Below are 57,082 nucleotides of genomic sequence, written 5' to 3'. Positions count from 1 at the left end.
GATCCGGATATCATCGTGCTCGATGAACCCACCAGCGCGCTGGATATTTCCGTGCAGGCGCAGATCCTCAACCTGCTGGTGACGCTACAACAGCAGCGTAATCTGACCTACGTGTTGATCTCGCATAACGTCTCGGTGGTCCGGCACATGAGCGACCGCGTGGCGGTGATGTATCTTGGGCAGATTGTGGAGCTGGGCAGCGCCGCGCAGGTGCTTGGCGAGCCGCGCCATCCTTATACCCGCCTGCTGCTCGATTCGGTTCCGCGCACCGGTGAACCGCTGGATGAAACGCTGGCCTTACGCAAAACGGAGCTTCCCGGCAACCGCCGTCTGCCCGAAGGCTGTTTTTTCCGCGACCGATGCCCGATGGCCGCGCAGGGCTGCGAGCGTCCTCAGCCGTTACAGCCCTCTCGCGAGGGCCGTGACGTCCGCTGCTGGCGCAGTCTGGGTTAGATTTGCGCCATCCCGCCGTCCACGAACAGCTCGGTGGCGTTAATAAAGCTGGCCGCATCGGAGGCCAGAAACGCCACCGCTTTACCCACCTCACCCGGCGCGCCTAAACGGCCGAGCGGCACCTGAGCGGCCAGCGCGTCGTACAGCCCCTGACGATGCTCTTCCGGCACCAGGTCGCCGAGGCCAGGCGTTTTGATCGGGCCCGGGCTCACCACGTTGACGCGGATCCCGCGGCCCTGCAAATCCAGCGCCCAGGAGCGGGCAAAGTTGCGCACGGCGGCCTTGCTGGCGCTGTAGACGCTAAAGTTTGCCGTCCCCTTAATGGACACCGTCGAGCCGGTCAGAATAATCGAGGATCCGGCGGACAGCAGCGGCAGCGCCTTCTGCACCGTGAACAGCACCCCGCGGACGTTAGTGCCGAAAATCCGGTCAAACTGCTCTTCGGTTATCGCGCCCAGCGGCAGCATATCGCCGCCACCCGCATTGGCGAACAGAATATCGAGGCGGCCTTCTTCTTTGGCTATCCGGGCATAGACCTCGTCCAGGTCCGCCAGTTTTGACACGTCAGCGCGAATGCCCAATGCCGTTGAAGCGATTTCAGCCACCGCCGCGTCCAGCTCGGCCTGACGTCGTCCGGTGATGTACACCTTCGCGCCCTGTGCCGCCAGCTCCTGCGCCGTGGCAAGACCGATGCCGGTGCTGCCGCCTGTGACCAGTGCGATTTTTCCTGAGAGAGTCGTGTTCATGTCATTTACCTTTTGTTGGGTTTGCGTTGGACAAACTTTAGCCCTTGCGGGATTAGTGAAAAACCAGCAAAAATGAAAATGACTATTCACATACAGAAATAATCAGAGGGAGTCTCATGGATCAGCTCATGGCGATGCGCGCCTTTACCCGGGTGGTGGAAACCGGCAGCTTTACCCGCGCGGCGGACTCGCTGAACATGCCCATCGCCACGCTGAGCAAGCTGGTGAAATCGCTTGAGACGCACCTGGAGATACGCCTCCTGCACCGGACGACTCGCCGGGTGGTCGCGACGCCGGAAGGGATGGAATACTATGAAAAAGCGCTCAGGGTCTTGATAGATATCGAAGACATCGACACCGCGTTTCGCGTTTCCCGCGCGACGCCCAAAGGGCATTTGCGGGTTGACGTGGGCGGCTCCACCGCCCGGGACGTGCTCATCCCCCTGCTGCCGGATTTTATGCGGCGCTATCCGGATATCCGCATCGATCTTGGCGTGGCCGATCGTCCGGTGGATCTGATCAGCGGTAACGTAGACTGCGTGATCCGCGGCGGCCCGCTGGACGATTCGACCCTTATCGCTCGCCATATTGGTAACGCCGAAATGGTGACCTGCGCGACGCCGGGCTACCTGAAAAACCATGGCGTTCCAGCCTATCCACAGGAGCTGTGCAACGGCCACAAGCTCATTAGCTACCTCTCGCCCGTCACCGGGCGGGCGTTTCCCTTTCGCTTCAGGCGGCATGGCGAGGCGATGGAAATCAATATCCCCCATTATCTCGGCATAAATGAAAGTAATGCCCACCTGGCGGCGGCCGTGGCAGGATTGGGGATCGTGCAGACGTTTGAGTATTCGGCAAAGCCGTATTTACAGGCGGGAATGCTGGCGTCGATCCTGAGTGACTGGCGCCCTGCCGCCTATCCGTTTCACGTGGTATACCCGCAGAACCGCCATCTGACGCACCGTCTGAAGGTGTTTATTGCCTGGCTGGCGGAGGTGTTTCCCGCCGCGCTGAAGGGATAGCCGGGCGCCAGCCCGGCTGAGGCTTAGTTAAGCGTATAGTCCAGCGTAATTTCGGCTTTCAGTAGCTGCGAAACCGGACAGCCCGCTTTGGCTTTCTGAATAATACCGTCGAACTGCTGAGGGGCGATGCCGGGAACGGTCACCTTGCTCTTCAGGGCAACCTTGGTGATGGCAAAACCGCCGTCCGTTTTATCGAGGGAGACATCCGCGGTGGTATCAATGGCGTCGGCGGTATAGCCCGCTTCGCCGAGCATCAGCGACAGCGCCATCGAGAAGCAGGCCGCATGTGCCGCGCCGATCAGCTCTTCGGGGTTGGTCCCCTTTTCACCCTCAAAACGGGTATTAAAGCCATAGGGCTGTTGATTGAGAACGCCGCTCTCGGTGGAAACGGTTCCTTTACCGCGCTTAATGTCGCCAGACCAGTGTGCCGAACCGTGCTTATGAATAGTCATTCTTGCTCTCCTTTTGGCTTACAAAGGGTTAAGTATAGACTACGCATCTGACTGCCCCTGGAACACAGACAATTCCGGGACTTACACCTGCTGTACCGACAAAAAGGATAAACCTATGGCGCTAAAAATCAGGATGGCCGTTGCGATCGCTACCCTCGCTCTATCGTTGTCTTTGCAGGCGAAAACGCCCGAGAACTTTATCTATACCAGCTCCGGCGAGCTCGACGCGGCGTTCCCGCTCGTTATGCGAAGCGATATCGGCGGCGTACAGATCGTCTACAACTGGCGCGCGCTTGAGCCTGAGAAGGATCGCTACGATTTCTCGCGCATTGAACGGGATCTCGCGCGTCTTAAGGCTGCCAGGAAAAAGCTTTTTATCCAGATTCAGGACCGTTTCTTTGAGGCGGACGCGCGCTACGTGCCGGATTATCTGATGCACGATAAGCAATACCGAGGCGGGATTGCGCCGCAGTTCGATAACCCCGGCGAAGGGAAGCCAGTCGGTTCAGGCTGGGTGGCGCGTCAGTGGGATCCCGCGGTGCGCCAGCGCTACCAGGCGCTGCTGGCCGCCCTCGCGAAACGCTTTGATGGCGAGGTATATGGCGTAAACCTGCCTGAAACCGCCATCGATCTTGACGAAAAAAATCCGCCCGCCGGATTTACCTGCGACAGCTATTTTGCGGGAGAAATGGAAAACCTGGCCTTTGCGCGTAAGGCTTTTCAGAAATCACACGTGGTGCAATACGTGAACTTCTGGCCGTGCGAATGGGATAATGACCACAACTACATGGGGCGTCTTTTTGCGTATGCCAGCGCCAACAGTGTTGGCCTCGGTGGGCCGGACATTGTTCCCAACCGCAAGGCGCATATGAAGAATGCCTATCCTTTCTTCCATAAAAATAAACAGACGCTGCCGCTTATCGCCATGGCGGTTCAGGAACCGACCCTGACCTATAAGAACCCTGAGACCGGCAAGCCCTTCATCAAAGCAGAATTTGATCGGTTCGCGGAAAATTATCTCGGGGCGGATATTATTTTCTGGAGCACGGCCTCCCCCTGGCTAAAGGCTAAGTAAACGACGGCAAACGCCGCGCTCATGCCAGATAGCGGGCCAGCTCATCAAGGAACGCCCGCAGCGCGGCAGGCTGGTATTCCCGGGACTGATAAATACCATGGATGGCCAGCGGCTTCGGCTCCAGCGCCTCCAGTACCGGCACCAGCCATCCCTTCTCCAGCGCGGTTTGCGCCTCACGCTCCGGCAGCATGGCGATACCGCAGTGCTTAACCGCCGCGTCCATCAGCAGCGAAGAGATGCTGGCGCTCAGGTTGCCGCTGACGGCCACGCTCAGGCTTTCGCCCTCCGGCGTCAGGAAGTGCCAGGACTGCCCGGCGAAAAAGCTGTAGTGCAGGCAGTTATGCTGCGCGAGTTCTTCGGGGCTGCCGGGCGTACCGTGCTGCGCCAGATAGTCCGGCGAGGCGCAAAGGACCGAGCGACACTCCCCCAGCCGACGGGCAATCATGCCGGGTTCAGGGTTATCGGTAATGCGTACGGCAACATCAATGCGCTCTCCCACCAGGCTGACCGGATGGTTGTTCACATCCAGTTCGATGCGCAGCTGCGGGTAGCGCGAGAGCAGACCGGGCAGGACCGGCGCAATCAGGTGCATGGCGGTAAAGTGCGCGCAGGCCACCCGCAGGGTGCCAGACGGGCGATCTTTTTCCGACTGGCCTTCAATTTCCTGCGAGATCTGCGAGAGCGTCCGCGTTTTTTGCAGCACCTTTTCGCCTGCCGCGGTCAGCGTCAGCTTGCGCGTGGAGCGGTTTACCAGCCGCGTGCCCGCCCATTTCTCCATCTGCTCAAGGTAGCGGCTCACCATTGGGCGGGAAATACCCAGCGCCCGGGCCGCCGCGCTCAAACTTCCCAGCTCGCATATTCGGTTGTAAACCTGAGCGGCAATCACGCGATCCATATCAACTCCATCTGCTCGATTTATGAAACTAAGCATGTCTTGTTTCAGGAATTCTGGCAAATGCGAATTTCCGTACAATAGAGACATTCCTGAACAACAGAGACAACAGCATGAAATTCACTCACCTTGCCCTGCTTTCCACCCTTTTCACGCCGGCTGTTTTTGCCGCGCCGTTAAGCATTGATACCTATAACCCGCAGGAGAAAGGCATTTTCGCGGTCTCCTCCACGCTGGTCTCCGGCCCGAAAGAAGCGGTGCTGTTTGACGCGCAGTTCAGCGTGAAGGATGGCGAAGCGCTGGTAGAGAAAATTCGTCAAAGCGGTAAGACCCTGAACAAGATTGTGATCACCTCCGGCGATCCGGATTTCTATTTTGGCCTGCAGCCGCTGGTCAAAGCCTTCCCGAACGCCAAAGTGGTGGCCACGCAGCACGTGGTTGATCACATCAAGGCTACCAAAGACGCCAAGCTCGCCTTCTGGGGTCCGCAGATGAAAGACGGCGCGCCAACGGAGCTGGTCGTCCCGCAGGTGCTCGCCTCCACCACGTTTATGGTTGACGGGGAGAAGATCGACATCGAACAGCCTGACAGCTATGCGGCCTATGTATGGATCCCGTCCGCAAAGACCATCCTCGGCGGCACTGGCGTAGCCTGGGGGATTCACGTCTGGACGGCGGACACCCAGACAGCGGAAAGCCGTAAGCAGTGGCAGGAAACGCTGGTGAACATGGCGGCGCACAAACCCGAGCGCGTGATCCCGGGTCACTATCTGGGTACCCCGCCAGCCGGGACGGGTGCGATTGATTTTACCCGTGACTATCTCCAGCGCTTTGAAAAGGCCTTATCCGTTCATAAAGATTCTGCGGGCGTCATCAGCACCCTGAAAAAACAGTATCCGAATCTGGCTGAAGAGAGCTCGCTGGAATTAAGCGCTAAGGTGAATACCGGCGAAATGAAGTGGTAATTTAAACGCTGCTCCTGCTATTTTTTCGAGATAGCAGGAGCACCGTCATAATATTCTCTCAGCGCCACGTCGATTTACCCCTGCATTTCAAAAGCACACAAAAGCATACACTTATGTCATTTTTATTTCTAAGATGAATCTGAGCCACAACCGGGAAAATATTTGCCATTCTGTTTGTGAATTAAATTTCTTGCGAGCCGTACCATTAAACAGACAACGACACGGAGGCAGCATGTTTACTTATTACCCGGCAAATACCGCAGCAGCACAACCTGAACTCGTTAACCCGATTGCACAGGGTCTTCACGCCGAGCACGGTGCTGTGACTGAAGATGACATTTTGATGGAACTGACCAAGTGGGTGGAATCCACAGATAATGACATCCTCAGTGACATCTACCAGCAGACCATTAACTACGTCGTCAGCGGGCAAAACGCACCCTTGTAAAAACCTGCTAAGCTGGATCTGCAACCTAAGGGGTTACATTTCGTTTGCGTAAGCAAACTGGTCCTTAAAACTATCAACAGGATTGAGGAGTTAATATGAAATCGAACCGTCAGGCACGCCATATTCTGGGACTGAACTACAAGCTTTCTAATCAGCGCAAAGTGGTGATTGAAGGCGACCACGAAACCCAAGTCACTCACGCCACCGGCAGAAAACGCCACGCCGGCAAGTAAGTTCCAGACTGAGATCCAGAACACCATCGGTAATCCCGGTGGTGTTTTTGTTTATGTGTTGCGGTAATTAATATTTAGCTCCTTTATAATACCGCCGGACCGCACCCCATCGCACAGGCCAGAAAGATGACAAACAGCAGTGTCAGGGACGGATCTTCATAAAAAGAGTGAGTGACATGGACAACAAACTGAAAAAACATCGTTCCTTATACATCCCATACGCCGGACCGGTTTTACTCGAATTCCCCCTGCTCAACAAAGGCAGCGCCTTCAGCATGGAAGAGCGCAGCAGCTTTAACCTGCTGGGTCTACTGCCTGAAGTGGTTGAAACCATTGAAGAACAGGCAGAGCGCGCGTGGATCCAGTACCAGGGTTTCAAAACGGAAATCGACAAACACATCTACCTGCGCAACATCCAGGACACCAACGAAACCCTCTTCTATCGCCTGGTGCAAAACCATCTCGAAGAGATGATGCCGGTGATCTACACCCCGACGGTGGGTGCCGCCTGCGAGCGTTTCTCCGAGATCTACCGCCGCTCCCGCGGGGTATTCATCTCTTATCAGAACCGTCACAACATGGACGATATTCTGCAGAACGTGCCGAACCACAATATCAAAGTAATTGTGGTGACCGACGGCGAACGTATTCTTGGCCTCGGCGACCAGGGCATTGGCGGGATGGGGATCCCTATCGGTAAACTCTCTCTGTATACCGCCTGCGGCGGCATCAGCCCGGCGTATACCCTGCCGGTGGTGCTGGACGTCGGCACCAACAACCAGCAGCTGCTCAACGACCCGCTCTATATGGGCTGGCGCCATCCGCGTATTACCGACGACGAGTACTATCAGTTTGTCGACGACTTCATTCAGGCCGTGAAGCACCGCTGGCCGGACGTGCTGCTGCAGTTCGAAGACTTCGCGCAGAAAAACGCGATGCCGCTGCTGAACCGCTATCGCGATGAGATCTGCTCCTTTAACGACGATATCCAGGGCACCGCGGCCGTGACGGTGGGTACGCTCATCGCCGCCAGCCGTGCGGCGGGAAGCCAGCTGAGCTACCAGAAAATCGTCTTCCTTGGCGCAGGCTCCGCGGGCTGCGGTATTGCCGAGCAGATTATTGCCCAGACCCAGCGCGAAGGCTTAAGCGAAGAGCTGGCCCGCTCCCGCGTCTTTATGGTGGACCGTTTCGGCCTGCTGACCGACGGCATGCCGAACCTGCTGCCGTTCCAGACCAAGCTGGTGCAGAAACGCGAAAACCTGAAAAACTGGGATACCGACAACGAAGTCCTTTCCCTGCTGGACGTGGTGCGCAACGTGAAGCCGGATATTCTGATCGGCGTTTCCGGGCAAACCGGTCTCTTCACCGAAGAGATTATTCGCGAGATGCACAAGCACTGCGAGCGCCCTATCGTGATGCCGCTGTCTAACCCGACGTCCCGCGTGGAGGCGACGCCGCAGGACATCATCGCCTGGACCGAAGGTAATGCGCTGGTGGCCACCGGCAGCCCGTTCGATCCGGTGGTGTGGAAGGATAAAACCTATCCGATCGCCCAGTGCAACAACTCCTATATCTTCCCGGGCATTGGTTTGGGCGTTATCGCCTCCGGCGCGTCCCGCATCACCGACGAAATGCTGATGTCGGCGAGCGAGACCCTGGCGGGCCACTCGCCGCTGGTCAACGACGGCGAAGGTCTGGTTCTGCCCGAGCTGAAGGACATTCACAAGGTGTCGCGCGCTATCGCGTTTGCAGTGGGTAAAATGGCGCAGCAGCAGGGCGTGGCGGTGAAAACCTCTGCCGACGCGCTGCAGCAGGCCATCGACGACAACTTCTGGAAGCCTGAATACCGCAGCTATCGCCGTACGTCGATTTGATCCGCTTTGACTGTTCCCTCTCCCAGTGGGAGACGCGGTGCGGCCCAATCGCCCGGTGGCGCTTCGCTTACCGGGCCTACGGGGGCTCTCCCTGTGGGCTCAGGAATCCCAGTAATTTTTACCGGATGCGATGAATGTTGCTTCAGGAAAATGAATGACTTACAGCGACGCCCTGGTCCGGCTGTAAATCGCCGAAGCGTTTCCGTAAGGCCGGGGCGAGGCGCAGGGATGCGCCGAGAGGGCGTGGCCTGCAGGGATGCAGGCTCATGCCCGACCCGATAGCCTGAAGGAATAAGCTGAGGGCACCGCGAAGCGGCGATTTACCGCCGGGAGCCCGGGTCGCCAGGGTGGTGGCGACTGAGCCACCCTGGCACGTTCACCGGTCACATCGCTAAAGAGTAGCAAGGAACATAAAGTGAACGTAATGACCACCAGAGCCGTATGTTCCCCTCACCCTAACCCTCTCCCATAGGAGAGGGAATTACATTCGTCCCCCCCTAGCCAAACCCCTTTTCCCCCGCTACACTCCTTTCATCCATTAACCCACTGAATATATAAGGAGGCCAATTATGCTGTATCGTGAAATTTTCAATGTTTCACATACATTTGGTGATCGCACCCGCTCAAGCGTTATCGGTATCGTGCTGCGATAACTTCGGCTTGAGCGAAGACACCACCCCCTGAAATCCCTTCTCTCGGGCTTACTGAGTTATCGTCAGCGATGTTTGACGAGGCATAAACATGCCTGTAACTCTTGGGTAAGCAACAATGAGCACTTTACTCACTGCACAATCTTTACGCGTTGATACGGCGTTTGGCACGCTGTTCGACTCACTCTCCTTTACGCTGAAAAAAGGCGACCGCATTGGCCTGCTGGGCGATAACGGCTGCGGAAAAAGTACGCTGCTGAAGGTGCTGGACGGCACGGATTCCCCTGCTGCCGGAACGGTAGCGCTGGCCGGGCATTGCCTGATGGCGCGCGTGGAGCAACATCTCCCGGACGCTATTTTACCGCTCACCATGCTGGATGCCGTACTCGCACAGCTGCCTTTTGCTGAGCGCGATAGCCTGCGCTGGAAAGCCGAAACGCTGCTGGCAGGCATGGGCTTTACGCCGCAGGATATGGCGCTGCACTCCGCCACGCTGAGCGGCGGGCAGCACACCCGCCTGCTGCTGGCCCGGGCGCTGATTCACGAGCCGGACCTGCTCCTGCTGGATGAACCCAGCAACCACCTTGACCTGCCGACCATGCTCTGGCTGGAGCACTTTTTACAGACCTGGTCGGGCAGCTTTGTGCTGGTCTCGCATGACAGACAGCTGCTGGATGCCGTCACCAACGGCAGCTGGATCCTGCGCGATAAAACGCTGCACTACTTTGCCCTTCCCTGCACGGCGGCACGTCAGGCGCTGGAAGCCAAAGATGAGACCGACGCGCAGCGCCACAAGGCGGAGCAAAAGGAGATCGACCGCGTGACCGCCAGCGCCAAACGTCTGGCGACCTGGGGTAAGGTTTACGATAACGAAGACCTGGCCCGCAAAGCCAAACAGATGGAAAAACAGGTCGAACGGCTCAAAGAGAGCCAGACCGCGCTCACGGCGGGCAGCCCGTGGACGTTAACCCTGCGCGGCGACGCGCTGCGGGCTGACCGTCTGCTGGAGATGGAAAACCTCGGCGTCCCGCCCGCGCCTGGGCTACCGCCGCTGTTTAACATCGAAACGGCGCGGCTGAAAAGCGGCGATCGCGTGGCGATTGTCGGTCGTAACGGCTGCGGTAAATCGTCGTTGATGAAGCTTATCTGGCGACATTTTTCCGATGAACCGGCGGACAGCGGGCTGAAAATCCATCCGCGCGTCTCGCCGGGCTACTACGACCAGACGTTGCATCAGCTGCCGGATGACGCCACGCTGCTCGACGCGCTGGAGCCTTTTGCACCGGATCCGCAGAACCGCAAAATGGCCCTGATAAGCGCCGGTTTCCCATGGGCGCGTCACGGACAAACGGTCAGCACGCTCAGCGGCGGCGAACGCTCGCGCCTGCTGTTCGTGGGCCTGACGCTTGCCCGCTACAGCCTGCTGATGCTGGATGAGCCCACCAACCACCTGGACATGGAAGGCAAAGAGGCGCTGGCGCACACCCTTCAACAGTTCGAAGGCGGCGTGCTGCTGGTCAGCCATGACCGTCAGTTAATTAGCCAAAGCTGCAACCGTTTCTGGCTAATTGAGGACGGTACGCTGAGCGAATGGCACGATGCAGAAGCGGTGTTTGAGCGGCTGCGTGAACGCGCGGGGCTGGTGACAGCCACTGCGCCCGCTGTCGCCGCGACGGTTCACCCCTCGCCGCATGACGATCTGCTTGAGCGGCTGATCGCGCTGGAAACGCTGCTGGAAGACGATCTGGCGCGCAAGCCGAAGCATCAAAAGCCGCAGCTCCAGGCACAATGGCGTAAAGAGATAGAGGAGATAGAAGCCCAGCTGTAAGTCTGCGCCCGGCGAGCGCCTCGCCGGGCCAGCATTTTCCCCCCTTAATTATTAGAGGATCGCCGTATTCTTAATCTGAAATCGAATCAAATGATGACATTATGTTGCCGCAGCCTTGCATTACCAGGCTAATGTATTAATCCTTAAGGGGTATTACACCTGCTATGCAGATTCTTATCATGAACAAGGAGATACACATGAAGGCTGCTGTTGTCACTCAGGACCACCAGGTCAACGTCACCGAAAAAACCTTACGCCCGCTTAAGCATGGGGAAGCCCTGCTGAAGATGGAGTGCTGTGGCGTATGCCATACCGATCTTCACGTGAAGAACGGTGATTTTGGCGACAAGACCGGGGTTATCCTGGGCCATGAAGGAATTGGTATCGTGAAAGAAGTCGGCCCTGGCGTGAAGTCGCTGAAAGTCGGCGACCGCGCAAGCGTGGCCTGGTTCTTTGAAGGCTGCGGCCACTGCGAATACTGTAATTCCGGCAACGAAACCCTGTGCCGTGACGTGAAAAACGCCGGTTACTCCGTCGACGGCGGCATGGCGGAAGAGTGCATCGTCACCGCGGATTACGCGGTAAAAGTGCCGGACGGTCTGGATTCGGCGGCGGCCAGCAGCATTACCTGCGCTGGCGTGACCACCTACAAAGCGGTGAAGGTGTCGGGTATTAAACCGGGCCAGTGGATTGCGATTTACGGTCTGGGCGGGCTGGGCAACCTCGCGCTGCAGTACGCCAAAAACGTCTTTAACGCCAAAGTCATCGCCCTTGACGTTAACGACGAACAGCTGAAGCTGGCGGCCAGCATGGGCGCGGACCTCACCATCAACTCCCGCAGCGAAGATGCCGCTAAGATTGTGCAGGAAAAAACCGGCGGCGCGCATGCCGCAGTCGTCACTGCCGTCGCAAAAGCGGCCTTCAACTCGGCGGTAGATGCCGTGCGTGCCGGTGGCCGCGTGGTCGCGGTTGGCCTGCCGCCGGAAGCGATGAGCCTCGATATTCCGCGTCTGGTGCTGGACGGCATTCAGGTGGTGGGTTCGCTGGTCGGCACCCGCCAGGACCTGCAGGAAGCGTTCCAGTTCGCCGCTGAAGGTAAAGTGGTGCCGAAAGTAACGATGCGTCCGATCGAGGACATCAACGCCATCTTTAAAGAGATGGAACAGGGCCAGATCCGTGGCCGTATGGTGATCGACTTACGCTCGTAAACACCTTTTGCCGGGTAGTGGCTACGCCTTACCCGGCTCATTGCGACGACGAACGACGAACTGAAATCCACTCCTGAACCTCAATCTGGAAGGTGTCCGGCGCTTTTCGGTACATTTTACGCGCCAGGTCGAGAATAGTATGACGCGCGAGCTCCTCTTCCATCCGCTGCTGCGCGCTGTCCATGACTGAACGTACTCCGCACGGGCCGTCGCAGACCCAGGCAGGCGGTGCCTCATCAAACACGGCCAGACGCTGGCGCACTTCACGACATTCGAACATGTTTTTCTCGCCGTCAATGGCATGCGCCACATCCAGCACGCTGATCAGCTCCGCCGGACGCGCCAGCTTAAAGCCCCCGCCCTTACCTTCCGTACTGATGACCAGCCCGGCACGTGACAGGCGCGTGAAGATTTTGCCGAGGTAGTCATACGGCACGCCCTGCAAGGCAGCCATCTCCCGGACGCTCATCTCACGCTCGTTGCCCTTCGCATCCACCATACACATCAGACTGTGAATGCCGTATTCCACACCGGAACTGTAAAACGCCATGGTTAACTCCGAATTAGTGTTCGGAGCATTATAACGATTTTTAACTCAGAAAGAAGTTGTCGGAGTTAACTCCGACAAGTATAGTGGCAGTTATGTCAGGCATGAAGCCTGGCGGGAGAAAGGATCGAATATGAAAAAGCAGATTTTAATCGTAGGCAGTGGTTTTGCGGGTATGTGGGCAGCCGTGAGCGCGGCACGTCTCTCTGAGCAGCAGGGTAATGACAGTCTGGAGATTGCGGTACTGGCCCCCTTACCCGAACTGCGCGTTCGGCCACGGTTCTATGAGGAGAAGGTGTCAACGCTGGTCGCCCCGTTGACTGACCTGTTTGCCGAGCTTGATATCACATTCATAGCCGGACACGCGGAACAAATTGATACCACGGCGAAAACCGTTTCATACCGGATGTCCGGTGGCGCGCATGCTACGGCTTCCTACGATAGGCTGATCCTCGCCACGGGCAGTCAGACCAAACGCCCACCGATTGCCGGCCTGGCTGACTACGCCTTTGACATCGACCAGCTGGAATCCGCACAGGTATTTGAGCGTCACCTTGATTCACTGGCGTTACGTCCCTCCACGCCCGAGCGCAACACCGTGGTAGTTTGCGGAGGCGGCTTTACCGGCATCGAGCTGGCAACGGAGCTACCTGCCCGACTGCGTGCCCGTTTTGGCGACAATACAGAGATTAAAATAGTCGTAGTTGAAAGGGGGCCAGTCATTGGCGGCCGCTATAGCGACGCATTGCGTAAAACGATTGCAGAGGCGAGTGAGGCGCTGGGCGTTGAATGGCGGCTGGAGAGTGAAGTTGAAGCCATTGATGCTCACGGCGTAACGCTGAAAAACGGTGAACGTATTGCTGCTGCGACCGTCGTCTGGACCGCAGGCGTCGAGGCAAATCCCCTCAGCCTGCAGATAGACGGTGAACGCGATAGCCAGGGCCGCCTGGTTGTGACAGAGACGTTGCAGGTCCCCGCACATCCTGACGTCTATGCCACCGGCGATATGGCTCACGCCAAAACAGACGATGCGGGCAACACGGCGCTGATGACCTGCCAGCACGCGATCCAGCTAGGAAAATTTGCCGGACATAACGCTGCCGCCAGCCTGCTGAACGTTGATCCCTACCCTTATCGTCAGGTGAACTATGTCACCTGCCTGGATTTAGGCGGATGGGGTGCGGTTTATACCGAGGGCTGGGATCAGGTCGTTAAGTCAGTCAGGGGTGACGCCAAAAAGATCAAGATCGCCATCACTAACGAGCTGATCTACCCCCCAGCGGCGGATAAAGCGGTCGCGTTTGCCGCCGCAGACCCGCTGGCGAAATTCGTTTAGCTCCCGCTTTCGCCCCGTTCACGGGGCGTTTATATTTTCAGTTTCCGGCAATCCTTATCTTAATTCCTTTGTTCCCTTGTTTTCCCCCGCGCCCGATGATGAATCCGACGCTAACAAGAAGATAACAAAGGAATTCACCATGCAAACCCCATTTCGTCTGCCGCTGCTGACGGCGCTGATTCTGACGACCACCGCCGCCTGGTCCGCCGATGCGCCGGTCAAAGGCGGCACGCTGATTTATCTGGAGCAACAGGCGCACACTAACCTCTACCCGCCCGCCGGCGGCTTCTACCCGAACGGCGGCATCCTGAACCAAATCACCGACAAGCTGACCTGGCAGAACCCAAAGACGCTGCAGGTCGAACCGTGGGTGGCGGAAAGCTGGACCACCAACGCCGATAAAACCGAATACACCTTTAAAATTCGCCCGGGGATCACCTTCTCCGACGGCACGCCGCTGGACGCCAACGCCGTAGCGAAAAACTTTGATACCTACGGCTTAGGTAACAAGGCGCAGCGCCTGCCGGTGTCAGAAGTGATCAATAACTACGATCGCAGCGAAGTGGTCGACCCGCTGACCGTGAAGTTCTACTTCAAAAAACCGTCACCGGGGTTCCTGCAGGGCACGGCCACGATTGGCTCGGGCCTGGTCTCGCTCAGCACGCTGAAGCGCAACTTTGAAGAGCTGGGTGACGCCCGGCATATCATCGGCTCCGGCCCGTTTGTGGTGAAGGACGAGAAGCTGGGTCGCGAAGTGACGCTGGAAGCGCGTAAGGACTACCAGTGGGGGCCCAAAAATCTGGCGCAGCAGGGGCCAGCCAATCTGGACGGCATCAAGTTTATCGTGACTCAGGAAGACAGCGTGCGCGTCGGTGCCCTGCTGGCCGGTCAGGCCGACTTTATTCGCCAGGTGCAGGCGTATGACGAAAAGCAGGCGACAGACCAGGGCTATAAAATCTACGCTGCCCCGACGCGCGGGGTGAACGACAGCATCAGCTTCCGCCCGGATAACCCGCTGGTCGCCGACGTTCGCGTTCGCCAGGCGCTGCTGCATGCCACCAATGCAAAACAGGTGGTCGAGACCCTCTTCTCGGCCAACTATCCGCAGGCGAAGTCGGTGATTGCCGATTCCGCCGCTGGCTTTGTCGATCTCAGCGACAAATTGACCTTTGACCCGGCAAAAGCCAACCAGCTGCTGGACGAAGCGGGCTGGAAAGCGGGCAGCGACGGGATCCGCGCCAAAGACGGCCAGCGGCTGGCGCTGACGGTGTATGAATCCCTGCCGCAGCCGCAAAACAAAGAGGTGCTGCAGCTGGTTGCCCAGCAGTGGCGTCAGGTGGGCGTGGCGCTGAGCGTGAAAGCCGGTGACGCAGGCAGCCGCACGCTGGATAACCTTGACCCGCTAAAAACCCCGTTAACCGTCTCCGAAGTGGGCCGCGCCGATCCTGACGTGGTGAAAAGCATATTCTACCCCGCTAACCGCGACGCGCTGCTGCAAAAAGGCGGCTCCAGCGACAAGGTCAAAAGCTTCCGTGACGACAAGCTGAATGCGCTGCTGGTGGATATCTCCGCCGAAGTCGACCCGCAAAAACGCCTGCAGCTGACCGGCGATGCCCAGCGCTACCTGCTGGATAACGCCTACGTCATTCCGATCTTCGAGGAACCGCAGGTCTTTGCCGGTGCGCCGTGGCTGAAAGGCGTGAATTTTGAAGCGGTCGGCCGCCCGTCGTTCTACGGCGCGTGGCTTGAGAAACATTGAGGAGCTGACGATGCGCCACGCACTTCTTCAACGCTTTGGCACGGGCTGCTGGTACTGTGGGCCGCCTTTACCCTCTCGTTCGTGTTGCTCCAGGTGCTGCCGGGCGACGCGGTGCTGATTAAATTTCAGAACCCCGACCTGGGCTTGAGCCCGGCGCAAATCGAGGAGATGCGCGTGGCCTACGGCGCGGACAGCCCGCTGTGGCAGCAATACGGCCACACGCTGCTGGCGATGCTGCGCGGGGATTTCGGCTACTCGTTACAGGCCGGCGTGCCGGTCAGCGAGCTGATTGCCAGCAATCTGCCGGATACCCTGAGCCTCGCCCTGCCCGCCTTTTTACTCGCGGTCCTGCTGGCGTTTGCGCTGGCCTTTGCGTCGCGTCTGCCGGGTCTGCGCTGGCTAAGTAATACTCTCCAGTCTCTACCGGTCCTGTTTATCTCCTTACCGACGTTCTGGCTGGGGATTGCCCTCATCCAGCTCTTTTCTTTCCAGCTGCGGCTGATCCCGGTGATTAACCCGACGCCGCTGCAGGGGCTGATCCTGCCGATCGTGACCGTCGCGATCCCGATCTCCGCCCCGCTGGCGCAAATCCTAATGCGCAGCCTGGACCAGGTGGCGACGCAGCCGTTTGTCGCCGTGGCCCGCGCCAAAGGGCTGAGTGAAACCGCCGTCCTGTGGCGTCACGTCACCGGCAACGCCCTGCTGCCGGTACTCAATATTGCCGGGCTGCTGCTGGGCGAGCTGATTGCCGGAGCGCTAATCACCGAAACCGTATTTGGCCGCAGCGGGCTCGGGCAGCTGACCCAGCAGGCGGTAAATAACCAGGACATCGCCGTGCTTCAGGCGGTGGTGATGATTTCCGCCCTCGGCTTTGTCCTGATCAATCTGCTGGTGGACCTGCTGATGCCGCTGCTGGATCCCCGCCTGCAAACCTTTACCGGAGGTGCATCATGAGCCTGGTCGATTACGCTGCCGCGGCGCGAAAACGCGTTCCCGGCTGGCAGGGCGTCGCGTGGCAGCCGGGACTGTGGCTGGCGTGGGCGGTGATTATTCTCGCGATTTTTGCCGCCGTAGCCCCCGGCCTGTTAACCCACTACAGCCCGATTGAGGGCATCGCCGGAGCGCAACGTCTGGCGCCGCAGGCGGGCCACTGGCTCGGCACCGATCAGCTTGGCCGCGATGTTTACACCCGTATTGTGTACGGTGCGTCCCACTCCCTGAGCGCGGCGCTCGCTGCCGTCACGATGGGGCTGGTGGTGGGCACCGGTCTCGGGGTGATCGCCGGGGCGTTCGCAGGACGCGTCGAGTCTTTCCTGATGCGTTTTGTCGACGTGCTGTTGTCCATTCCGTCTCTGCTGCTCTCGCTGACGGTCATTATTCTGCTCGGGTTTGGCACCGTTAACGCCGCCATTGCCGTCGGCGTGGCCTCCATTGCCAGCTTCGCCCGCCTCGCGCGCGGTGAAGTGGTGCGCATCCGCCATACGGATTATGTCGAGGCGGCGTTCGGCAGCGGCGGGACGTTCCTGGCGGTGCTGTGGCGACACATCCTGCCCAACGCCTTAACCGCCGTCCTTGCCTTTGCCACGCTACAGTTTGGTCAGGCCATTCTGGCCCTCTCCACGCTGAGCTTTCTCGGCTACGGCACCCCGCCGCCCGTTCCGGAATGGGGCTTATTGATCGCCGAAGGGCGTAACTATCTCTCTACCGCCTGGTGGTTAACCACCTTCCCCGGCGTGGTCGTCATCGCCGTCGTGCTGGCCACCAACCGTATCAGCCAGCAGTTCAGCGGAGGCCTGAAATGACCGTACTCTCGGTAGAAAACCTGACCATCAGCTACCGTACCGCGCGCCGGTGGCGCGAGGTGATGCATAACGTCAGCTTCGCCCTTCAGCGGGGGGAAATGCTGGCCTTTGTCGGCGAATCCGGTTCCGGCAAAACGACCACGGCGCAGGCGATCATCGGCCTGCTGGCGGATAACGCCCGTCGGGATGCGGGGAAAATCGTGCTCAACGGCGAGGAGATTAGCCGGTGGTCAGCGAAGCGACTCGATACCCTTCGCGGGGCGCGAATCAGCCTGGTTCCGCAGGATCCGGGTAATTCACTCAATCCGGTGAAGACGATCGGCGCGCAGGTCGGGGAAATTATTCAGCTGCACCAGAAGGTGACTCACGCCCAACGCGACGAGCAGGTGCTCGCCCTGCTGAAAAAGGTCGGCCTGAGCCACCCCGAACAGCGCATGACGCAGTATCCGCATCAGCTCTCCGGCGGGATGAAACAGCGCGTGCTGATTGCCATCGCCATTGCCCTGAGCCCGGACGTCATCATTGCCGATGAGCCCACCAGCGCGCTGGACGTGACGGTGCAAAAACGCATTCTCGACCTGCTGGATATCCTGCGCCGGGAATCGGGTACCGCCGTTCTGTTTGTCACCCACGATCTGGCCCTGGCAGCCCAGCGCGCGGACAGGCTGCTGGTGTTTCGCAACGGTGAGGTTCAGGAGCATGGCGACACCGCCGATATCGTCCGCACGCCGCAGCACGCCTACACCCGTCAGCTGCTGAGCGATCTTCAGGGCCAGCGCCTGACCATCGCCCCGGTAGCCGGTCTCCCGCTCGCGTCACCGGCCATTCGCGCCCGCGCCATCAGCAAACGGTTCTCGCTGGGTAAAGGTCATCAGCTGCAGGCGCTGGATCGGGTGACGTTTGACGTCAGACGCGGCAGCACGCACGCGCTGGTCGGTGAATCCGGCTCCGGGAAAACTACCCTCGCCCGTATTTTGCTGGGCTTTGAACAGGCTGACAGCGGGCAGGTCATTATTGACGACATTGATGCCACCGACCTCAGCCGCGAGGCCCGCCGTCAGCTGCGCCAGAAGATCCAGTTTGTTTACCAGAACCCGTTCGCCTCTCTCGACCCGCGTCAGACGCTGTGCGAGATCATCGAAGAGCCCCTGAAGAACTTTTCTCGCCTCGCCAAGGCGGAGCGAAAGGCCCGGGTGGAGACCGTGGCGCAGCGGGTTGCCCTGCCCGTCGAACTCCTGACCCGCACCGCAAGGGAGCTTTCAGGCGGACAGCGCCAGCGCGTAGCCATCGCCCGGGCGCTGATCCTGGAACCGACCATTCTGGTGCTGGACGAAGCCACCTCCGCGCTGGACGTCACCGTCCAGGCGCAGATCCTGGCGCTGCTTCAGCAGCTGCAGCAGCAGCTGGGATTAACCTACCTGTTCATCACGCACGATCTCTCTACCGTTCGCCGGATCGCCCACAGCGTCACGGTGCTGCGCAGCGGTCAGGTGGTCGAACACGGTGACGTCGAGACCTTATTCCCGTCACCGCAGAACGACTATACCCGCGAGCTGATTGCCGCCATTCCCCATTTTTCACCCGCTACGGAGGAGTTCGCATGACGCGAAAACGCCTGGGATTTTTCACCCGCCTGCTTGACGACGCCACGCCGAAAGAGCGCTATCGTCTGGCAACTGAACAGATCCGCCACGCCGAACGCCACGGTTTTGACAGCGCCTGGATCGCGCAGCACCACTTCCATGAGAATGAAGGCGGCCTGCCGTCGCCGCTGCTGTTTCTTGCCCACGTTGCGGCGCATACCGAAACCATCCGGCTGGGCACGGCCATCATCACCCTGCCGATGGAAAACCCGCTGCGTGTGGCGGAAGATGCGGCGGTGCTGGATTTACTCGCCGATGGACGTCTCGAAGTCGGTTTTGGTTCGGGCGGCACGCCGACCTCTTTCCTGCCGTTCGGACTGACGTTTGAACAGCGCGGCGCGGCCTTTGCCGACCATTTACATGTGATCCAGAGCGCCTGGCGCGGGGATTCACTCACCCATCCGGATAACCTCCTCTACCCGCCAGCGCCACAGCTGGCTGACAGGATCTGGATTGCCACCTTTTCCGTCGACGGCGCCGTTCGCGCCGCGCGGGCCGGACACGGTTTGATGCTCTCCCGCACGCAGCCGCGTCCGGCAGACCAGTTGGATCTCACGCTCGACGCGATTCAGAACCCGATTGTGGATGCCTACCTTGAGGCCCTGCCCGCCGGTATCGCACCGCGCATTCTGGCCTCCCGTACGGCATTCGTCGCCGACAGCGATGACTATGCGCTGAAGGTTGCGACGCCGGGTCTCACCAGACAGGCCCAGCAGCATCGCGCTGCCGGACATACGGTTAAAGGTGACACCGTCACCGATTTTCGTCGCCAGTTCGACGCCCACATCGGTTCGCCCGAGACGGTGCTGCGTTCGCTGCAGGCCGATTCCGTTCTCCGGCGCGCCACGGACATCTCATTCCAGGTCCATTCGGTCGAGCCCACCCATCGCGACACCCTGCGCTCTATCGAACTGATCGCCGAACATATTGCCCCCCACATCCTTTGAGGAGACACCTATGTCATTAAGTCACGACATTCTCGCCGAGCTGGCGGAAATCAAACCCGGTTCCCCTCTGGCAGAGGCGCGCGCCACGCGGGACGCCGCCACGCGCCACGCCCAGGGCAGCTACGAAATCTTATTTACCCAGCAGGATAGCGATTTTGCGCTGGACGAGCGCTTCGCCGTCGCGGCAAAAGTTGCGAGGTGGCACAACGCGGAGGCGCTGGCCGCGCACTATGCGGGGTTTGGCCTGGCAGACCCGACCTCAGACCGTCTGACCCCGGCGCTCAATTTCGCGCGCCTGCTGACCTTCTCCCCCGTCGAAGCCACGCCGACATCGTTAAGGGCGCTGACCCAGGCGGGTTGGAGCAAGGAAGGCATCGTGACGCTGGCGCAGCTTATCGCCTTTGTCAGCTTCCAGAGCCGACTGATTGCCGGGCTGCGGCTGCTGAACGATAGGCCCGTCGCCACAAGCGATGCGCCGGTGGCGGCAGGCGTCTGGCACACGACCGCCACCACGGCCACCGGGAAGGCGGCTCCCGTCGCCTTCACCCAGCAGGAGCTGGGCTGGGAGCCGTGGATCGCTGCCAAACCGCTGGCGGATTTTCGTGATGACGAGGTTGCGATCCTGGCGAAATTTGGCCACACCGATTCCGACTATTTCCGCCTGCTGGGGCGCAACCTGCCGGTGCTTGAACAGCGCACGCTAACGGATAAGGGGATTTTTTATACGCCGGGGGGGTTGCCGCGCGCCGAGCGCGAGCTGGCCGCAACGGTCGCCAGTAAAATTAACGGCTGCATCTACTGCGCATCTGTCCATGCGCGGAAAGCCAGCCAGCTGTCAAAGGATGACGCGGCGGTAGAGGCCCTGCTGGCCGTGCGTCCGGGACAATCCCTGAGCGAGGGGCAGTCTGCGCGCTGGCAGGCGGAGATTAATTTTGCGGCAGCGCTGTCGGTTACCCCGCCTGCCGCCACGCCGCTGCACCTTGCCGCGCTGGAAAAAGAGGGGCTGGACACCTTAGCCCAGCTTGATCTGGTGCAGTCCGCCGCGTTCTTCGCCTGGGCCAACCGCCTGATGCTGACCCTGGGCGAGCCCTGGCTTGCCTGACTTCCATCAGGCTAGCGCACGCGCGTTAGCCTGAGCCTGCCTGGCACGCAGGTAACCGTAGATCAGTAATGCACTCATGGCCGAGAACGAGAGTAACGCCGCAGGCAGCGTGACGTAGCGCCAGCTAAAGCCGAGGGTAATCATCATCCCGCCAAAGTACGCCCCGATCGCACTGCCGAGATTAAACGCCATCTGCCCTCCGGCCGCCCCCAGCATCTCGCCGCCCTTCGCATTTTGCAGAAGCAAAATTTGCAGCGGCGCAGAGAGCGCGAACAGACCGGCGCAGCAGATAAAGCCCATCACCAGCGAGGCCGTTTTCAGTTCGCCCAGGGCGAAAAGCAGCAGCAGCGAGGCGACAATCACCATGTCGGTAGTCGCCGCAATGCGCAGCGGGCTAAAGCGCCCCGAGAGCTTGCCGCTCAGCAGATTGCCCAACACCATGCCAAGGCCCATCAGCATCATGATGATCGTCATCATGCCTTCAGAAAAGCCAGAAAGGTTGACCATAAACGGCTTAACGAAGCTGAACCATGCGAACACACCGGCGTTACCAAACATGGTGGCGGCAAAAATCAGCCAGGGCTCCGGTTTCTTCAGGAACTGGAACTGCTCGGTCAGTTTAATTTCTGCTTTGTCATGGATATCCGGCACCCAGATCAGCACCGAGAGGATCACCAGCGCATCGAACAGGGCTATCAGGAAAAAGGTATAACGCCAGCTGAACTGGTGCCCCAGCCAGGTGCCGAGCGGCACACCCACCAGGTTGGCGACGGTCATTCCGGCGATCATCCCGGCCACCGCGACCGTCACCTTCCCCGGCGGCGCAATTTTAGACAGAATAATCGCCCCGACGCCGAAAATCGCGCCGTGCGGAAAACCGGAAATCAGGCGCCCGGCCGCCAGCCAGAAATATGACGTAGAAAACGTAAACAGAGCGTTCCCGACCGCGCACAGGGCAACCAGAAACAGCAGCGTGGTTTTTAACGAGAACTTGCCTGAGAACAGCGCCACAATCGGGGCGCCAATCACCACGCCGAAGGCATAAAACGAGATCATATTCCCGGCGGAGGGAATCGAAATACCGGTGTCACGCGCCAGCTCGGTTAACACGCCCATAATGCCAAATTCAGCCATGCCCAGGCCAAATGTGCCAAGCGCCAACGAAAATATTGTCTTTTTCATACCTCAACCACGGGTTAATCACTCGCAGCGGGCATTATTGAATAATCTTGTATGGTGAGCCAGTTCAAATCAGATGGCTGACAGGTTAATCCATTAATTCAGGGGTTTTCTCCAACTGCTACGCGGTGGGATTGGCAAACAAAAAGCCCCGGCAGGCGTCAGGGCTTTAAAGGGTTTAAGGTCTGGCTTTTACGGTGTGCTTTCTGCCGCTGCTTTAGCGCGTGTAATCGCGCCAGCATCGAAAATTGGGTGCTCGTGATTGTTCGTTACGTCACGAACGCGGTAAATTTTCCATGCATCATCTTCACGACGAAGAAATACCTCAAGATGGATGCTTCTCCCGTTACCCGCCCCTTCAATAACCTGGACTGCTTCACCGTTTAAAAATGGTCTGGCGTTTTCCACTCGTAACGCAGGTATCCATTCACGGGAGTAATCTTGGGTATACGTAAAATAGTCAGACTCTATTAACTCTTGTTCAGAGATTTCCTGAATAGCATTGATACGAGCAATAGTATCAGCAGAAACATATTTACGCAGTTCGTCGGCAGGATAAGGCCTGGTTTCATCGCTGCCGAATACGGAAAGATAGGATTTATAAAATGATTCTGTAGCGTCTTGTGCGCTACGTTCTTGATTGGCAGCCGAACAGCATCCCACCAGCAACATAACGAATGATAACAATATTCTTTTCATCAGTGCATCCTTAGCACATTCACTATGAGAGCACCCCAGAGCGTGTGAACGGAGATAAGAAACCGCAGCGTCTTTATTCCAACTCATTCTTAGTTCCTTTAAGTAAATAAGAATGAAATTATCGCATTAACCACATATAAAGAACGGGATTAAACGTGCTGATTTTATTGAATCCTCAGCATTCTTATAGGGGAATGGGTGCTCAGCACCTTCGTGAATACTTCAGTATCAGCTTAAAAAAGCATTGTGAAATTAATTACCTAAAAACAAAACGCATAATAACAAGTGGATTACACTTCATAGTGCGGCCTCGCTTTTTCCACGCCGGACAACCTGAGGATGACAATCATGGGAAGCAAAAAGAAAACCCCTGTCGCTGTTGATGTTGTATCGAATGCACCGCTTAAGACCAAAGAGTATGAAAAAGAGCTCCGCCGCCTGCACGTCGAACTGGTTAAGCTCCAGCAGTGGGTCGTCGCCAAAGGGTTAAAAGTGTGTATTGTTTTTGAAGGACGCGACGGTGCTGGCAAAGGCGGCACCATTAAAGCGATCACCGAGCGCGTCAGCCCGCGCGTGTTTCGCGTTGTTGCGCTCCCTGCCCCAACGGAAAAAGAAAAAAGCCAGCTCTACTTCCAGCGCTATGTGCCCCACCTGCCTTCGGCTGGCGAAATCGTGATCTTCGATCGCAGCTGGTATAACCGCGCGGGCGTTGAGCGGGTGATGGGGTTCTGCACGGAAGAACAGGCAGAGAAATTTTTGGACGGCGCGCCGGTTATGGAAAAAGCGATGGTCGATGCAGGGATTATCCTCCTGAAGTACTGGCTGGAGGTGACGCCGAAAGAGCAGGAGCGCCGCCTGCGCGACCGTATTAACGATGGGCGTAAGATCTGGAAGCTGTCGCCGATGGATATTAAGTCTTTTAACCTGTGGGATGAGTATACCCTTGCGCGCGACGCCATGTTTGAAGCCACCGATACCGCCTGGGCGCCGTGGTTTGTGGCGCGTTCAGAGGATAAAAAACGCGTGCGCCTGAATATTATTTCGCATCTGCTTTCGCAGATCCCGTATAAAGAAATTCACGTCGACAAGGTGGATTTACCGAAGCGCAAAATCGGCAAGGTCAAACCCACGAAATACCCGTTCCGGTATGTGGAAGAGCGGTTCTGATTTGAAGAGTAGGCCCGCGCAAGCGCAGCGCCGCCGGGCAAAGCCGACGGCGCAGGTTTTACTTCATCCCTTCCGTACTTTCCTGTTTCGCTTCCAGCCGTTCCACATCACGGTACCAGCGCGGATGGTGTTTCTGCGCCCAGCGGCGGCTCACCTTCCCTTCAATCATGCCTTTAATCGATCCTTTCACCCAGAACGCCATATACATATGGATCAGGATGGCGTGAATCAGAATGATGGCCGACGTCGCGTGGATCAGCAGCGCGTAGCGAATCACCTGTATCGGGAAGTAGTGTGCAAAATACGGACGCCAGATCATCACCCCGGTCACCAGCAGCACAAAAATCATGCTCATGATGGTCCAGAACATCATCTTCTGCCCGGCGTTGTATTTCCCCACCTTCGCGACTTTGTGCTCGTTACCCTTCAGGACTTCAACGATCCCTTTCACCCACGGGATATCCTGCTTGTCCGGGATATTGTGATGGACGAAGCGCACGAACATAAACATCAGCACCACGAAAATCAGCACGCCGAAGAACGGGTGCAGAATGCGCCCCATCTGCGGCGTACCGAAGGTTTCGGTCAGCCACTGCAGCGTCGGGAAGAAGAACGAAATTCCCGATACCGCCACCAGGAAGAAGCAGATCACTACCGTCCAGTGACATGCGCGATCGACAAATTTGGTGCGCACTATCATTTTCGACTTACTCATGATGCTCCTCCTCGTCGTCATCCACCTCTTTGTTTGGCCCGATACCGATGTAGTGATAAATCAGCCCGGCAAAGGTGGCGATAAAGCCCGCCGCGGAGAGCGGCTTGAGCGCCCCTTTCCACAGGTTGATGGCGGTATCGATCGCCGGATCCTTCGGCAGGTTGTGGTACAGCTCCGGCTGGTCGCTATGGTGCAGCACATACATGACGTGCGTGCCGCCCACGCCCTGCGGGTTGTAAACGCCCGCTTTGTCGTAGCCCCGCGCTTTGAGCTTATCGACGCGCTCTTGCGCCACGTCCAGCATCTCTTTTTTGGTGCCGAAATGAATGGCGCCGGTTGGACAGGTCTTCACGCAGGCAGGCTCCTGCCCGACGCTGACGCGGTCCACGCACAGGGTGCATTTGTATACCCGGTTATCCTCTTTATTGAGGCGCGGGATATTAAACGGACAGCCCGCGATGCAGTACCCGCAGCCGATGCAGTTGTCCTGCTGGAAATCGACGATCCCGTTGGCGTACTGGATAATTGCCCCGGCAGACGGGCACGCCTTCAGGCAGCCCGGATCTTCACAGTGCATGCAGCCGTCTTTGCGGATGAGCCACTCCAGCTTGCCGTTCTGGTCGGTTTCGCTAAAGCGCATCACCGTCCAGGATTTGGCGCTCAGATCCGCCGGATTGTCGTACACCCCAACGCAGTGCCCCACCTCGTCGCGAATATCGTTCCACTCCGAACAGGCCACCTGACAGGCCTTACAGCCCACGCAGGAGGAGACGTCGATAAGCTTGGCGACCTCTGCCTTGTAGTCCCGCGCGCGGGGCGCGGGCGTTATCGGGTTGGTCGCGGAGCGTTTAATAATGTCTTGTGTTTCCATCGCCATTTAATCGCTCCTTACGCTTTCTCGATGTTGACCAGAAACGCTTTGTACTCCGGCGTTTGCGAGTTGGAATCGCCGACGTTTGGCGTCAGGGTATTGGCTATGTAGCCTTTCTGCGCCACCCCTTCAAAGCCCCAGTGCAACGGGATACCGACGGTTTCCACCTGCTGGCCGTGCACGTTCAGCGACTGCAGGCGGCGGGTGACCACCGCCACCGCGCGGATAAAGCCGCGCTTGCTGCTCACCTTCACGCGATCGCCGTTGGCGATGCCCTTCGCTTTCGCCAGCGTTTCGCTTATCTCCACAAACTGTTCCGGCTGCGCGATGGCGTTAAGCCGCGCGTGCTTGGTCCAGGTATGGAAATGCTCGGTCAGGCGGTAGGTCGTCCCTACGTACGGGAACTTGTCCTTTTTGCCCAGGCGCAGCACGTCGTCTTCGTAGATACGCACCACCGGGCTGGAGACCACGTTCGGGTGCAGCGGGTTGGTGCCGAGCGGCGTTTCCATCGGCTCGTAGTGTTCCGGGAACGGCCCTTCCGCCAGCTTGTTGAGGGCGAACAGGCGTCCCAGCCCTTCCGGCTGCATGATAAACGGCCCGGTGTTGCTGCCCGGCGCGGCGGTGCTGTAGTCCGGGATGTCGTTCCCCGTCCACTTCGTCCCGTTCCACTGGATCAGCATGCGCTTCGGATCCCACGGCTTGCCGTTCACGTCGGCGGACGCACGGTTGTACAGCACGCGACGGTTCAGCGGCCATGCCCAAGCCCAGCCCAGCGTGTTACCCAGGCCTGACGGGTCAGCGTTGTCGCGGTTGGCCATCTGGTTACCCTGCTCCGTCCAGCTGCCGGTGTAGATCCAGCAGGATGATGCCGTGGTACCGTCGTCACGCAGCAGCGCGAAGCTGTTCAGCAGCTGGCCTTTCTTCGCCACCAGATTGCCGTTCGCGTCATACAGATCCGCCAGCGCCACGCCGTTGTTCTCTTTCGCGACCTCTTCGGATTCAGGACGATCCGGCTGCTTGTAATGCCAGCTCATCTTCAGCAGCGGCTCTGCACCTTTGCCGCCTTCGGTGCGGTACATTTCGCACAGGCGGTGGTAAATCCCGGCCAGGATCTCGCCGTCGTTTCGCGCTTCGCCCGGGGCGTCCTGGCCTTTCCAGTGCCACTGCAGCCAGCGGCCGGAGTTGGCAATGGAGCCGTCCTCTTCCGCAAAGCAGGTGGACGGCAGGCGGAACACTTCGGTCTGAATCGACGCCGGATCGACATCGTTCGATTCCCCGTGGTTCTGCCAGAAGGTGGAGGTCTCGGTCACCAGCGGATCGATAACCACCATGTACTTCAGCTTGCTCAGGCTGCGAACGACTTTGTTTTTGTCCGGGAAGGAGGCCACCGGGTTGAAGCCCTGGCAGATATACCCCGTGACGTCGCCCTTATCCATCATGTTGAAATACTTGATGACGTCATAAGCCTGATCCCACTTCGGCAGCCACTCAAAGCCCCAGTCGTTCTCTTTCTGCGCCGCATCGCCGTAGAAGGATTTCATCAGGCTGACGTAGAACTTCGGATAATTGCTCCAGTAGTTCACCTGATCCGGCAGCGTCGCTTTTGGCGTATTGGCCTCAAGATATGCTTGCAGATCGGCCTGCTTTTCAGACGGCAGCGTCAGGTAGCCCGGCAGGCTGGTGGAGAGCAGACCGAGATCGGTCAGACCCTGAATGTTTGAGTGGCCGCGCAGCGCGTTCACGCCGCCGCCTGCCATCCCCATGTTGCCGAGCAGCAGCTGGATCATCGCCATGGTGCGGATGTTCTGCGCGCCCACGGTGTGCTGCGTCCAGCCCAGCGCGTACAGGAACGTGGTGGTTCTGTCGGCGGCGCTGGTGGAAGCCAGCACTTCACACACCTTCAGGAAGTCCGCTTTCGGCGTGCCGCAGATGTTCTCCACGACGTCCGGCGTATAGCGGGAGACGTGCTGTTTCAGCAGGTTCCACACGCAGCGCGGATGCGTGAGCGTTTCATCGCGCATCGCATAGCCGTTTTCATCGAACTGATAGTTCCAGGACGTTTTATCATACTGGCGTTTTTCGGCGTCATAACCGCTAAAAAGCCCGTCTTCGAAGGCAAAATCATCCCGCACCAGCAGGTTCGCGTTGGTGTAGTGCTTAACGTAGTCCGCGTTAATTTTGTTGTTTTCGATCAGGTACAGCAGCACGCCGGACAGGAACGTAATGTCCGTACCGGAGCGGATCGGCGCATAGATATCGGCCACCGATGCCGTACGCGTAAAGCGCGGATCGACGACGATAAGCGTCGCATCGTTGTTGTTTTTCGCTTCCATCGCCCAGCGGAACCCCACCGGATGGGCTTCAGCGGCGTTACCGCCCATCACCACCACGACGTTCGCGTTTTTGATATCAACCCAGTGGTTGGTCATCGCACCGCGACCAAATGTTGGAGCAAGACTTGCTACCGTTGGTCCGTGTCAGACGCGCGCCTGGTTGTCTACCGCCAGCATGCCGAGCGAGCGCACAAATTTTTGCGTCAGCATGCCGGTTTCATTACTGGCCGCCGAGGCGCATAGCATGCCGGTGGAAAGCCAGCGGTTGACCGTCACGCCCTGCGCGTTCTTTTCAATAAAGTTGGCGTCGCGGTCGGCTTTCATCAATTTCGCAATACGGGAGAAGGCCTCATCCCAGGAGATACGCTGCCATTTGTCGGAGCCCGGCGCGCGGTATTCGGGGTAGCGCAGGCGGTTTTCGCTGTGGACGTAGTCCAGCAGCCCCGCCCCTTTCGGGCATAACGCCCCGCGGCTCACCGGATGATCCGGATCCCCTTCAATGTGATAAATCGCTTCTCTGGCGTTCTTCGCGCCATCGCCCAGGCTATACATTAAAAGCCCACAACCCACGGAGCAGTATGTGCAGGTGTTACGGATCTCTTTGGCGCGCAGCAGTTTATAGTTGCGTGCCTGAGCCAGCGCCATTTTGGGAGCAAATCCCAGCATTGCGGCTGTTGTTCCGGCCATACCGCCCGCGCAGATTTTAAAAAATTGTCTGCGGCTGACGTCCATTGCTGTCCTCGTTATCTGAAAAGACTTCGCGCCGCAAACTAACAGCAAAGCCCCTGATTTTTTTGCGTCAAATCAAGGTCATCAGCCTTCCCCCCCTTAATAGTCACCTCCGCAACGTTTCATTACCCCTTTTTGATTAACGGCTTAAGAGAATAATTCACGACAGCGACAGGCGTAATGCGATACATTTTTCCTTTAATTTTTATTGTGATGGCGAATAATGGACAGAAAGAGAGCAACGCTTATTGGGCTGGCGGCGATACTGTTATGGAGCACCATGGTCGGCCTTATTCGCAGCGTGAGTGAGGCATTGGGCCCTGTTGGCGGTGCAGCGATGATTTACACCCTCAGCGGATTACTGTGTCTGGTGACGGTAGGATTTCCTGATATCCGACGGTTTTCTCCCCGCTATCTTATTGCCGGCAGCGTTTTATTTGTCAGCTACGAAATATGTCTGGCGCTGTCGCTGGGCTATGCCGCAACGCGATCGCAGGCGATTGAAGTGGGCATGGTCAATTACCTTTGGCCGAGCCTGACGATCGTATTTGCGATTTTGTTCAACGGGCAAAAGTCTACCCTGTGGGTGATCCCCGGCTTGCTCATTTCGCTGCTGGGCGTGTGCTGGGTATTGGGCGGCGAAGAAGGATTACACCTTGAGGAAATAACCCGGAATGTCGTTTCCAGCCCTCTGAGCTATGCGCTGGCGTTTGCCGGGGCCTTTATCTGGGCCGCCTATTGCACCGTTACCAGCAAATTTGCGAAAGGGCAAAACGGCATCACCCTGTTTGTTTTGCTGACCGCGCTGAGTCTGTGGGTGAAATATGCCCTGAGCGATCAGCCCGACATGGTGTTCACGCTTCCGGTAGTCGTGAAGCTGGTTATGTGCGGTATCGCGCTTGGGTTTGGTTACGCCGCCTGGAATATTGGCATCCTGCACGGTAACGTCACGGTTCTGGCTGCCGTATCCTATTTTACCCCCGTGCTTTCTGCCGCGCTTGCCGCCGCGGTGCTAAGCTCCCCCCTGTCATTCTCGTTCTGGCAAGGCGCGCTGATGGTCTGCGCCGGGTCGTTGCTCTGCTGGTACGCCACACGAAAATAACGCTGCTCGACTGGCCGGGGGAATTTCAACCCGGCAACATAATTAACATAAATTTAAAATGTGATCAGACATCAGAATATTTATCATGATAATAGAGCGTCTGTTTAAGTTCGGTTTATATTGAACGCCTTCTGTAAAGCCACCTGAAGCGAGTTGACACAAACTGACAACCCAATGAAATTAGTGAGTAATGAATATTAACGCTCAGGATAGCATGGCGTGCAATAATTCAGCTCTGACAGTTTTATGATAATATGCGGAATAGACGCTGAAAAATCAAATAACCCATTGTTTTTAAAGAAAAGCAGCAATACCACCCTCATTAAACCCTCGAAAATTGCGAAATTTAACGCGATAAACAAAAACCATCATAAATTATAGTAAAAGCAATAATCCCACTGACTAAATAACTATTAATCGTATAAATTCCGACCACATTGTTTGAATGATCGCCTTCTCAGACGATCGAGATCACACTAATTGAAATTATCTCTAATATTTTGAAACTTATTATTGAAATAAGACTACGAGATTTTTAAGAATAGCATGCCATTGACGAACAGCCTCGTTTAGAAATCGTTCAAAGTGGTTCAGGAAATACCGAAAAAAATTATAAGGAACATTTAAGATGAAACTTAAATTAGTTGCAGTGGCAGTCACTTCCATGCTGGCAGCAGGCGTTGTTAACGCTGCCGAAATTTACAACAAAGACGGTAACAAACTGGATCTGTACGGTAAAGTGACAGGTCTGCACTATTTCTCTGATGATGCTGGCGCAGATGGCGATAAAACCTACATGCGTATCGGCTTCAAGGGTGAAACCCAGGTTAACGATCAGCTGTCCGGTTACGGCCAGTGGGAATACCAGATTCAGGGCAACAAAGACGAAGGCGACAACCAGTCCTGGACTCGTGTGGCGTTTGCAGGTCTGAAGTTCGCGGAAGCAGGTTCATTCGATTACGGTCGTAACTACGGCGTGATTTACGACGTGACCTCCTGGACCGACGTTCTGCCAGAATTCGGCGGTGACACCTACGGTGCCGACAACTTCCTCCAGTCTCGTGCTAACGGCGTGGCAACCTACCGTAACCAGGACTTCTTTGGTCTGGTTGATGGCCTGAACTTTGCTCTGCAGTATCAGGGTAAAAACGGCAGCGTAAGTGGTGAAAACACCAGCGGCCGCAGCCTGCTGAACCAGAACGGTGACGGCTATGGCGCATCCCTGACTTACGATCTGGGCGAAGGCTTCAGCGTAGGTGGTGCAATGTCCTCCTCCCGTCGTACCGCTGACCAGAATGCGGCTGGCGTATACGGTGAAGGCGACCGCGCCGAAGTGTACAGCGGCGGTGTGAAATACGACGCGAACAACGTTTACCTCGCGGCGCAGTACTCTCAGACCTACAATGCAACCCGTTTCGGTACCTCTAACAACAAGCGTACCGACATTTACGGCTTTGCAAATAAGGCGCAAAACTTCGAAGTTGTGGCCCAGTATCAGTTCGACTTTGGCCTGCGTCCGTCTATCGCTTACCTGCAGTCTAAAGGCAAAGACATCGAAAACTTCGGCGACCAGGATCTGGTGAAATACATCGATGTTGGCACGACCTATTATTTTAACAAAAACATGTCCACCTACGTGGATTACAAAATCAACCTGCTCGATGACAACAAGTTCACTCGCCAGGCAGGCATCGGTACCGACAACATCGTAGCGCTGGGTCTGACCTACCAGTTCTAAATCTTGTCTCTCCAAAAGCCAGCTGAACAGCTGGCTTTTTTATCGCCCTCTTTTACCCGCCAGACGACTCCCCGCCCGCTGCCCGCCGCAGCCAGTTTTGCAGCAGCTTGCCGTCCTCGGTCATCTCTGAATCTGAGCGCACGCAGAGGTAATAGTCGCGTCCGTCATCAATCGGTAGGTCAAAGATCTTCACCAGCTCACCGCTCTCAAGATACGGCGCAATCAGCGGCTCCCGCATCAGCGCACACCCCAGACCCGCCTGTACGCCCGCCAGCGTCAGCAGACCGTCCTCAAACATTGGACCGCTGCGGCGAACGGGACGCTTCACCCCCTGCTGTACAAACCACTGCGCCCACGTCGTGCGCTCCTCATCGTGCAGCAGCGGCATCTGCAGCAGTTGCTCAGGCGTGTCGATATGGCCGTGAATACGCAAAAACGCGCGGCTGCACACCGGCACCATCTGTCCGGAAATCAGCTTTTCACTCTGATAGCCCGCCCACTGCCCGTTACCAAAACGAATCGACATATCCGATGCGTCGCTCAGATAGTTACGATGGTTGGCATAGACCACGTTGATCTCGGTTTGGGGATTGGCGCGCATGAACGCAGGCAAGCGCGGGATAAACCACCCCATACCAAAAAGCGGGATCAGGCTGATGGTGACCTGACGCGTTTGCGCCTGCTCCGCCAGGTGCTCCGTCGCCTGGCGCAGCACGTTAAACGCCGCACGGATCGAGCGGTAGTATTCACGCCCGTGCTGGCTCAGCACCAGCCTGCGCCCCTGACGCTCCGTCAGCGGCATTTGCAGGTACCCTTCGAGCACCCTGAGCTGATGGCTGACGGCCGACGGAGAAATGTCCAGCTCCTGCGCGGCCAGCGTGACGCTGCCCAGCCGGGCAATGGCCTCAAAGGCACGCACAGCCCGAAGCGGCGGATCGTTTGCAAGGCGACTTTCTGCATACGCAGGCAGGCCAACCAATTGTTCTGTTTTATTCATATGTTGATTTCTTTAGGCTTTTCACCCAAAAACAGGTCTTCATTATATTTATATAAATCATAAAGATAGAACAATATCTATTTATCATAAGAAATAATAGATGTGTATTTTACAATTTTATTCATTTATTGGATGGTAGCCGCAGAACGAGCACTTTGCGGGTACAGACGTTGGATACACTCATACAACAACTGATCAACGGTGTGATGCTGGGAAGCATCTACGCGCTGATCGCGCTGGGCTATACCATGGTGTATGGCATTTTGCGCATTATTAACTTTGCTCACGGCGATATTCTGATGGTCGGCGCGCTCACCACGCTCTCCGCCAGTAATGCCCTGAATACCACTTTTCCGCATATGCCGCAGCTGTTGCAGCTCGGCGTTGCCCTGATGATTGCCATGGCCGTCTGCGCCCTGCTGGCGATGGCCGTGGAACGCTTTGCCTACCGTCGACTGCGCAACGCGCCGCGCCTCGCGCCGCTGATCTCGGGTATCGGCGTTTCGGTCCTGCTGCAAACCGTGGCGATGATTATCTGGACGCGCAACCCGCTGATGTTCCCGCAGATCCTGCCGATGGACCCTATCGCCGTCACGTCCGGCAGCGAAGCGCATCCTCCTGCCATCGTCACCGTCACCGGTATCGTCACCGTTGTCCTGGCGCTGGCGGTGATGACCGGGCTCTGGCTGCTGGTGGAATACACCCGTCTGGGGCGCGGCATGCGCGCCGTGGCGGAAAACCCGCGCGTGGCCACGCTGATGGGGGTTAACCCAAACGCCATCATCACCCTGACGTTTGCGATTGGCGGGGCGTTTGCCGCGCTGGCAGGCGTGATGATGGCCAGCAACTACGGTAACGCCAGCTTCTCGATGGGCTTTTTGCCCGGGATCAAGGCCTTTACCGCCGCCGTGCTGGGGGGCATTGGCAACATTCGGGGCGCCATGATTGGCGGCATTCTGCTCGGCATTATCGAAGCGCTGGGAGCAGGCTACCTGGGTGAACTGACCCACGGCGTATTTGGCAGCAACTATCAGGATGTCTTTGCCTTTATGGTGCTGATCCTGGTGCTGGTCTTCCGTCCGGCTGGCCTGCTGGGCGAGCGCGTGGCGAACAGGGCGTAAGGAATTCCATGACAACACTTCAACTCCAGACCCCGGCGACGACGCGCAAATTCTGGTCAGGCATGAGCCTGTTCTGCTTCGCGCTGCTGATTGCGCCCGTGGTAGCCACGCAGCTTGGCGGCAACTACTGGGTGCGCGTCATCGACTTCGCCCTGCTCTACATCATGCTGGCGCTCGGGCTTAATATTGTGGTCGGCTATACCGGCCTGCTGGACATGGGCTTTATCGCCTTTTACGCGGTCGGCGCCTACCTCGCGGCACTGATGGCCTCCCCGCACCTGCTGGAGGTGTTTCCGATCCTCGGCGTCTGGTTCCCGGACGGGCTGCACACCTCGTATCTGCTCATTATCCCGCTGGCCGCCCTCGTGGCGGCCGTCTGCGGGATTTTACTCGGTGCGCCCACGCTGAAGCTGCGCGGGGACTACCTGGCGATAGTGACCCTCGGCTTTGGCGAAATTATCCGCATCCTGATGCGTAACCTCGACCGTCCGGTAAACATTACCAACGGCGCAAAGGGCATTACCGGGGTGGATACGCTGAACCTGTTCGGCCTGAAGTTCAGCGGCGTATACCACTGGTTTGGTTTCAAAGTACCCGCGCTGTGGCTGTGGTACTACCTGCTGATGCTGGTGATTATCACGATCGTCTTCGTCTGCCTGCGCCTGCAGCATTCCCGTATCGGCCGCGCCTGGCACGCCATCCGCGAGGATGAAGATGTGGCCCGTGCGATGGGCATCAACGTGCGTAACTATAAGCTGCTCGCCTTTGCGATGGGCGCCTCCTTTGGCGGCGTAGCGGGTGCGCTTTTCGGCGCGTTTCAGGGCTTTGTCTCCCCGGAATCCTTCACCTTACAGGAATCGATTGCCGTACTGGCGATGGTGGTGCTGGGCGGTATGGGGCACATTCCGGGCGTGATCCTGGGCGCGGTACTGCTTACCGCCCTGCCGGAACTGCTGCGCAGCCAGGCAGCGCCGGTGCAGCAGGCGCTGTTCGGTACGGTGCTGATTGATCCTGAAGTGTTGCGACAGCTGTTTTACGGTCTGGCACTGGTGCTGGTGATGCTGGTGCGCCCGTCCGGCATCTGGCCGGTACGCCACAAGGAGGTGAAGGCATGAGTCTGTTAACCGTACGCAACATGTCAAAACGCTTCGGCGGGCTGACTGCCGTGGATGACGTTTCGATTACCGTGAACAGAGGCGAGATCTACGGGCTGATCGGCCCCAACGGCGCGGGAAAAACCACCTGCTTTAACCTGATCACCGGGCTTTATCCGGCGGACAGCGGCGAGTTTTCGATTGCCGATAAGCCCTACTTCCCGAAGCAGATAGAGAAAGTGACCGCCGCCGGGATTGCCCGCACCTTCCAGAACGTGCGCCTCTTCAACGAGATGTCGGTGCTGGAAAACGTGATGGTGGGCCGCCACGTGCGCACCCGTAACGGCCTGTGGGCCGCGCTGAGCCGCCATAAACGCGCTCGCGAAGAAGAGAAGCAGACCCGCGAGCTGGCCTGGCACTGGCTGGACTATACCGGCATTGCGCAGTTCGCCCACTATCGCGCCTGCGACCTGGCCTATGGCCATCAGCGTCGGCTTGAAATCGCCCGCGCGCTGGCAACGGATCCGCTGCTGCTGGCGCTGGATGAACCCGCCGCCGGGATGAACGCGGCGGAAAAAGTGGCGCTCGGCGAGCTGCTCATCCGCATCCGCGATGACGGCAAAACCCTGCTGATGATTGAACATGACGTCAAGCTGGTGATGGGCATCTGCGATCGCCTGACGGTGCTCGATTACGGCAAAACGCTCGCCACCGGCACGCCGGAAAGCGTGCGGCGCGACCCGGCAGTGATCGCCGCCTGGCTTGGAGGTAACGCCCATGTCTGAATTACTGAAGGTGGAACGTCTGGACGTGCATTACGGCGGCATTCAGGCCGTACGCGATGTCTCCTTTACCCTGCGCGAGGGCGAACAGGCTACGCTGATCGGCGCTAACGGCGCGGGGAAAAGCTCCACCGTGCGCGCCATTACCGGGCTGGAAAGCTTTAGCGGCAGCATTGTCTTCAGCGGTAAAGCGGTACGTAAACAGAGCCCGGAGACCCTGCTCCGCGACGGACTGGTGATGGTCCCGGAGGGCCGCGGGATCTTCTCCCGCATGACGGTTCTGGAAAACCTGCAGATGGGCGCCTGGCTCAGGCGTGACACTGTCACCGTCAGGGGCGAGATGAACGAAATTTTCGAACGCTTCCCGCGTCTGGGCGAGCGCCAGCATCAGCTTGCCGGGCTGCTGTCCGGCGGCGAGCAACAGCTGCTGGCCCTTAACCGCGCCCTGCTCAGCCGCCCGCGCCTGCTGATCCTCGACGAGCCGTCAATGGGCCTTGCCCCGAAGATGGTCGAGAACATATTTGCCGTTATTGCCGGGCTGCGCGAGCGCGGCGTCGCCCTGCTGCTTATCGAACAAAACGCCCGGCTCGCGCTGGAAGTGACCGACAGCGCGTGGGTAATGGACAGCGGCAGCATTGTTCATCATGGCGAATCGACAGCGATGCTCAACGACGACCAGATTGCACAGATTTATTTGGGCGAAATGCCCGTTTAACCACACCAGCCAACATCAGGGAAATACAATGAAAACAGTAAAAATCAGTGCGCTCAGCGCCGCTATTCTCCTCGGCAGCTTTGCCTCAACGTCCGCGTGGGCCGCTGACGGTGAAACCGTGGTCATCGGTCTGGCAGGCCCGCTGACCGGCCCGTCTGCCCGTATCGGGAAAGATCTGGAGAACGGCGCGCAGCTGGCCATTGACGACATTAACAAGCAGCACCCGACCATCGGCGGCAAAGCGGTGACCTTCAAACTGCAGTCCGAAGACGATCAGTCCGACCCGCGCACTGCCGTAGCCGTCGCGCAGCGTCTGGTGGATAGCGGCGTGGCAGGCGTGGTCGGTCACTGGAATACCGGCACCAGCATTCCGGCGGCCCGCATTTATCACGATGCAGGCATCGCCCAGGTGGCGCCGGTCGCAACCGGTCATGCCTATACCCAGCAGGGTTTTGACACCAGCTTCCGCGTGATGGGCCACGACGATGACGGCGGTCAGCTCGCCGGTCAGTACGCGGTTAACACCCTGAAAGCCAAACGCATTGCGGTGATCGACGACCGCACCGCCTTCGGTCAGGGGCTTGCAGACCAGTTTATAAAATCGCTGGAAGCCCAGGGCGTGAAAATAGTCGATCGTCAGTACGTGGATGACAAAACGGTCGATTTCAGCGCCGTACTGACCGCCATCCGCAGTAAAAACGCCGATGTGATCTTCTTCGGCGGCGTCGACAGCCAGGCCGCACCGCTGGCGCGCCGCATCAAACAGCTGGGCATGAACGCCACGCTGATGGGCGCAGGCGGATTCGTCAGCCAGACGTTCCTCAAGCTGGCGCAGAAAGAAGGCGAAGGCGTTGTGGCGCTGGAGCCGGGTCTGCCCGTTGATCAGATGCCGGGTGGTAAAGCGTTCGAGCAGGCGTACCAGTCCCGCTACCACACCCATATCGAACTGCACGCCCCGTTCGCCTATGACGCCACCCGCGTGCTGGTGGCGGCGATGGAAAAAGCAGACTCCGTTGAGCCGTCCGACTATCTGCCCGCCCTGCGCGCCATCAGCTACTCCGGCGTCACCGGACAGATCGCGTTTGATAAAGAGGGCAACCTGAAATCGCCGTCGTTCACGGTCTATAAGGTTGTCGACGGCAAATGGCAGCCGCAGACCGTGCTGGGCGGCGCAAAAGCGAAGTAACGCAGCGAGGCAATGTGATGAGTGATAATAACGAGCTGGGCATTCTCGCCCGCCGCAAAATTGAAGCCGAAATTATTAAGCCAATTTATGAAATCCTGGTGCGCGAGATAGGGAAAGACCGCGCCCAGGCGGTGATTGGTGAGGCCATTGAGCAGGCCGCGATTGATGCTGGCAAAGGGTTTGCCAGCAAAGAACCCAACGGCGCAAACATCAAGAGCTTTATCGCCCTGCAGTATCTGTGGGAGAAAGATAACGCCCTGGAGGTGAAGGTGATTGACGCCGACGACCAGCAGTACAACTACAACGTGACCCGCTGTCGCTACGCGGAGATGTACCACGAGATGGGGCTGGGCGAAATTGGTCACCTGCTCTCCTGCGCGCGCGATGAAAAATTCATCGTGGGCTATGCGCCCGACGTAGAGCTAACCCGCACCACGACCATTATGCAGGGCGGCGCGTGCTGTGATTTCCGCTACCGCTGCAGTAAGGACAAGCCATGATCCGCGTCAACGCCGAACGGCTGTGGTCAACGCTTGAGATGATGGCGCAGATCGGCGGCACGCCCGCCGGTGGCGTCACCCGTCTGGCACTGAGCGAGGAAGATCGCGTTGCGCGTAATCTGCTTCGCGACTGGGCGCTGGACGCCGGTTTTACCTGTGACGTCGACAGCATGGGCAATATGTTTATCCGTCGTGCGGGGAAAAATCCGCAGCTTGCCCCGGTCTTGACCGGTTCGCACGTGGATACGCAGCCGCTGGGGGGGAACTACGACGGGGTTTACGGCGTGCTGGCCGGGCTGGAGCTGCTGCGAACGCTCAACGACCATCACATTGAGACGGAACGTGACGTTGTGCTGGTCAACTGGACCAACGAAGAAGGCGCGCGCTTCGCGCCAGCCATGCTCTCTTCTGGGGTCTGGACGGGGCAATTTAGCGAAGCATACGCCCATGCCCGCGCCGATCACGATGGCATCACCGTGGGTGAAGCCCTGGATAACATCGGCTACCGGGGTGAAGCCCCTGCCCGCGCGTTTCCGGTTTACGCCTGCTACGAGCTGCACATCGAGCAGGGCCCGATTCTGGAGGACGAAGGTCTGGATATCGGGCTCGTCCGCGCGGCAATGGGCCAGCGCTGGTTCACCCTGACGCTGGACGGGTTTGCCGCCCACGCGGGCACCACGCCGATGCACAGCCGCCGCGACGCGCTGACCGCCTTCGCGGAGCTGGCGCTGAAGGTGGAGGAGATTGGCTATCGGCATGCGCCGGACGGACGGGCGACGATCGGTATGGCGCAGGTTACGCCAAACTCGCGCAACGTCGTGCCGTCTCGGGTGGTCTGCAGCGTGGAGTTTCGCCATCCGGCGCTGACGGCGCTGGAAGCCATGGAGGCAGCGCTGCATAAGGTGGCTGAAAGCCTGAGCCTGCGCGGGGTGGCGGCTGTCGTTGAGCGCATCTTTGACTACGCGCCCATCGCGTTTGATGCCGAATGTCTGGCCCGCACGGAGAAGGCCGTGGCGGAACTGGGCTACTCGGCGAAACCGATGGTCTCCGGCGCGGGACATGACGCCTGCTATGTCAGCAAAATTGCCCCTGCCAGCATGATTTTTATCCCCTGCGTGAAGGGCATCAGCCATAACGAAGCGGAAAGGATCCTGCCGGAGTGGTCGGAAAAAGGGGCGAACGTGCTGTTGCACAGCGTGTTGGCCGCGGCCCAGGAAAAATAAACCGGGTGGCGCGGCTCGGACAACCGCGCCCGTAGGCCCGGTAAGCGCAGCGCCACCGGGCGTGTTTTACCCCTTCGGCACCTTCGCCAGGCTGAACCAGATCCCCACTGCCAGCAACAGCAGCATTCCGCCCGCACTGCCCAGCGCCACGCTGTGGGAAGTAATAAACGCACTTTTCGCCGCCTCAATCACCGGCTCCGCGAGGGACGGCGTCAGTTCCTGCGCCACCTTCATCGCTTCACCAATCGATGACGAGGCTTTATCGACGAGCGAGGCATGCAGCCCCTGCGGCAGCGCAATCGACGCCGAGAAGCTGCGGGTCAACAGCAGGCCAAAAATGGCGATCCCCAGCCCGGCCCCCAGCTCATAGGACATGGTTTCAATGGCTCCGGCGGCAGCCGCCTTCTCTTTCGGCGCGGCCGCCATAATGGCCGAGGTCGAGGCCAGCAGCGCGCTGGCGGCACTGAAGCCGAGCAGCACCATCAGCCCCCACGCCTGCCACTGCTGCGTGCTGAAGTCGAGCGTCGACAGGCCGATAAAGCTGACCGCGCTCAGCCCCATGCCACCCGCAGCGACAATGCGTAGCCCCAGACGGCCCACCAGCACACCGGCAATCGGTCCGCTGAACCCGCTGGCCACCATTACCGGGAGCATAAACATGCCCGCCTCGAACGGCGTAAAGCCATGGACAAACTGCAGCTCCTGCGCCATCAGCAATTCAAAGCCCACCAGGGCGATCATCGCCGTCATCGCCATGACCACGCCGCTTAAAATGATGCGGTGACAGAACAGGCGCATGTCGATCATCGGCACGCGGGCGCGAAGCTGGATGCGCACAAAAATAAACAGCATCACGGCCCCCGTCAGCAGGGTACACGCCACCAGCCACGGCGCCAGAGCGCCCTTAAGCGCGGTTTTGGCGCTGTAGACCAGAAGCAAAATCGCCACAATCAGCATGATGGCATGGCTGATATTCAGCGGCTGCTCCGGTCGGCCCTGCTGACGGGGGACAAAACGCGCGGCCAGCGACACCACCACCAGCACAATCGGTACGTTGATCAAAAACACCGATCCCCAGTAAAAATGCTCCAGCAGCATACCGCCAATCAGCGGGCCAAACGCTGCCCCGCCGGAACCGACCGCCGCCCAGACGCCGAGCGCGATGTTGCGATCTTTCGCGTCGGTAAAGAGCGTGCGGATCCCCGCCAGAGTGGCAGGAATGATCATGGCCGCACCAATCGCCAGCGAGGCGCGCGCCGCGATCAGCCACCCTGCTGAGGGGGCAAACGCTGCCGCCAGCGATGACAGGCCAAACAGCGTACTGCCGATCATCAACAACCGTTTAAAACCGATGCGGTCACCCAGGGCGCCCATCGGCAGCACCATTCCCGCCATCACCAGCGAGTAAATATCGATGATCCACAATAGTTCATTGCCGCTGGCGCCCAGCGTCATGCTCAATGTCGGCGCCGCTACGTGCAGCACCGTCGCGTCAATCGCCACCGGGATATACACCAGCACGATAATCACTAACGCTAACCACTGACGAAACATAAATTTCCTTTTCATCTCAAACCTGGACACATGTCCAGATTGCGATCCTACGTAAAGTTGAACGCGTGTCCAGCTTTTTGTTACACTCGTTTCATTCCTATTGAGAGTAGTGAAAAAATGCAATATTTGAGCAAGGAAGAGAGACGGGAAGCGATCCTGCAGGCCGCGATGCGCGTGGCGCTGGCCGAGGGGCTGGCAGCCATGACGGTACGGCGAATTGCCGCTGAAGCGGGCGTCGCGACCGGACAGGTCCACCACCACTTCGCCTCCGGCGGCGAGCTAAAATCGCTGGCCTTTGTGCGCGTGATCCGCGAGCTGCTGGATGCCGACGTGGTGGGTGAAAACGCCAGCTGGCGGGAACGGCTGCACAGCATGCTCGGCAGTGACGACGGCGGGCTTGAGCCTTACATTCGCCTCTGGCGGGAAGCTCAAATTCTCGCCAGCCGGGATCCTGAAATCAACGCGGCTTACGCCCTGACTATGGAGATGTGGCATCAGGAGACCGTGGCGATTATCCGCGCCGGGGCGGAGGCCAACGCCTTTACGCTTACCGATCGCGCGGAAAATATTGCCTGGCGATTGATCGGGCTGGTTTGTGGGCTTGATGGGATCACGATTTTAAATATGCCCGAAATGGACGATGCGGCGTTTAATAAGCATCTCGATAAACTTATCTCCCTCGAATTGGGTTAATACTCCCAACGGAGTATTATTTACCGCGAGTTTTACAATTAGTAACACATTAAGCGAACCCATATTTCCTTTCGAATCTCAGGGGTTCGCTTTTTTATCTATCCTTTCAGTTGTATCCAAAAACATCCAATAAACCAACCAGCACACTCACATCTATCTAACTGTTTTCATTTGTTTTCTCTTCATTCTGGCGAGCAAGAGGGTGATATGTCACAACAAAGTGAGAAGAGTAATCCGCATCTGTTAAGTAACTGGAAACCGGAAAATGTGCAATTTTGGGAAAACAAAGGAAAACATATCGCGCGAAGAAACCTGTGGATTTCCGTCGCCTGTTTGCTGTTAGCGTTTTGCGTCTGGATGTTATTTAGCGCCATTGCCGTCAATCTGAATAAAGTCGGATTTAATTTCACCACCGATCAACTTTTTATGCTAACGGCATTACCTTCTCTCTCCGGCGCGATATTGCGCGTCCCCTATTCGTTTATGGTGCCCATATTTGGCGGACGATACTGGACGGTATTGAGTACCGTCATCCTGATCATTCCCTGCGTCTGGCTGGGGATGGCCATTCAGAACACCGCGACGCCTTACTGGATCTTTATCGTGATTGCCCTGCTCTGCGGCTTTGCAGGCGCCAACTTTGCCTCCAGCATGGGCAACATCAGCTTCTTCTTCCCCAAAGCAAAACAGGGTAGCGCGCTCGGTATTAACGGCGGGCTCGGCAACCTGGGCGTCAGCGTGATGCAGCTGGTCGCGCCGCTGGTGATCTTCCTGCCGATGTTTACCTTCCTGGGCGTGGAGGGCGTACCGCAGGATGACGGTTCCACCCTGTGGCTGGCCAATGCGGCCTGGATATGGGCGCCGCTGCTGCTGCTGGCCACCCTTGCGGCCTTCTTTGGAATGAACGATATCGCCAGCTCCAAGGCCTCTATCGCCAGCCAGCTCCCGGTGCTGAAGCGCTTTCATCTCTGGCTGCTGAGCCTGCTTTATCTGGCGACCTTCGGCTCGTTTATCGGCTTCTCGGCGGGCTTTGCCATGCTGTCAAAAACCCAGTTTCCGGACGTCAACATTCTACACCTCGCCTTCTTTGGCCCCCTAATCGGTGCACTGGCGCGATCAGCGGGCGGGATGATCTCTGACAAACTGGGCGGCGTGCGGGTCACGCTGATTAACTTCGTTTTTATGGCCCTCTTCAGCGCCCTGATCTTCCTGACGCTGCCCGGCTCTGGCTCCGGCAGCTTCGTCGCGTTCTACTTGGTCTTTATGGGGCTGTTCCTCACCGCCGGGCTCGGCAGCGGGTCGACCTTCCAGATGATCGCGATTATTTTCCGCCAAATCACGCTCGACCGCGTCAAAAAGCAGGGCGGTACGGACGAGCAGGCGCAGCACGAAGCGGTGACAGAGACCGCCGCCGCGCTGGGCTTTATCTCCGCTATCGGCGCCGTTGGCGGGTTCTTCATTCCCAAAGCCTTTGGCACCTCGCTGGCGATGACCGGATCGCCGGTCGGCGCCATGAAGGTGTTCCTCGTGTTTTACATCGTCTGCGTGCTCGTTACCTGGCTGGTGTATGGCCGCAAATCCGCAAAACAAGAATAACTACACGTCCGAAGCAGGAGAAATGTCATGAGCAAACTGTTGGATCGCTTTCGTTATTTCAAAACAAAGGGGGACAGCTTCGCCAACGGGCACGGGCAGGTATATAACACCAACCGCGACTGGGAGGACGGCTACCGTCAGCGCTGGCAGTTCGACAAGATCGTGCGCTCCACCCACGGCGTGAACTGTACCGGCTCCTGCAGCTGGAAGATTTATGTCAAAAACGGCCTGGTGACCTGGGAAACCCAGCAGACCGATTACCCACGCACCCGCCCTGACCTGCCCAACCACGAGCCGCGCGGTTGCCCGCGTGGGGCGAGCTACTCCTGGTATCTCTATAGCGCCAACCGTCTTAAATACCCGCTGGTGCGCCGCAGGCTGATTGAACTCTGGCGCGAGGCGCTGGCGCAGCATACCGATCCGGTGCTGGCCTGGGACGCCATCCAGAGCGATCCGCAAAAGGCGCAAAGCTACAGGAAGGCGCGGGGTAAAGGCGGGTTTATCCGCTCGAACTGGAAAGAGCTGAACCAGCTGATTGCCGCCGCCAACGTCTGGACCATCAAAAACTATGGTCCGGACCGCGTGGCCGGTTTTTCCCCTATTCCGGCGATGTCGATGGTCTCCTACGCCGCCGGCACGCGCTATCTTTCCCTGCTGGGCGGTACCTGCCTGAGCTTCTACGACTGGTACTGCGACCTGCCGCCGGCGTCGCCGATGACCTGGGGCGAGCAGACCGACGTGCCGGAGTCCGCCGACTGGTACAACTCCAGCTACATCATTGCCTGGGGCTCGAACGTGCCGCAGACCCGAACCCCGGACGCCCATTTCTTCACCGAGGTGCGCTACAAGGGCACCAAAACCGTCGCCATCACGCCGGACTTCTCGGAAGTCGCGAAGCTGAGCGACCAGTGGCTGTCCCCCAAACAGGGCACCGACAGCGCCCTCGCCATGGCGATGGGCCACGTGATCCTCAAAGAATTTCACCTCGATAACCCAAGCGACTACTTCCTTAACTACTGCCGCCGCTATACCGATATGCCGATGCTGGTGCTGCTGGACGAGCAGGAAGACGGTCGCGTGGTGCCGGGACGTATGCTGCGCGCCTCGGACCTTGTCGACGGGCTGGGGGAAGCCAATAACCCGGAGTGGAAGACCGTCGCCTTTGATATTGCCGGAAATCTGGTAGTACCAAACGGCTCCATCGGCTTCCGCTGGGGAGAAAAAGGCAAATGGAACCTGGAGCCACAGGCTGCGGGCCACGACACCGAACTGACGCTGTCGCTGCTCATTACCCACGACAGCGTGGCCGATGTGGCCTTCCCCTACTTTGGCGGCAACGAGAACCCGCATTTCCGCAGCGTGAAGCAGGATCCGGTGCTGACGCGCCGCGTGCCGAGCAAAACCCTGACCCTCGCCGACGGCAGCGAGAAGCGCGTGGTCAGCGTTTACGATCTGGTGCTGGCGAACTACGGTCTCGATCGCGGTCTGGAGGACAGCAACGCCGCAGAGAGCTATGACCAGGTCAAAGCCTATACCCCCGCCTGGGGCGAGCAGATCACCGGCGTGCCCGCCCGGCTGATTGAAAAAATCGCCCGCGAGTTTGCCGACACGGCGCACAAAACCCACGGCCGGTCGATGATCATTCTCGGTGCAGGGGTGAACCACTGGTACCACATGGACATGAACTACCGCGGGATGATCAACATGCTGGTCTTCTGCGGCTGCGTCGGGCAGAGCGGCGGCGGCTGGTCGCACTATGTCGGCCAGGAGAAGCTGCGCCCGCAAACCGGCTGGCTGCCGCTGGCCTTCGCGCTGGACTGGAACCGCCCGCCGCGCCAGATGAACAGCACCTCCTTCTTCTACAACCACGCCAGCCAGTGGCGCTACGAGAAGCTGACCGCGCAGGAGCTGCTCTCTCCGCTGGCGGACGCCTCGAGGTTCACCGGCCACCTGATTGATTTCAACGTCCGCGCCGAGCGCATGGGCTGGCTGCCGTCGGCGCCGCAGCTCAACCTCAACCCGCTGCACATCAAAGCCCGCGCGGACGCGGCGGGCATCACGCCGCAGGAGTACACCGTTCAGGCGTTAAAATCGGGCGATATCCGCTTCGCCTGCGAGCAGCCGGACAACGGCAAGAACCACCCGCGCAACCTGTTCGTCTGGCGCTCTAACCTGCTCGGCTCGTCCGGGAAAGGCCATGAGTACATGCTGAAATACCTGCTCGGCACCGAGAGCGGGATTCAGGGCGAGGATTTAGGCTCAACCGACGACGTGAAGCCTGAAGAAGTGGAATGGCAGACCGCCGCCATTGAGGGCAAGCTCGACCTGCTGGTGACGCTCGACTTCCGCATGTCCAGCACCTGCCTGTTCTCGGATATCGTCCTGCCGACCGCCACCTGGTATGAAAAAGACGATATGAATACCTCGGACATGCATCCGTTTATTCACCCGCTCTCGGCCGCCGTCGACCCGGCGTGGGAGTCCCGCAGCGACTGGGAGATCTACAAGGGCATCGCCAACGTCTTCTCCGAGGTCTGCGTCGGGCATCTCGGCACCGAAACCGACGTGGTGTTACAGCCGCTACAGCATGACTCCCCGGCGGAGCTGTCGCAGCCGTTTGACATACAGGACTGGCGCAAAGGGGAATGCGATCTGATCCCCGGTAAAACGGCGCCGAACATCGCGGTCGTCGAGCGGAACTACCCGGAAACTTACGAACGCTTCACCGCCCTCGGCCCGCTGATGGATAAGCTCGGCAACGGCGGGAAAGGCATATCGTGGAACACGCAGAGCGAGGTCGATTTCCTCGGCAAGCTCAACTACGTCAAGCTCGACGGCCCGGCGAAAGGCCGCCCGCGCATTGAAACTGCCATTGACGCTTCAGAGGTGATCCTCGCCCTTGCGCCGGAAACCAACGGCCAGGTGGCGGTGAAGGCCTGGGAAGCGCTCGGCGAGCTGACCGGGCGCGATCACACCCATCTGGCGCTGAACAAGGAAGATGAGAAGATCCGCTTCCGCGATATCCAGGCGCAGCCGCGTAAAATCATCTCCAGCCCGACCTGGTCCGGCCTGGAGAGCGAGCACGTCTCCTATAACGCGGGCTATACCAACGTTCACGAGCTGATCCCGTGGCGCACGCTGTCTGGCCGCCAGCAGCTGTATCAGGATCATCCCTGGATGCGCGCGTTCGGAGAGAGCCTGGTGGCCTATCGTCCACCGATTGACACCCGCAGCGTCACCCATATGCGCGAGATCCCGCCGAACGGCTTCCCGGAAAAAGCGCTCAACTTCCTGACGCCGCACCAGAAATGGGGCATTCACTCCACCTACAGCGAAAACCTGCTGATGCAGACCCTCTCGCGCGGCGGGCCGATTGTCTGGATCAGCGAAACCGACGCCCGCGAGCTGGGCATTGAGGACAACGACTGGATCGAGGCCTTCAACGCCAACGGTGCCCTCACCGCCCGCGCGGTGGTCAGCCAGCGCGTGCCGCCGGGCATGACCATGATGTATCACGCTCAGGAGCGCATCCTGAACATTCCGGGCTCAGAGGTGACCGGACGGCGCGGCGGGATCCACAACTCGGTGACCCGCGTCTGCCCGAAACCGACGCACATGATCGGCGGCTACGCCCAGCTGGCGTACAGCTTCAACTACTACGGCACCGTCGGCTCCAACCGCGACGAGTTCATCATGATCCGCAAAATGAAAAACATTAACTGGCTGGACGGCGAAGGTCGGGATCAGGTACAGGAGGCGAAAAAATGAAAATACGCTCACAGGTTGGCATGGTTCTGAATCTCGATAAATGCATCGGCTGCCACACCTGCTCGGTCACCTGCAAGAACGTCTGGACCGGGCGTGAAGGGATGGAATATGCGTGGTTCAACAACGTGGAGACCAAACCGGGGATCGGCTACCCGAAAAACTGGGAGGATCAGGAGGAGTGGCAAGGCGGCTGGATCCGCGGCATTCACGGCAAGCTGACCCCACGCCTCGGCGGCAAAATGGGCGTGCTGTCGAAGATTTTCGCCAACCCCGTTCTGCCGCAGATTGACGATTATTACGAACCCTTCACCTTTGACTATCAGGATCTGCACCGCGCCCCGGAGGGGGATCACCTCCCTACCGCCCGCCCGCGCTCGCTGATTGACGGCAAGCGGATGGACAAAATCGTCTGGGGGCCAAACTGGGAGGAGCTGCTGGGGGGCGAGTTCGAAAAACGCGCCCGCGACCGTAACTTCCAGAAGATCCAGAAGGAGATGTACGGCCAGTTCGAAAACACCTTCATGATGTACCTGCCGCGCCTGTGCGAGCATTGTCTCAACCCGAGCTGTGTCGCCACCTGCCCGAGCGGCGCGATCTACAAGCGCGAAGAGGACGGCATTGTGCTGATCGACCAGGATAAATGCCGCGGCTGGCGCCTGTGCATCAGCGGCTGTCCCTACAAGAAAATCTACTTCAACTGGAAGAGCGGCAAGTCAGAGAAGTGCATCTTCTGCTACCCGCGCATTGAGTCCGGCCAGCCGACCGTCTGCTCGGAAACCTGCGTCGGGCGCATCCGCTATCTCGGGGTGCTGCTGTATGACGCAGATCGTATTGAAGAGGCGGCCAGCACCGAGCATGAAACCGATCTGTACGAGCGCCAGTGCGACGTGTTCCTCAACCCGAACGATCCAGCGGTCATTGAGGAAGCGCTGAAGCAGGGTATTCCGCAGAACGTGATTGACGCCGCCCAGCGTTCCCCGGTCTACAAAATGGCGATGGACTGGAAGCTGGCTCTGCCGCTGCACCCGGAATACCGCACCCTGCCGATGGTCTGGTACGTGCCGCCGCTGTCGCCGATTCAGTCCTACGCGGACGCCGGCGGCCTGCCGCAGAGCGACGGCGTTCTTCCCGCAGTCGAAAGCCTGCGCATTCCGGTGCAGTATCTGGCGAACATGCTCAGCGCGGGCGATACCGGCCCGGTGCTGCGCGCCCTGAAGCGCATGATGGCAATGCGTCACTACAAGCGTTCCCAGACCGTGGAAGGCGTGACCGATACCCGCGCCATTGAAGAGGTCGGCCTGACCGAAGCGCAGGTTGAAGAGATGTACCGCTATCTGGCGATTGCCAACTACGAAGACCGCTTCGTGATCCCGACCAGCCACCGCGAAATGGCGCGCGACGCCTTCCCGGAGAAAAACGGCTGCGGCTTCACCTTCGGCGACGGCTGCCACGGCTCCGACACCAAATTCAACCTCTTCAACAGCAGCCGCATCGACGCGATCAACATCACCGAGGTGCGCGAACACGGGGAGGGAGAGTAATGCAGATCCTCAAAATCATCGCGCTGCTGATCGAGTATCCCGATGAGACCCTGTGGGAAAACCGTGATGAAGCGCTTTCGTTAATTGCGCAGGACGCGCCCATGCTGCTGCCGTTTGCCAGCCAGCACCTGAGCGCCCCGCTGCTGGATAAACAGGCCGAATGGTGCGAAGTGTTTGAGCGCGGTCGCGCGACGTCGCTGCTGCTGTTCGAGCACGTTCACGCCGAGTCCCGCGATCGCGGCCAGGCGATGGTCGACCTGATGAGCCAGTATGAGAAAGCGGGTCTTGAGCTGGACTGCCGCGAGCTGCCGGACTACCTGCCGCTCTACCTGGAATACCTGAGCATCGTATCCGATGACGAAGCGCGTGAAGGACTGCAAAACGTCGCACCAATTCTGGCGCTGATCGGCGGCCGCCTGAAGCAGCGCGGCGTGGCGCACTATCAGCTGTTTGACGCCCTGCTGGCGCTGGCGGGAACGCGGCTTTCCAGCGACAGCGTGGCGAAACAGGTGTCCGGTGAAAAACGGGATGATACCCGTCAGGCGCTGGACGCCGTGTGGGAAGAGGAACAGGTGAAGTTTATCGAAGACAACGCCACATCGTGCGACAGCTCGCCGATGCAGCAATATCAACGACGCTTTAGCCAGGACGTCGCGCCGCAGTACGTGGACGTCAGCGCCGGAGGCCCAAAATGACACACTACCTGAACGTGTTTTTCTATGACATTTATCCGTACATCTGCGCCACCGTGTTTTTCCTCGGTAGCTGGTTGCGCTACGACTACGGACAGTACACCTGGCGCGCCTCGTCAAGCCAGATGCTCAGCAAGCGCGGGATGAACTGGGCCTCTAACCTGTTTCATATCGGGATTCTGGGGATCTTCTTCGGGCACCTGTTCGGCATGTTAACCCCGCACTGGATGTACGCCTGGTTTTTACCCGTCGCGGTTAAGCAGCAGTTGGCCATGATTGCGGGCGGAATTTGCGGCGTGCTGACGCTGATCGGCGGGTCGATGCTGCTGATTCGCCGCTTGTTCAACCAGCGGGTGCGTGCCACCTCCACCACGCCGGATATCATCATTATGAGTATCCTGCTGATACAGTGCATTCTGGGGCTATCGACCATTCCTTTCTCCGCGCAATATCCTGACGGAAGCGAGATGATGAAGCTGGTGGGCTGGGCGCAGGGGATTGTGACGTTTAAGGGCGGTTCATCAGAAATGCTGAGCGGCGTGGCGCCGATCTTCCGCGTGCATCTGGTGCTGGGGATGACGATCTTCCTCATCTTCCCCTTCACCCGCCTGGTGCACGTGTGGAGCGCGCCGTTTGAGTACTTTACGCGGCGGTATCAGGTGGTGAGATCGCGCCGTTGATTTGTCGGGTGGCGGCTACGCCTTACCCGACCTACGTTCACACGCATGTAGGCCCGGTCAGGTGTAGACGCCACCGGGCCGCAATGTCAGAACAAAGTACTTCCGCTGACGACTGAAATAACCAACAGCAGAAGCAACACTGCGACAATCAGACCAAAAGCCAGTAACGCCGCATGAAAAGCGAGCGTGGCCCCGGAAAAAAACAGTGCACCACTCACCCCCCATCTGTTCTCTTTGAGCATCCCAGCCGTGAAGGCAAGCCCTAATGCCACAACGGATAAAATGATTCCGCTATTGATAAGAATGCTGTCGATATCGAACGCTTTCTTTTTTGCCTCAACGGCCGGCTGTTCTCCCTTTATGCCAGCAATGATCCCTTTTTTTACCGCCGAAACCTTTTCAGCCACAACAATTTCAAGCGCCGTCGACTTTGTCGAAAAAGGACCAAAGGTGAACTGCACTAATGAGAGAAGCAGTGCAATAACCCCGAGTAACATTCCCACTGAACTGAATTTATTCCGCAACAAGATTTCCATATCAGCATGCCTTTGACGATGTTTAAACTAACCTGCCGGGTGGCGGCCTGTGTTCGGTCACCCGTAGGCCCGGTAAGGCGTAGCCGCCACCGGGCTATTTCCCGGCCTGCGGATGCGTATCAAACCCCGCCATCACCGCCGTCAGCTCGGCCAGGGTAAAGCCGTGCTTCGGGTCATCAACGCCCAGGCCAAACCGCTCCTGCAGCAGCTTATACAGCGCCTCCGCATCCGGCAAATGGATCTGCTCCTCCACATGACCGTTCTGCCACTGGGTAAAGTTGAAGTTGGTCAGCGTCAGCTTGCCGCCGTCCGGCAGATGGCGGCACATCAGCAGATGATGGCGGAAATGCGACTGCGGCCAGTGCGCCGACCAGAAATTCCCCATCACGTAATCGCTGAAATACTGCGTCGTCAGGTCAAAGTGGTACATCGACTGCCAGTGCTCGTGGTGTCGGAACTGCAGCACCCAGTCGTTGCCTTCGCTCAGCAGACGATACAGACCGTGCGGCGTCCCCTGCTCCTCGTTAGCGATCAAACGAATCGGCGCCGTCAGCGTCTGGCCGCCAAACCCCACGTCAGCGATCCAGCGCTCGCCGTTCAGCTCAACCAGCAGCAACCGGTGCGTGCGTGGCGGCATTTGCGGCGGGCTCGCTAATACCACGCGCCCCAATACGCTGCGCACGGTAAACCCGACGTCACGCAATACCCGCTCAAACAGGCCGTTTTGCTCAAAGCAGTATCCCCCACGACGGGCGGTCAGCAATTTGTCGACCAGACACTGGTCTTCGAGATGAATTTCGCGCGGCAGGACGACATCGATATTCTCAAACGGGATCGCGCAGTTGTGATGTAAATGCAGTGCGCGCAGGGTGTCTATATCAGCAGAAGCCGGTTGCTTCCAGCCGATGCGGGCGAAATAGGCGGTCAGAAAGGGGGACATATATCAGTTTCCTTTGATAGTGATGCTGTGTTTATAAACTAATTCTACGCGCTCACTTTGATTTACGTGCTTTTTCGTCATACTCATCGTTACAGATGAGGAGATCCTATGAGCCACTTTCGCCCTGTTGAATTACGTCATGCCAGCCGCCTGCTGAACCACGGCCCTACCGTGCTGATCACCAGTCGTGATGAAACTATAGACAGACGCAACGTAATGGCCGCCGCCTGGTCAATGCCCGTTGAGTTTGAGCCGCCGCGTATCGCAATAGTAGTAGATAAAAGTACCTGGTCGCGCGAGCTGATTGAGCGCAGCGGGAAGTTTGGCATCGTCATCCCCGGCGTGGCGGCGGCCAACTGGACATACGCGGTCGGTAGCGTCAGCGGGCGCGATGAAGACAAATTCAACTGCTACGGGATCCCGGTCGTGAACGGTCCTGAACTTGGCCTGCCGGTAATTGAAGAAAAATGCCTGGCGTGGATGGAGTGTCGGTTATTACCCGTGACCTCCGCGGCAGAGAAATACGACACGCTGTTTGGTGAAGTGGTTTCAGCGGCAGCGGATGAGCGGGCGTTTATTGCCGGACGCTGGCAGTTTGACGGGGATAAGCTCAATACCCTGCATCATCTTGGAGCCGGGACGTTTGTGGCGAGCGGGAAGATGGTGAAGGCGCTGGATTGAGAAAACCCTCCCCCTATTGGGAGAGGGTGACCGTACTACTTCGCACGCCGTGCAATAATCTCATCCGCAACATTCCGCGGGGCTTCCGCAAAATGATGGAACTCCATCGTATACGTCGCGCGTCCCTGGGACATCGAACGCAATGTCGTGGCATAACCAAACATCTCTGCCAGCGGTACGTCGGCGCGGATAATCTGGCTGCCGTACTGCTCTGCCATCCCCTGCACCATGCCGCGTCGGGAAGAGAGATCGCCCATGATGTTACCGGCGTACTCTTCCGGTGTTTCCACCTCCACGTGCATGATCGGCTCAAGGATCGCCGGATCCGCCCTGCGGGCGCCCTCTTTAAAGCCGAGGATCGCCGCCATGCGGAACGCCATCTCCGAGGAGTCGACGTCGTGATACGAGCCAAACGTCAGCGTCGCTTTGACATCAACGACCGGATAGCCCGCCAGCACGCCGCTGTTCATCGCTTCCCGCAGCCCTTTCTCAACGGACGGGATATACTCGCGCGGCACCACGCCGCCCTTGGTGGCATCTTCAAATTTAAAACCACTTCCTGGCTCCAGCGGCTCCAGACTCAGGACCACATGGCCGTACTGCCCTTTACCGCCGGACTGTCGGACAAATTTGCCTTCGATGTCCTTCACCGTTTTACGCAGGGTTTCACGGTAGGTCACCTGCGGACGACCGATATTTGCCTCGACGCCAAACTCACGCTTCATGCGGTCGACGATAATCTCGAGGTGTAGCTCACCCATCCCGGAGATAATGGTCTGACCGGACTCTTCGTCAGTGTGCAGGCGGAAAGACGGATCTTCCGCCGCCAGACGCTGCAGCGCGATGCCCATTTTCTCCTGATCGCCTTTGGTTTTCGGCTCAATCGCCAGCGAGATCACCGGGTCCGGGAACTCCATGCGCTCAAGCGTAATGACGGCGTTCGGATCGGTGAGCGTGTCGCCGGTGGTTACGTCTTTCAGCCCCACGCAGGCCGCGATATCCCCGGCGCGCAGTTCGTCCACCTCGTGGCGATCGTTGGCATGCATCAGTACGATTCGCCCGATGCGCTCTTTCTTACCTTTTACCGGGTTATACACCGCGTCGCCTTTACGCAGCACGCCAGAGTAGACGCGGATAAAGGTCAGCTGCCCGACGTACGGATCGCTCATCAGCTTGAACGCCAGCGCCGAGAACGGCTCATCATCGCTCGGGTGACGCTCCGCGTGCTGCCCTTTTTCATCCACGCCATCAATGGCCGGCACGTCCAGCGGCGACGGCATCAGCTCGATCACCGCATCGAGCATGCGCTGCACCCCTTTGTTTTTAAACGCGCTGCCGCAGAGCATCGGCTGGATCTCGCCCGAGATAGTGCGAATACGCAGCCCTTTAATAATTTCCGCTTCCGTCAGGTCGCCGGTTTCCAGGTACTTGTCCATCAGTTCTTCGCTGGCTTCCGCCGCCGCAGAGACCATTTTTTCCCGCCATTCCTGGGCGGTACTGGCTAAATCGTCAGGCACGGGGGCATAGGTAAACACCATACCCTGCGTCGCATCGTCCCACAGAATGGTGCGCATTTTGATCAGATCCACCACGCCGGTGAAATGATCTTCGGCCCCCACCGGGATGACAATCGGCACCGGATTGGCCTTCAGGCGTTCCTGCATCATCCGCACGACGCGGAAGAAGTCGGCACCAGGACGGTCCATTTTGTTGACGAAGGCCAGACGCGGTACGTGATATTTATTGGCCTGACGCCAGACGGTTTCCGACTGCGGCTGCACGCCGCCCACGGAGTCATATACCATCACGGCACCGTCGAGGACGCGCATGGAACGTTCCACCTCAATGGTGAAATCCACGTGCCCCGGGGTGTCGATGATGTTAATCCGGTGCGGCTCATAGCCTCTGTCCATGCCTGGCCAGAAGCAGCTGACCGCCGCGGAGGTAATGGTGATCCCGCGCTCTTGCTCCTGCGCCATCCAGTCAGTGGTTGCCGCGCCATCGTGTACTTCACCCAGCTTGTGGCTCATCCCGGTATAAAACAGGATGCGCTCGGTGGTGGTGGTTTTACCGGCATCGATATGCGCGGAGATACCGATGTTGCGATAACGTTCGAGAGGGATGGGTCGGGGCATGATATTTCCTTAGTCAGTATGACGTGTTTGTGACGACCAGGATGGTCGTGCATTCGTTCGTTTGCTATAATAGTCCTATTGTACGAGTATTATCGAACTATTTTTTAAGGGTTGACCTATTGTTGATATAGCTCAATCTGACGCCATACGCAGGAAAACGATGATCCCTAACCACCCTGAAACTGAACAAATACTGCTGGAAAATGTGCTCTTTGCCCTCGGCAACCCGCTCCGGCTATCGATTATTCGCCGGCTCGCCGACGGCAGCGAACTGAGTTGTAACGCGCTGCGCCCGGAGGACGTGGTGAAGTCCACGATGACCCATCACTGGCGCGTATTGCGCGACAGCGGGGTCATCTGGCAGCGTCCGCAGGGACGCGAAAACATGATTTCATTGCGACGAGACGATCTGGATACCCGTTTTCCGGGGCTGATGGCGATCCTGCTGCAGGTTAAGTAATTTCAGTCCCTTCCAGGCGATAGACCGGGACCTGCCGGGTTGTTTTGGTAAGCGTATCGAACACCTCGGCGTTGGACGTCACTATCCGCATTCCTGTTTTGCGTAACCGTTGTACATCAGCCGCGATGCGCTGAATGCCAAACCAGAAAAGCCCGTCAAGCGCGGTTACAGACAGCCCGTTGTCCAGCGCCAGTTTGAGGCGTTCCTTTGGCGCTTTCACCTGCTGGGCAATTTGTCGGTAAGACGCTTCCGTCGCGCCCATGGCGTCACTGCGCTGGATCCGCGTCTTCAGGTGATAGGTAAACTCGTCAGGTATGCCGTCCAGATCCCGTTTAAGGCTGTAGACGCAGCCAAAGCGCTTGCCGTTAAACAGAACATTTTTCTGACTGAGCTGAAGCTCTTTCCTGACGGCATCAATCAACTGGGGCGCACGGGTGAGAAGCAGCCTGAAGGGCAGCTCGAAGCTGGTGACGTAGTCCACATTAAGCAACGCGAGGCGCAGCCGCTCCTCTGCACCGGCCTTTTGCTCACGACACTCCTCCAGAACCTCTGCCCACTGGCGCGTCAGGCGCTCCGGTTCGGCAGCTTCGGTCAGGAGATATTTTTCAATCTGATAATCAACTCTTCCGGTCATCGTGTGGTATCCCGTCGCTGTGGCTGCGGTAATTCTATACAGCGCGGTGAGTTTTATAAAGGACTGAACCGCAGCGACACGCTGTAAATGTCGTTGCGATTCAGTATCCTGACGATTCGAATCAGTGCGCCATAATCCAGCCCATCAGCAGCGTGGCGAAAATCACCGTTGAGGCACCGCCAATACGCGTCGCGATCTGCGCGAACGGCATAAGCGACATGCGGTTGGAGGCGGACAGAATGGCCACATCTCCCGTACCGCCCAGCCCACTGTGGCAGCAGGTCACAATCGCCGCTTCCACCGGATACATATTCAGACGCGACGCAATCACGTAGCCGCTCAGCGCCATCGCAATCACCACCGATCCGCATACCACTACATAGCCCACCGAGAAGACCGACACCACGCTTTCAAGCGGCACGTATAGCATCCCGAGGCCGATCATCAGCGGCCAGACCAGCGCAGCCGAAACGAATTTATAGCAGCTGTGCGCCCCCTGCTCCATTGAGGCTGGGATCACCCTGAAGTATTTACACAGGACGGCAATCAGGATCATCAGCACCGGGCCGGGAATATGGACCAGTTTTTCAAACAAGCCTCCGACGATGAAAAACGCGCACACCATCAGCAATCCGCCGCCCATCAGATGAAAATCCGTCTGCTGAGCGCCAGGCGCCCCGGCGAACAGGCTGGCGTCGTCTTTACTCCGCGTGAGCATGCCATTTCCCGAAAGCGCAGGACGTTTCGCCCCGAGACGCGCCAGCGAGCCGGCACAAATAATGGCGAAGATATTTCCGACGACCGCAGCGGGAGCCAGCTGCGCGACGTAGACGTCCGGCGTCTGCCCCAGGATTGCCGAATAGGCCAGAGACAGGGGCAAAATCCCCTCGCCAATTCCGCCGCCAATGATAGGGACAATGATAAAGAAGAAGGTGTGGTAAGGCGTATACCCAAACAGCGTCCCCACAATAAGCCCACTCAGCACGGCCATCAGTGTCCCCGCCACCAGCGGAACAAACATGCGCATCATGCCCTGGATCAGCAGCACCCGGTTCATCCCCAGAATGCTGCCGACCACCAGGCAGGCGATGACGAAATAGAGCAGATTCGCCTCCTTCATCAGCAGATGCACCGTATCAAGGGTTTGTTTCCCGAATGCGCCAAAATAGACCAGCACGGAAGGCACCATCAGACACAGGATCGCCGGGCCGCCGATGTCCTTCAGCACGGGGATTTGACGCCCCACTTTGGCAAACGCAAAGCCAAGGGTCATGATGACCGCCAGTCCGCCTATCATATTTTTTGGCAGCAGCCCTGCCCAGGCGGACGTCGCCACAATCGCGGCAATCCCGACGAACAGCATCAGCGGAACCGCGCCCACCTCGGTCGTGTTAAGCCCAAAAGCAAAACGCGAGGTCGACAGCGCGGAAGTCGGTACAGGATTATCTTTCATATAATCACCTGAAATTTGTGTTCGGATATACAGAGAAAGGAATAAGCGGAAAACTATTCCTGTTTCGAATAAATGTTCTTAAATAGAAAATAATGACTTTGGTGGCCTTTTCTCAAAAACAGGCTCAGCGTGAAATTAACATGGGCTTTCGAAGAGAAATGTGAACACAACAGCCCTTTCCTTTTAAATAATTTAATTCATTATTATGTAACTAAAGTTATTCATGACATTCAATGCAATTCTTTTGAAATTAATAAAACCAGAAGTAATGTGACCCTTATCACTACTGCTCCGTTAGCTAAGCACTAAATTAGCTCCCCAACAAAACACAGAAAACTCCGTGTCTTTATCATCCTTAAAGTTACTGTTTTTGCTCATCTTATTTCTGTTTCGTTTAAATATTCAGGAGTTAACCATGTCTCGTAAAGACGTTCTGTACACGCCTTATAATGGCGCCGTACTGCTGGAAAACCCGTTATTAAATAAAGGCCTTGTAGATTCAATTGGTCAACGCAACAGTTATGTGAAAACATGGGGTTGCGGAGGTTTTTTGAATGAGACGAACATTTACAGCAGAGGAAAAAGC

At 58.1% G+C, this 57,082-nt stretch carries 49 protein-coding genes and 1 pseudogene (1 of these 50 cut by a window edge); 34 read left to right on the top strand and 16 right to left on the bottom strand.

The features are described 5' to 3' along the window. Nucleotides 1-453: the end of an oligopeptide/dipeptide ABC transporter ATP-binding protein gene (locus tag ACOTXF_RS10205; protein WP_008501705.1), read on the top strand. The gene continues 477 nt to the left of window position 1, outside the view; 453 of the gene's 930 nt are visible here — the last part of the coding sequence; its start codon lies off the left edge, out of view; it ends in the stop codon at nucleotides 451-453. Here the strand turns inward: ACOTXF_RS10205 and ACOTXF_RS10200 are convergent. Continuing rightward, a complete protein-coding gene (locus tag ACOTXF_RS10200; protein WP_048963026.1) occupies nucleotides 450-1,199 on the bottom strand; it encodes an SDR family NAD(P)-dependent oxidoreductase in 750 nt (249 codons plus the stop codon). The genes ACOTXF_RS10205 and ACOTXF_RS10200 overlap by 4 nt on opposite strands. Before the next feature lie 116 nt (nucleotides 1,200-1,315). Here ACOTXF_RS10200 and ACOTXF_RS10195 point away from each other — a divergent pair, with 116 nt between their 5' ends. Further along, nucleotides 1,316-2,221: a LysR family transcriptional regulator gene (locus tag ACOTXF_RS10195; RefSeq protein WP_045415816.1), complete on the top strand. Its 906-nt coding sequence runs from the start codon at nucleotides 1,316-1,318 to the stop codon at nucleotides 2,219-2,221. 23 nt (nucleotides 2,222-2,244) lie between these two features. On the opposite strand, the gene ACOTXF_RS10190 is transcribed toward ACOTXF_RS10195, so the two are convergent. Then, nucleotides 2,245-2,673 (bottom strand): OsmC family protein, encoded by a 429-nt coding sequence (locus ACOTXF_RS10190; protein ID WP_008501708.1) that lies wholly within the window; start codon nucleotides 2,671-2,673, stop codon nucleotides 2,245-2,247. A gap of 115 nt (nucleotides 2,674-2,788) precedes the next feature. On the opposite strand from ACOTXF_RS10190, the gene ACOTXF_RS10185 reads away from it, so the two are divergent. Further along, nucleotides 2,789-3,748, top strand: a complete 960-nt coding sequence (locus ACOTXF_RS10185) for a hypothetical protein (protein ID WP_047745619.1) — start codon at nucleotides 2,789-2,791, stop codon at nucleotides 3,746-3,748. Nucleotides 3,749-3,767: 19 nt separating this feature from the next. Here the strand turns inward: ACOTXF_RS10185 and ACOTXF_RS10180 are convergent, their stop codons facing one another. Further along, complete coding sequence (locus tag ACOTXF_RS10180; RefSeq protein ID WP_045415809.1) at nucleotides 3,768-4,643, bottom strand: LysR family transcriptional regulator; 876 nt, start codon at nucleotides 4,641-4,643, stop codon at nucleotides 3,768-3,770. 110 nt (nucleotides 4,644-4,753) lie between these two features. On the opposite strand from ACOTXF_RS10180, the gene ACOTXF_RS10175 reads away from it, so the two are divergent. From ACOTXF_RS10175 to adhP, 6 genes are all read left to right on the top strand, one after another. Next, complete coding sequence (locus ACOTXF_RS10175; protein WP_023292348.1) at nucleotides 4,754-5,605, top strand: Vmh family MBL fold metallo-hydrolase; 852 nt, start codon at nucleotides 4,754-4,756, stop codon at nucleotides 5,603-5,605. Nucleotides 5,606-5,837: 232 nt separating this feature from the next. Next, entirely contained in the window at nucleotides 5,838-6,053 is a 216-nt protein-coding gene (gene bdm / locus ACOTXF_RS10170) for a biofilm-dependent modulation protein (RefSeq protein ID WP_316937182.1), read from the top strand. 95 nt (nucleotides 6,054-6,148) lie between these two features. Beyond that, entirely contained in the window at nucleotides 6,149-6,286 is a 138-nt protein-coding gene (gene sra, locus ACOTXF_RS10165; RefSeq protein WP_008501714.1) for a stationary-phase-induced ribosome-associated protein, read from the top strand. Between the two features lie 176 nt (nucleotides 6,287-6,462). Beyond that, nucleotides 6,463-8,160 carry an NAD-dependent malic enzyme gene (locus ACOTXF_RS10160; protein ID WP_008501715.1) on the top strand — a complete coding sequence of 566 codons (1,698 nt, stop codon included), beginning with the start codon at nucleotides 6,463-6,465 and terminating at the stop codon, nucleotides 8,158-8,160. Between the two features lie 768 nt (nucleotides 8,161-8,928). After that, on the top strand, nucleotides 8,929-10,638 hold the full coding sequence (locus ACOTXF_RS10155) for an ABC-F family ATP-binding cassette domain-containing protein (protein ID WP_045415806.1): 1,710 nt from the start codon (nucleotides 8,929-8,931) through the stop codon (nucleotides 10,636-10,638). A gap of 197 nt (nucleotides 10,639-10,835) precedes the next feature. After that, complete coding sequence (gene adhP, locus ACOTXF_RS10150) at nucleotides 10,836-11,846, top strand: alcohol dehydrogenase AdhP (RefSeq protein WP_008501719.1); 1,011 nt, start codon at nucleotides 10,836-10,838, stop codon at nucleotides 11,844-11,846. A 37-nt stretch (nucleotides 11,847-11,883) separates the two neighbouring features. Here adhP and ACOTXF_RS10145 read toward each other — a convergent pair whose 3' ends face one another. Beyond that, nucleotides 11,884-12,396 carry an RrF2 family transcriptional regulator gene (locus ACOTXF_RS10145; RefSeq protein WP_045415803.1) on the bottom strand — a complete coding sequence of 171 codons (513 nt, stop codon included), beginning with the start codon at nucleotides 12,394-12,396 and terminating at the stop codon, nucleotides 11,884-11,886. Between the two features lie 130 nt (nucleotides 12,397-12,526). Here ACOTXF_RS10145 and ACOTXF_RS10140 point away from each other — a divergent pair, with 130 nt between their 5' ends. From ACOTXF_RS10140 to ACOTXF_RS10110, 7 genes and pseudogenes are all read left to right on the top strand, one after another. Then, a complete protein-coding gene (locus ACOTXF_RS10140) occupies nucleotides 12,527-13,729 on the top strand; it encodes an NAD(P)/FAD-dependent oxidoreductase (protein WP_045415801.1) in 1,203 nt (400 codons plus the stop codon). 139 nt (nucleotides 13,730-13,868) lie between these two features. Then, entirely contained in the window at nucleotides 13,869-15,488 is a 1,620-nt protein-coding gene (locus tag ACOTXF_RS10135) for a TIGR04028 family ABC transporter substrate-binding protein (protein WP_047745617.1), read from the top strand. 10 nt (nucleotides 15,489-15,498) lie between these two features. Next, nucleotides 15,499-16,442, top strand: a pseudogene (locus tag ACOTXF_RS10130) (ABC transporter permease). After that, complete coding sequence (locus ACOTXF_RS10125; RefSeq protein ID WP_023327540.1) at nucleotides 16,439-17,290, top strand: ABC transporter permease; 852 nt, start codon at nucleotides 16,439-16,441, stop codon at nucleotides 17,288-17,290. Before ACOTXF_RS10130 ends, ACOTXF_RS10125 begins: the two are co-directional and overlap by 4 nt. Continuing rightward, a complete protein-coding gene (locus ACOTXF_RS10120; protein WP_048962770.1) occupies nucleotides 17,287-18,894 on the top strand; it encodes a dipeptide ABC transporter ATP-binding protein in 1,608 nt (535 codons plus the stop codon). Before ACOTXF_RS10125 ends, ACOTXF_RS10120 begins: the two co-directional genes overlap by 4 nt. Beyond that, complete coding sequence (locus ACOTXF_RS10115) at nucleotides 18,891-19,880, top strand: putative FMN-dependent luciferase-like monooxygenase (RefSeq protein ID WP_047745610.1); 990 nt, start codon at nucleotides 18,891-18,893, stop codon at nucleotides 19,878-19,880. The genes ACOTXF_RS10120 and ACOTXF_RS10115 overlap by 4 nt, the downstream gene beginning before the upstream one ends. A 10-nt stretch (nucleotides 19,881-19,890) precedes the next feature. Next, nucleotides 19,891-20,982 carry an alkylhydroperoxidase domain protein gene (locus tag ACOTXF_RS10110; RefSeq protein ID WP_023327543.1) on the top strand — a complete coding sequence of 364 codons (1,092 nt, stop codon included), beginning with the start codon at nucleotides 19,891-19,893 and terminating at the stop codon, nucleotides 20,980-20,982. 6 nt (nucleotides 20,983-20,988) lie between these two features. On the opposite strand, the gene araJ is transcribed toward ACOTXF_RS10110, so the two are convergent. Both araJ and ACOTXF_RS10100 read right to left on the bottom strand, forming a co-directional pair. Further along, nucleotides 20,989-22,164, bottom strand: a complete 1,176-nt coding sequence (gene araJ / locus ACOTXF_RS10105; RefSeq protein WP_047745608.1) for an MFS transporter AraJ — start codon at nucleotides 22,162-22,164, stop codon at nucleotides 20,989-20,991. Nucleotides 22,165-22,353: 189 nt separating this feature from the next. After that, entirely contained in the window at nucleotides 22,354-22,947 is a 594-nt protein-coding gene (locus ACOTXF_RS10100; RefSeq protein WP_223861880.1) for a YbjP/YqhG family protein, read from the bottom strand. A gap of 261 nt (nucleotides 22,948-23,208) precedes the next feature. Between ACOTXF_RS10100 and ppk2 the strand changes: the two genes are divergently transcribed. Continuing rightward, nucleotides 23,209-24,027 carry a polyphosphate kinase 2 gene (ppk2, locus tag ACOTXF_RS10095; RefSeq protein ID WP_008501727.1) on the top strand — a complete coding sequence of 273 codons (819 nt, stop codon included), beginning with the start codon at nucleotides 23,209-23,211 and terminating at the stop codon, nucleotides 24,025-24,027. 58 nt (nucleotides 24,028-24,085) lie between these two features. On the opposite strand, the gene fdnI is transcribed toward ppk2, so the two are convergent. From fdnI to fdnG, 3 genes are read right to left on the bottom strand one after another with little or no spacing between them, the layout of a single operon-like run. Then, entirely contained in the window at nucleotides 24,086-24,742 is a 657-nt protein-coding gene (fdnI, locus tag ACOTXF_RS10090; RefSeq protein ID WP_008501728.1) for a formate dehydrogenase-N subunit gamma, read from the bottom strand. Then, complete coding sequence (fdxH, locus tag ACOTXF_RS10085) at nucleotides 24,735-25,619, bottom strand: formate dehydrogenase subunit beta (RefSeq protein ID WP_047745603.1); 885 nt, start codon at nucleotides 25,617-25,619, stop codon at nucleotides 24,735-24,737. Before fdxH ends, fdnI begins: the two co-directional genes overlap by 8 nt. An 11-nt stretch (nucleotides 25,620-25,630) precedes the next feature. Beyond that, nucleotides 25,631-28,678: a formate dehydrogenase-N subunit alpha gene (gene fdnG / locus ACOTXF_RS10080; RefSeq protein WP_232926915.1), complete on the bottom strand. Its 3,048-nt coding sequence runs from the start codon at nucleotides 28,676-28,678 to the stop codon at nucleotides 25,631-25,633. Between the two features lie 220 nt (nucleotides 28,679-28,898). Between fdnG and yddG the strand changes: the two genes are divergently transcribed. Together yddG and ACOTXF_RS10070 are read left to right on the top strand one after the other, a co-directional pair. Next, the gene (gene yddG, locus ACOTXF_RS10075; protein WP_047745598.1) at nucleotides 28,899-29,777 is read left to right on the top strand and encodes an aromatic amino acid DMT transporter YddG; all 879 of its coding nucleotides are present in this window, start codon (nucleotides 28,899-28,901) and stop codon (nucleotides 29,775-29,777) included. 628 nt (nucleotides 29,778-30,405) lie between these two features. Continuing rightward, a complete protein-coding gene (locus tag ACOTXF_RS10070; protein ID WP_032647384.1) occupies nucleotides 30,406-31,515 on the top strand; it encodes a porin OmpC in 1,110 nt (369 codons plus the stop codon). Between the two features lie 52 nt (nucleotides 31,516-31,567). On the opposite strand, the gene ACOTXF_RS10065 is transcribed toward ACOTXF_RS10070, so the two are convergent. Next, complete coding sequence (locus ACOTXF_RS10065) at nucleotides 31,568-32,512, bottom strand: LysR substrate-binding domain-containing protein (RefSeq protein WP_008501734.1); 945 nt, start codon at nucleotides 32,510-32,512, stop codon at nucleotides 31,568-31,570. Between the two features lie 170 nt (nucleotides 32,513-32,682). Here ACOTXF_RS10065 and ACOTXF_RS10060 point away from each other — a divergent pair, with 170 nt between their 5' ends. Genes ACOTXF_RS10060 through ACOTXF_RS10030 form a run of 7 tightly spaced genes read left to right on the top strand, consistent with a single transcriptional unit; the run spans nucleotide 32,683 to nucleotide 39,133 of the window. Next, nucleotides 32,683-33,633, top strand: a complete 951-nt coding sequence (locus tag ACOTXF_RS10060; RefSeq protein ID WP_032663474.1) for a branched-chain amino acid ABC transporter permease — start codon at nucleotides 32,683-32,685, stop codon at nucleotides 33,631-33,633. A gap of 8 nt (nucleotides 33,634-33,641) precedes the next feature. After that, nucleotides 33,642-34,748, top strand: a complete 1,107-nt coding sequence (locus tag ACOTXF_RS10055) for a branched-chain amino acid ABC transporter permease (RefSeq protein WP_045415778.1) — start codon at nucleotides 33,642-33,644, stop codon at nucleotides 34,746-34,748. Then, a complete protein-coding gene (locus tag ACOTXF_RS10050; RefSeq protein ID WP_047745592.1) occupies nucleotides 34,745-35,512 on the top strand; it encodes an ABC transporter ATP-binding protein in 768 nt (255 codons plus the stop codon). The genes ACOTXF_RS10055 and ACOTXF_RS10050 overlap by 4 nt, the downstream gene beginning before the upstream one ends. Next, nucleotides 35,505-36,224, top strand: coding sequence for an ABC transporter ATP-binding protein (locus ACOTXF_RS10045; protein ID WP_023292329.1), 720 nt, complete (start codon nucleotides 35,505-35,507; stop codon nucleotides 36,222-36,224). The genes ACOTXF_RS10050 and ACOTXF_RS10045 overlap by 8 nt, the downstream gene beginning before the upstream one ends. Nucleotides 36,225-36,252: 28 nt before the next feature. Then, nucleotides 36,253-37,410, top strand: coding sequence for a branched-chain amino acid ABC transporter substrate-binding protein (locus tag ACOTXF_RS10040; protein ID WP_047745590.1), 1,158 nt, complete (start codon nucleotides 36,253-36,255; stop codon nucleotides 37,408-37,410). Nucleotides 37,411-37,427: 17 nt separating this feature from the next. Next, nucleotides 37,428-37,910 carry an L-2-amino-thiazoline-4-carboxylic acid hydrolase gene (locus ACOTXF_RS10035; RefSeq protein WP_023344216.1) on the top strand — a complete coding sequence of 161 codons (483 nt, stop codon included), beginning with the start codon at nucleotides 37,428-37,430 and terminating at the stop codon, nucleotides 37,908-37,910. Next, the gene (locus ACOTXF_RS10030; RefSeq protein WP_045415774.1) at nucleotides 37,907-39,133 is read left to right on the top strand and encodes a Zn-dependent hydrolase; all 1,227 of its coding nucleotides are present in this window, start codon (nucleotides 37,907-37,909) and stop codon (nucleotides 39,131-39,133) included. The genes ACOTXF_RS10035 and ACOTXF_RS10030 overlap by 4 nt, the downstream gene beginning before the upstream one ends. A gap of 66 nt (nucleotides 39,134-39,199) precedes the next feature. Here ACOTXF_RS10030 and ACOTXF_RS10025 read toward each other — a convergent pair whose 3' ends face one another. After that, nucleotides 39,200-40,687 carry an MFS transporter gene (locus ACOTXF_RS10025; protein ID WP_021240210.1) on the bottom strand — a complete coding sequence of 496 codons (1,488 nt, stop codon included), beginning with the start codon at nucleotides 40,685-40,687 and terminating at the stop codon, nucleotides 39,200-39,202. Between the two features lie 117 nt (nucleotides 40,688-40,804). Between ACOTXF_RS10025 and ACOTXF_RS10020 the strand changes: the two genes are divergently transcribed. From ACOTXF_RS10020 to narI, 6 genes are all read left to right on the top strand, one after another. After that, entirely contained in the window at nucleotides 40,805-41,380 is a 576-nt protein-coding gene (locus tag ACOTXF_RS10020; protein WP_021240211.1) for a TetR family transcriptional regulator, read from the top strand. A 207-nt stretch (nucleotides 41,381-41,587) separates the two neighbouring features. Further along, a complete protein-coding gene (locus ACOTXF_RS10015; protein ID WP_025910957.1) occupies nucleotides 41,588-42,976 on the top strand; it encodes a NarK family nitrate/nitrite MFS transporter in 1,389 nt (462 codons plus the stop codon). A gap of 27 nt (nucleotides 42,977-43,003) precedes the next feature. Continuing rightward, nucleotides 43,004-46,744 carry a nitrate reductase subunit alpha gene (locus tag ACOTXF_RS10010; protein WP_047745587.1) on the top strand — a complete coding sequence of 1,247 codons (3,741 nt, stop codon included), beginning with the start codon at nucleotides 43,004-43,006 and terminating at the stop codon, nucleotides 46,742-46,744. Then, a complete protein-coding gene (narH, locus tag ACOTXF_RS10005) occupies nucleotides 46,741-48,285 on the top strand; it encodes a nitrate reductase subunit beta (RefSeq protein WP_008501747.1) in 1,545 nt (514 codons plus the stop codon). Before ACOTXF_RS10010 ends, narH begins: the two co-directional genes overlap by 4 nt. Further along, nucleotides 48,285-48,980 (top strand): nitrate reductase molybdenum cofactor assembly chaperone, encoded by a 696-nt coding sequence (gene narW / locus ACOTXF_RS10000; RefSeq protein WP_045415770.1) that lies wholly within the window; start codon nucleotides 48,285-48,287, stop codon nucleotides 48,978-48,980. Before narH ends, narW begins: the two co-directional genes overlap by 1 nt. Beyond that, nucleotides 48,977-49,657 (top strand): respiratory nitrate reductase subunit gamma, encoded by a 681-nt coding sequence (narI, locus tag ACOTXF_RS09995; protein WP_014883923.1) that lies wholly within the window; start codon nucleotides 48,977-48,979, stop codon nucleotides 49,655-49,657. Before narW ends, narI begins: the two co-directional genes overlap by 4 nt. 86 nt (nucleotides 49,658-49,743) lie before the next feature. Here narI and ACOTXF_RS09990 read toward each other — a convergent pair whose 3' ends face one another. Continuing rightward, entirely contained in the window at nucleotides 49,744-50,193 is a 450-nt protein-coding gene (locus ACOTXF_RS09990; RefSeq protein ID WP_045415769.1) for a hypothetical protein, read from the bottom strand. 94 nt (nucleotides 50,194-50,287) lie between these two features. Beyond that, nucleotides 50,288-51,133, bottom strand: a complete 846-nt coding sequence (gene nhoA, locus ACOTXF_RS09985) for an N-hydroxyarylamine O-acetyltransferase (RefSeq protein ID WP_045415767.1) — start codon at nucleotides 51,131-51,133, stop codon at nucleotides 50,288-50,290. A 108-nt stretch (nucleotides 51,134-51,241) separates the two neighbouring features. Here nhoA and ACOTXF_RS09980 point away from each other — a divergent pair, with 108 nt between their 5' ends. Further along, nucleotides 51,242-51,814 (top strand): flavin reductase family protein, encoded by a 573-nt coding sequence (locus ACOTXF_RS09980; protein ID WP_023292319.1) that lies wholly within the window; start codon nucleotides 51,242-51,244, stop codon nucleotides 51,812-51,814. Between the two features lie 35 nt (nucleotides 51,815-51,849). Here the strand turns inward: ACOTXF_RS09980 and fusA are convergent, their stop codons facing one another. Further along, on the bottom strand, nucleotides 51,850-53,949 hold the full coding sequence (gene fusA, locus ACOTXF_RS09975; protein ID WP_032663461.1) for an elongation factor G: 2,100 nt from the start codon (nucleotides 53,947-53,949) through the stop codon (nucleotides 51,850-51,852). 160 nt (nucleotides 53,950-54,109) lie between these two features. Here fusA and ACOTXF_RS09970 point away from each other — a divergent pair, with 160 nt between their 5' ends. Next, nucleotides 54,110-54,409, top strand: a complete 300-nt coding sequence (locus ACOTXF_RS09970) for an ArsR/SmtB family transcription factor (protein WP_008501755.1) — start codon at nucleotides 54,110-54,112, stop codon at nucleotides 54,407-54,409. On the opposite strand, the gene ACOTXF_RS09965 is transcribed toward ACOTXF_RS09970, so the two are convergent. Together ACOTXF_RS09965 and ACOTXF_RS09960 are read right to left on the bottom strand one after the other, a co-directional pair. Continuing rightward, on the bottom strand, nucleotides 54,402-55,043 hold the full coding sequence (locus ACOTXF_RS09965; RefSeq protein WP_047745582.1) for a helix-turn-helix domain-containing protein: 642 nt from the start codon (nucleotides 55,041-55,043) through the stop codon (nucleotides 54,402-54,404). The two genes, ACOTXF_RS09970 and ACOTXF_RS09965, sit on opposite strands and share 8 nt — an antisense overlap. A gap of 121 nt (nucleotides 55,044-55,164) precedes the next feature. Beyond that, nucleotides 55,165-56,496: a 2-hydroxycarboxylate transporter family protein gene (locus ACOTXF_RS09960; protein ID WP_048963119.1), complete on the bottom strand. Its 1,332-nt coding sequence runs from the start codon at nucleotides 56,494-56,496 to the stop codon at nucleotides 55,165-55,167. Nucleotides 56,497-57,082: the final 586 nt, after the last annotated feature.

It is taken from the genome of Enterobacter cloacae complex sp. IR53041 (assembly GCF_049238285.1).
Lineage (GTDB): Bacteria > Pseudomonadota > Gammaproteobacteria > Enterobacterales > Enterobacteriaceae > Enterobacter > Enterobacter roggenkampii.
The sequence above is the reverse complement of the archived record's forward strand: the minus strand, read 5'-3'. Positions and strand labels throughout refer to the sequence as shown.

What these genes read in the sequence shown, in the direction of transcription:
- ACOTXF_RS10200 (WP_048963026.1), bottom strand. Translation starts at nt 1,199, where the DNA reads ATGAACACGACTCTCTCAGGAAAAATCGCACTGGTCACAGGCGGCAGC.
- ACOTXF_RS10195 (WP_045415816.1), top strand. Translation starts at nt 1,316, where the DNA reads ATGGATCAGCTCATGGCGATGCGCGCCTTTACCCGGGTGGTGGAAACC.
- ACOTXF_RS10190 (WP_008501708.1), bottom strand. Translation starts at nt 2,673, where the DNA reads ATGACTATTCATAAGCACGGTTCGGCACACTGGTCTGGCGACATTAAG.
- ACOTXF_RS10185 (WP_047745619.1), top strand. Translation starts at nt 2,789, where the DNA reads ATGGCGCTAAAAATCAGGATGGCCGTTGCGATCGCTACCCTCGCTCTA.
- ACOTXF_RS10180 (WP_045415809.1), bottom strand. Translation starts at nt 4,643, where the DNA reads ATGGATCGCGTGATTGCCGCTCAGGTTTACAACCGAATATGCGAGCTG.
- ACOTXF_RS10175 (WP_023292348.1), top strand. Translation starts at nt 4,754, where the DNA reads ATGAAATTCACTCACCTTGCCCTGCTTTCCACCCTTTTCACGCCGGCT.
- bdm (WP_316937182.1), top strand. Translation starts at nt 5,838, where the DNA reads ATGTTTACTTATTACCCGGCAAATACCGCAGCAGCACAACCTGAACTC.
- sra (WP_008501714.1), top strand. Translation starts at nt 6,149, where the DNA reads ATGAAATCGAACCGTCAGGCACGCCATATTCTGGGACTGAACTACAAG.
- ACOTXF_RS10160 (WP_008501715.1), top strand. Translation starts at nt 6,463, where the DNA reads ATGGACAACAAACTGAAAAAACATCGTTCCTTATACATCCCATACGCC.
- ACOTXF_RS10155 (WP_045415806.1), top strand. Translation starts at nt 8,929, where the DNA reads ATGAGCACTTTACTCACTGCACAATCTTTACGCGTTGATACGGCGTTT.
- adhP (WP_008501719.1), top strand. Translation starts at nt 10,836, where the DNA reads ATGAAGGCTGCTGTTGTCACTCAGGACCACCAGGTCAACGTCACCGAA.
- ACOTXF_RS10145 (WP_045415803.1), bottom strand. Translation starts at nt 12,396, where the DNA reads ATGGCGTTTTACAGTTCCGGTGTGGAATACGGCATTCACAGTCTGATG.
- ACOTXF_RS10140 (WP_045415801.1), top strand. Translation starts at nt 12,527, where the DNA reads ATGAAAAAGCAGATTTTAATCGTAGGCAGTGGTTTTGCGGGTATGTGG.
- ACOTXF_RS10135 (WP_047745617.1), top strand. Translation starts at nt 13,869, where the DNA reads ATGCAAACCCCATTTCGTCTGCCGCTGCTGACGGCGCTGATTCTGACG.
- ACOTXF_RS10125 (WP_023327540.1), top strand. Translation starts at nt 16,439, where the DNA reads ATGAGCCTGGTCGATTACGCTGCCGCGGCGCGAAAACGCGTTCCCGGC.
- ACOTXF_RS10120 (WP_048962770.1), top strand. Translation starts at nt 17,287, where the DNA reads ATGACCGTACTCTCGGTAGAAAACCTGACCATCAGCTACCGTACCGCG.
- ACOTXF_RS10115 (WP_047745610.1), top strand. Translation starts at nt 18,891, where the DNA reads ATGACGCGAAAACGCCTGGGATTTTTCACCCGCCTGCTTGACGACGCC.
- ACOTXF_RS10110 (WP_023327543.1), top strand. Translation starts at nt 19,891, where the DNA reads ATGTCATTAAGTCACGACATTCTCGCCGAGCTGGCGGAAATCAAACCC.
- araJ (WP_047745608.1), bottom strand. Translation starts at nt 22,164, where the DNA reads ATGAAAAAGACAATATTTTCGTTGGCGCTTGGCACATTTGGCCTGGGC.
- ACOTXF_RS10100 (WP_223861880.1), bottom strand. Translation starts at nt 22,947, where the DNA reads ATGAGTTGGAATAAAGACGCTGCGGTTTCTTATCTCCGTTCACACGCT.
- ppk2 (WP_008501727.1), top strand. Translation starts at nt 23,209, where the DNA reads ATGGGAAGCAAAAAGAAAACCCCTGTCGCTGTTGATGTTGTATCGAAT.
- fdnI (WP_008501728.1), bottom strand. Translation starts at nt 24,742, where the DNA reads ATGAGTAAGTCGAAAATGATAGTGCGCACCAAATTTGTCGATCGCGCA.
- fdxH (WP_047745603.1), bottom strand. Translation starts at nt 25,619, where the DNA reads ATGGCGATGGAAACACAAGACATTATTAAACGCTCCGCGACCAACCCG.
- yddG (WP_047745598.1), top strand. Translation starts at nt 28,899, where the DNA reads ATGGACAGAAAGAGAGCAACGCTTATTGGGCTGGCGGCGATACTGTTA.
- ACOTXF_RS10070 (WP_032647384.1), top strand. Translation starts at nt 30,406, where the DNA reads ATGAAACTTAAATTAGTTGCAGTGGCAGTCACTTCCATGCTGGCAGCA.
- ACOTXF_RS10065 (WP_008501734.1), bottom strand. Translation starts at nt 32,512, where the DNA reads ATGAATAAAACAGAACAATTGGTTGGCCTGCCTGCGTATGCAGAAAGT.
- ACOTXF_RS10055 (WP_045415778.1), top strand. Translation starts at nt 33,642, where the DNA reads ATGACAACACTTCAACTCCAGACCCCGGCGACGACGCGCAAATTCTGG.
- ACOTXF_RS10050 (WP_047745592.1), top strand. Translation starts at nt 34,745, where the DNA reads ATGAGTCTGTTAACCGTACGCAACATGTCAAAACGCTTCGGCGGGCTG.
- ACOTXF_RS10045 (WP_023292329.1), top strand. Translation starts at nt 35,505, where the DNA reads ATGTCTGAATTACTGAAGGTGGAACGTCTGGACGTGCATTACGGCGGC.
- ACOTXF_RS10040 (WP_047745590.1), top strand. Translation starts at nt 36,253, where the DNA reads ATGAAAACAGTAAAAATCAGTGCGCTCAGCGCCGCTATTCTCCTCGGC.
- ACOTXF_RS10035 (WP_023344216.1), top strand. Translation starts at nt 37,428, where the DNA reads ATGAGTGATAATAACGAGCTGGGCATTCTCGCCCGCCGCAAAATTGAA.
- ACOTXF_RS10030 (WP_045415774.1), top strand. Translation starts at nt 37,907, where the DNA reads ATGATCCGCGTCAACGCCGAACGGCTGTGGTCAACGCTTGAGATGATG.
- ACOTXF_RS10025 (WP_021240210.1), bottom strand. Translation starts at nt 40,687, where the DNA reads ATGTTTCGTCAGTGGTTAGCGTTAGTGATTATCGTGCTGGTGTATATC.
- ACOTXF_RS10020 (WP_021240211.1), top strand. Translation starts at nt 40,805, where the DNA reads ATGCAATATTTGAGCAAGGAAGAGAGACGGGAAGCGATCCTGCAGGCC.
- ACOTXF_RS10015 (WP_025910957.1), top strand. Translation starts at nt 41,588, where the DNA reads ATGTCACAACAAAGTGAGAAGAGTAATCCGCATCTGTTAAGTAACTGG.
- ACOTXF_RS10010 (WP_047745587.1), top strand. Translation starts at nt 43,004, where the DNA reads ATGAGCAAACTGTTGGATCGCTTTCGTTATTTCAAAACAAAGGGGGAC.
- narH (WP_008501747.1), top strand. Translation starts at nt 46,741, where the DNA reads ATGAAAATACGCTCACAGGTTGGCATGGTTCTGAATCTCGATAAATGC.
- narW (WP_045415770.1), top strand. Translation starts at nt 48,285, where the DNA reads ATGCAGATCCTCAAAATCATCGCGCTGCTGATCGAGTATCCCGATGAG.
- narI (WP_014883923.1), top strand. Translation starts at nt 48,977, where the DNA reads ATGACACACTACCTGAACGTGTTTTTCTATGACATTTATCCGTACATC.
- ACOTXF_RS09990 (WP_045415769.1), bottom strand. Translation starts at nt 50,193, where the DNA reads ATGGAAATCTTGTTGCGGAATAAATTCAGTTCAGTGGGAATGTTACTC.
- nhoA (WP_045415767.1), bottom strand. Translation starts at nt 51,133, where the DNA reads ATGTCCCCCTTTCTGACCGCCTATTTCGCCCGCATCGGCTGGAAGCAA.
- ACOTXF_RS09980 (WP_023292319.1), top strand. Translation starts at nt 51,242, where the DNA reads ATGAGCCACTTTCGCCCTGTTGAATTACGTCATGCCAGCCGCCTGCTG.
- fusA (WP_032663461.1), bottom strand. Translation starts at nt 53,949, where the DNA reads ATGCCCCGACCCATCCCTCTCGAACGTTATCGCAACATCGGTATCTCC.
- ACOTXF_RS09970 (WP_008501755.1), top strand. Translation starts at nt 54,110, where the DNA reads ATGATCCCTAACCACCCTGAAACTGAACAAATACTGCTGGAAAATGTG.
- ACOTXF_RS09965 (WP_047745582.1), bottom strand. Translation starts at nt 55,043, where the DNA reads ATGACCGGAAGAGTTGATTATCAGATTGAAAAATATCTCCTGACCGAA.
- ACOTXF_RS09960 (WP_048963119.1), bottom strand. Translation starts at nt 56,496, where the DNA reads ATGAAAGATAATCCTGTACCGACTTCCGCGCTGTCGACCTCGCGTTTT.